49 protein-coding genes and 1 pseudogene (1 of these 50 running past the window's edge) are annotated in these 57,671 nt (G+C 57.1%); 34 read left to right on the plus strand and 16 right to left on the minus strand.

Annotation, left to right across the window (positions count from 1 at the left end):
* Together JHD64_RS07605 and JHD64_RS07610 are read left to right on the plus strand one after the other, a co-directional pair.
* The coding region (locus JHD64_RS07605; protein WP_199052833.1) for an ABC transporter permease at positions 1 to 2,322 on the plus strand (2,322 nt) is incomplete at its 5' end.
* A 45-nt stretch (positions 2,323 to 2,367) separates the two neighbouring features.
* Positions 2,368 to 2,892: a DUF2946 family protein gene (locus tag JHD64_RS07610; protein WP_110313760.1), complete on the plus strand. Its 525-nt coding sequence runs from the start codon at positions 2,368 to 2,370 to the stop codon at positions 2,890 to 2,892.
* A gap of 78 nt (positions 2,893 to 2,970) precedes the next feature.
* Here the strand turns inward: JHD64_RS07610 and JHD64_RS07615 are convergent, their stop codons facing one another.
* The 4 genes from JHD64_RS07615 to JHD64_RS07630 all read right to left on the minus strand — a co-directional run bounded on the left by JHD64_RS07615 (position 2,971) and on the right by JHD64_RS07630 (position 6,233).
* Positions 2,971 to 4,245, minus strand: coding sequence for an MFS transporter (locus tag JHD64_RS07615; protein ID WP_199052834.1), 1,275 nt, complete (start codon positions 4,243 to 4,245; stop codon positions 2,971 to 2,973).
* 35 nt (positions 4,246 to 4,280) lie between these two features.
* Positions 4,281 to 4,979, minus strand: a complete 699-nt coding sequence (locus JHD64_RS07620) for a FadR/GntR family transcriptional regulator (protein WP_199052835.1) — start codon at positions 4,977 to 4,979, stop codon at positions 4,281 to 4,283.
* Between the two features lie 151 nt (positions 4,980 to 5,130).
* Positions 5,131 to 5,400, minus strand: coding sequence for a hypothetical protein (locus JHD64_RS07625; protein WP_199052836.1), 270 nt, complete (start codon positions 5,398 to 5,400; stop codon positions 5,131 to 5,133).
* 155 nt (positions 5,401 to 5,555) lie between these two features.
* Positions 5,556 to 6,233, minus strand: a complete 678-nt coding sequence (locus JHD64_RS07630) for a DUF3313 domain-containing protein (protein WP_158527765.1) — start codon at positions 6,231 to 6,233, stop codon at positions 5,556 to 5,558.
* Positions 6,234 to 6,505: 272 nt separating this feature from the next.
* Here JHD64_RS07630 and mltG point away from each other — a divergent pair, with 272 nt between their 5' ends.
* From mltG to JHD64_RS07740, 22 genes are all read left to right on the plus strand, one after another.
* Positions 6,506 to 7,495, plus strand: coding sequence for an endolytic transglycosylase MltG (gene mltG / locus JHD64_RS07635; protein WP_199052837.1), 990 nt, complete (start codon positions 6,506 to 6,508; stop codon positions 7,493 to 7,495).
* Positions 7,488 to 8,117 (plus strand): dTMP kinase, encoded by a 630-nt coding sequence (gene tmk / locus JHD64_RS07640; RefSeq protein ID WP_059286492.1) that lies wholly within the window; start codon positions 7,488 to 7,490, stop codon positions 8,115 to 8,117. Before mltG ends, tmk begins: the two co-directional genes overlap by 8 nt.
* On the plus strand, positions 8,117 to 9,118 hold the full coding sequence (locus tag JHD64_RS07645; RefSeq protein ID WP_110313765.1) for a DNA polymerase III subunit delta': 1,002 nt from the start codon (positions 8,117 to 8,119) through the stop codon (positions 9,116 to 9,118). Before tmk ends, JHD64_RS07645 begins: the two co-directional genes overlap by 1 nt.
* 108 nt (positions 9,119 to 9,226) lie before the next feature.
* Complete coding sequence (locus JHD64_RS07650; RefSeq protein ID WP_059286493.1) at positions 9,227 to 9,592, plus strand: PilZ domain-containing protein; 366 nt, start codon at positions 9,227 to 9,229, stop codon at positions 9,590 to 9,592.
* 49 nt (positions 9,593 to 9,641) lie between these two features.
* On the plus strand, positions 9,642 to 10,433 hold the full coding sequence (locus JHD64_RS07655) for a TatD family hydrolase (protein WP_199052838.1): 792 nt from the start codon (positions 9,642 to 9,644) through the stop codon (positions 10,431 to 10,433).
* A 4-nt stretch (positions 10,434 to 10,437) separates the two neighbouring features.
* Positions 10,438 to 11,220, plus strand: a complete 783-nt coding sequence (locus tag JHD64_RS07660; protein WP_199052839.1) for an MBL fold metallo-hydrolase — start codon at positions 10,438 to 10,440, stop codon at positions 11,218 to 11,220.
* 350 nt (positions 11,221 to 11,570) lie between these two features.
* On the plus strand, positions 11,571 to 11,957 hold the full coding sequence (locus JHD64_RS07665; RefSeq protein ID WP_199052840.1) for a hypothetical protein: 387 nt from the start codon (positions 11,571 to 11,573) through the stop codon (positions 11,955 to 11,957).
* A gap of 74 nt (positions 11,958 to 12,031) precedes the next feature.
* Complete coding sequence (locus tag JHD64_RS07670) at positions 12,032 to 14,869, plus strand: YjbH domain-containing protein (RefSeq protein ID WP_199052841.1); 2,838 nt, start codon at positions 12,032 to 12,034, stop codon at positions 14,867 to 14,869.
* A 156-nt stretch (positions 14,870 to 15,025) separates the two neighbouring features.
* On the plus strand, positions 15,026 to 16,885 hold the full coding sequence (locus JHD64_RS07675; RefSeq protein WP_199052842.1) for an SLBB domain-containing protein: 1,860 nt from the start codon (positions 15,026 to 15,028) through the stop codon (positions 16,883 to 16,885).
* Positions 16,886 to 16,971: 86 nt separating this feature from the next.
* The gene (locus JHD64_RS07680; protein ID WP_199052843.1) at positions 16,972 to 18,174 is read left to right on the plus strand and encodes a Wzz/FepE/Etk N-terminal domain-containing protein; all 1,203 of its coding nucleotides are present in this window, start codon (positions 16,972 to 16,974) and stop codon (positions 18,172 to 18,174) included.
* An 87-nt stretch (positions 18,175 to 18,261) separates the two neighbouring features.
* Positions 18,262 to 19,380 (plus strand): DegT/DnrJ/EryC1/StrS aminotransferase family protein, encoded by a 1,119-nt coding sequence (locus tag JHD64_RS07685; protein ID WP_199052844.1) that lies wholly within the window; start codon positions 18,262 to 18,264, stop codon positions 19,378 to 19,380.
* Between the two features lie 2 nt (positions 19,381 to 19,382).
* Positions 19,383 to 19,958 carry an acyltransferase gene (locus JHD64_RS07690; protein WP_199052845.1) on the plus strand — a complete coding sequence of 192 codons (576 nt, stop codon included), beginning with the start codon at positions 19,383 to 19,385 and terminating at the stop codon, positions 19,956 to 19,958.
* The gene (locus JHD64_RS07695; RefSeq protein WP_199052846.1) at positions 19,955 to 21,451 is read left to right on the plus strand and encodes a lipopolysaccharide biosynthesis protein; all 1,497 of its coding nucleotides are present in this window, start codon (positions 19,955 to 19,957) and stop codon (positions 21,449 to 21,451) included. The genes JHD64_RS07690 and JHD64_RS07695 overlap by 4 nt, the downstream gene beginning before the upstream one ends.
* A complete protein-coding gene (locus JHD64_RS07700) occupies positions 21,448 to 22,332 on the plus strand; it encodes a glycosyltransferase (RefSeq protein ID WP_199052847.1) in 885 nt (294 codons plus the stop codon). Before JHD64_RS07695 ends, JHD64_RS07700 begins: the two co-directional genes overlap by 4 nt.
* Positions 22,329 to 22,856 carry a serine O-acetyltransferase gene (locus JHD64_RS07705; RefSeq protein ID WP_199052848.1) on the plus strand — a complete coding sequence of 176 codons (528 nt, stop codon included), beginning with the start codon at positions 22,329 to 22,331 and terminating at the stop codon, positions 22,854 to 22,856. Before JHD64_RS07700 ends, JHD64_RS07705 begins: the two co-directional genes overlap by 4 nt.
* Before the next feature lie 85 nt (positions 22,857 to 22,941).
* Positions 22,942 to 24,192: an oligosaccharide repeat unit polymerase gene (gene wzy, locus JHD64_RS07710; protein ID WP_199052849.1), complete on the plus strand. Its 1,251-nt coding sequence runs from the start codon at positions 22,942 to 22,944 to the stop codon at positions 24,190 to 24,192.
* Positions 24,193 to 24,377: 185 nt separating this feature from the next.
* Positions 24,378 to 24,707: an EpsG family protein gene (locus JHD64_RS22460; RefSeq protein WP_370540942.1), complete on the plus strand. Its 330-nt coding sequence runs from the start codon at positions 24,378 to 24,380 to the stop codon at positions 24,705 to 24,707.
* Position 24,708: 1 nt separating this feature from the next.
* Positions 24,709 to 25,887 (plus strand): glycosyltransferase, encoded by a 1,179-nt coding sequence (locus JHD64_RS07720; protein ID WP_199052851.1) that lies wholly within the window; start codon positions 24,709 to 24,711, stop codon positions 25,885 to 25,887.
* On the plus strand, positions 25,887 to 27,869 hold the full coding sequence (asnB, locus tag JHD64_RS07725; protein WP_199052852.1) for an asparagine synthase (glutamine-hydrolyzing): 1,983 nt from the start codon (positions 25,887 to 25,889) through the stop codon (positions 27,867 to 27,869). The genes JHD64_RS07720 and asnB overlap by 1 nt, the downstream gene beginning before the upstream one ends.
* The gene (locus tag JHD64_RS07730; protein WP_199052853.1) at positions 27,866 to 29,143 is read left to right on the plus strand and encodes a nucleotide sugar dehydrogenase; all 1,278 of its coding nucleotides are present in this window, start codon (positions 27,866 to 27,868) and stop codon (positions 29,141 to 29,143) included. Before asnB ends, JHD64_RS07730 begins: the two co-directional genes overlap by 4 nt.
* 1 nt (position 29,144) lies before the next feature.
* On the plus strand, positions 29,145 to 30,170 hold the full coding sequence (locus JHD64_RS07735) for an NAD-dependent epimerase/dehydratase family protein (RefSeq protein ID WP_199052854.1): 1,026 nt from the start codon (positions 29,145 to 29,147) through the stop codon (positions 30,168 to 30,170).
* 71 nt (positions 30,171 to 30,241) lie between these two features.
* Positions 30,242 to 31,540: a glycosyltransferase family 4 protein gene (locus tag JHD64_RS07740; protein WP_199052855.1), complete on the plus strand. Its 1,299-nt coding sequence runs from the start codon at positions 30,242 to 30,244 to the stop codon at positions 31,538 to 31,540.
* A 911-nt stretch (positions 31,541 to 32,451) separates the two neighbouring features.
* On the opposite strand, the pseudogene JHD64_RS07745 reads toward JHD64_RS07740, so the two are convergent.
* The 8 genes and pseudogenes from JHD64_RS07745 to JHD64_RS07780 form a co-directional block, all read right to left on the minus strand.
* A pseudogene (locus JHD64_RS07745) lies at positions 32,452 to 33,136 on the minus strand (integrase core domain-containing protein).
* A 145-nt stretch (positions 33,137 to 33,281) separates the two neighbouring features.
* Positions 33,282 to 33,953 carry a YdcF family protein gene (locus JHD64_RS07750; RefSeq protein ID WP_199052856.1) on the minus strand — a complete coding sequence of 224 codons (672 nt, stop codon included), beginning with the start codon at positions 33,951 to 33,953 and terminating at the stop codon, positions 33,282 to 33,284.
* 6 nt (positions 33,954 to 33,959) lie between these two features.
* On the minus strand, positions 33,960 to 34,430 hold the full coding sequence (locus tag JHD64_RS07755) for a CreA family protein (protein ID WP_059286587.1): 471 nt from the start codon (positions 34,428 to 34,430) through the stop codon (positions 33,960 to 33,962).
* A gap of 34 nt (positions 34,431 to 34,464) precedes the next feature.
* Positions 34,465 to 34,791 (minus strand): chorismate mutase, encoded by a 327-nt coding sequence (locus tag JHD64_RS07760; protein ID WP_199052857.1) that lies wholly within the window; start codon positions 34,789 to 34,791, stop codon positions 34,465 to 34,467.
* A 10-nt stretch (positions 34,792 to 34,801) separates the two neighbouring features.
* Positions 34,802 to 35,491, minus strand: a complete 690-nt coding sequence (locus JHD64_RS07765) for a CTP synthase (protein WP_199052858.1) — start codon at positions 35,489 to 35,491, stop codon at positions 34,802 to 34,804.
* 254 nt (positions 35,492 to 35,745) lie between these two features.
* Positions 35,746 to 36,768, minus strand: a complete 1,023-nt coding sequence (trpS, locus tag JHD64_RS07770) for a tryptophan--tRNA ligase (protein WP_059286737.1) — start codon at positions 36,766 to 36,768, stop codon at positions 35,746 to 35,748.
* A 282-nt stretch (positions 36,769 to 37,050) separates the two neighbouring features.
* A complete protein-coding gene (locus tag JHD64_RS07775) occupies positions 37,051 to 37,314 on the minus strand; it encodes a hypothetical protein (RefSeq protein ID WP_199052859.1) in 264 nt (87 codons plus the stop codon).
* 263 nt (positions 37,315 to 37,577) lie between these two features.
* Positions 37,578 to 38,399 (minus strand): pyruvate, water dikinase regulatory protein, encoded by an 822-nt coding sequence (locus JHD64_RS07780; RefSeq protein WP_059286739.1) that lies wholly within the window; start codon positions 38,397 to 38,399, stop codon positions 37,578 to 37,580.
* Between the two features lie 322 nt (positions 38,400 to 38,721).
* Here JHD64_RS07780 and ppsA point away from each other — a divergent pair, with 322 nt between their 5' ends.
* On the plus strand, positions 38,722 to 41,109 hold the full coding sequence (gene ppsA, locus JHD64_RS07785) for a phosphoenolpyruvate synthase (protein WP_110313642.1): 2,388 nt from the start codon (positions 38,722 to 38,724) through the stop codon (positions 41,107 to 41,109).
* A gap of 173 nt (positions 41,110 to 41,282) precedes the next feature.
* The gene (locus JHD64_RS07790) at positions 41,283 to 41,627 is read left to right on the plus strand and encodes a YgiW/YdeI family stress tolerance OB fold protein (RefSeq protein WP_199052860.1); all 345 of its coding nucleotides are present in this window, start codon (positions 41,283 to 41,285) and stop codon (positions 41,625 to 41,627) included.
* 72 nt (positions 41,628 to 41,699) lie between these two features.
* Here the strand turns inward: JHD64_RS07790 and JHD64_RS07795 are convergent, their stop codons facing one another.
* Positions 41,700 to 42,887 (minus strand): FAD-dependent monooxygenase, encoded by a 1,188-nt coding sequence (locus tag JHD64_RS07795; RefSeq protein WP_199052861.1) that lies wholly within the window; start codon positions 42,885 to 42,887, stop codon positions 41,700 to 41,702.
* A gap of 107 nt (positions 42,888 to 42,994) precedes the next feature.
* Entirely contained in the window at positions 42,995 to 43,933 is a 939-nt protein-coding gene (locus tag JHD64_RS07800; protein WP_110313653.1) for a LysR family transcriptional regulator, read from the minus strand.
* A 243-nt stretch (positions 43,934 to 44,176) separates the two neighbouring features.
* On the opposite strand from JHD64_RS07800, the gene JHD64_RS07805 reads away from it, so the two are divergent.
* From JHD64_RS07805 to JHD64_RS07840, 8 genes are all read left to right on the plus strand, one after another.
* Complete coding sequence (locus JHD64_RS07805; RefSeq protein WP_199052862.1) at positions 44,177 to 44,803, plus strand: short chain dehydrogenase; 627 nt, start codon at positions 44,177 to 44,179, stop codon at positions 44,801 to 44,803.
* A gap of 71 nt (positions 44,804 to 44,874) precedes the next feature.
* The gene (locus JHD64_RS07810) at positions 44,875 to 45,747 is read left to right on the plus strand and encodes a DMT family transporter (protein ID WP_059286742.1); all 873 of its coding nucleotides are present in this window, start codon (positions 44,875 to 44,877) and stop codon (positions 45,745 to 45,747) included.
* A 246-nt stretch (positions 45,748 to 45,993) separates the two neighbouring features.
* Positions 45,994 to 47,028 (plus strand): carbonic anhydrase, encoded by a 1,035-nt coding sequence (locus JHD64_RS07815; protein WP_199052863.1) that lies wholly within the window; start codon positions 45,994 to 45,996, stop codon positions 47,026 to 47,028.
* Positions 47,029 to 47,443: 415 nt separating this feature from the next.
* A complete protein-coding gene (gene adhE / locus JHD64_RS07820; RefSeq protein WP_233170396.1) occupies positions 47,444 to 50,119 on the plus strand; it encodes a bifunctional acetaldehyde-CoA/alcohol dehydrogenase in 2,676 nt (891 codons plus the stop codon).
* A gap of 139 nt (positions 50,120 to 50,258) precedes the next feature.
* Positions 50,259 to 51,062: an AraC family transcriptional regulator gene (locus tag JHD64_RS07825; RefSeq protein WP_199052864.1), complete on the plus strand. Its 804-nt coding sequence runs from the start codon at positions 50,259 to 50,261 to the stop codon at positions 51,060 to 51,062.
* 196 nt (positions 51,063 to 51,258) lie between these two features.
* The gene (locus JHD64_RS07830; protein WP_199052865.1) at positions 51,259 to 52,173 is read left to right on the plus strand and encodes a DMT family transporter; all 915 of its coding nucleotides are present in this window, start codon (positions 51,259 to 51,261) and stop codon (positions 52,171 to 52,173) included.
* A gap of 78 nt (positions 52,174 to 52,251) precedes the next feature.
* Positions 52,252 to 52,581 carry a DHCW motif cupin fold protein gene (locus tag JHD64_RS07835; protein ID WP_059286073.1) on the plus strand — a complete coding sequence of 110 codons (330 nt, stop codon included), beginning with the start codon at positions 52,252 to 52,254 and terminating at the stop codon, positions 52,579 to 52,581.
* 513 nt (positions 52,582 to 53,094) lie between these two features.
* A complete protein-coding gene (locus tag JHD64_RS07840; protein ID WP_255524336.1) occupies positions 53,095 to 54,708 on the plus strand; it encodes a methyl-accepting chemotaxis protein in 1,614 nt (537 codons plus the stop codon).
* A 28-nt stretch (positions 54,709 to 54,736) separates the two neighbouring features.
* Here the strand turns inward: JHD64_RS07840 and JHD64_RS07845 are convergent, their stop codons facing one another.
* Positions 54,737 to 55,450, minus strand: coding sequence for an ATP-dependent Clp protease proteolytic subunit (locus JHD64_RS07845; RefSeq protein WP_199052867.1), 714 nt, complete (start codon positions 55,448 to 55,450; stop codon positions 54,737 to 54,739).
* A gap of 181 nt (positions 55,451 to 55,631) precedes the next feature.
* Positions 55,632 to 57,671: the 3' portion of a transcription-repair coupling factor gene (gene mfd / locus JHD64_RS07850; protein ID WP_199052868.1), read on the minus strand. It continues 1,362 nt past the right edge of the window; the window shows 2,040 of its 3,402 coding nt (coding positions 1,363–3,402); the start codon falls outside the window, past its right edge; the stop codon is at positions 55,632 to 55,634.

Below are 57,671 nucleotides of genomic sequence, written 5' to 3' on the forward strand. Positions count from 1 at the left end.
CAGCTGCTGGCAGCCGATCTGGTACTCAATGGCAATCAGCCGGCACCGGCAGCCATTCGCCAGGAGGCGCAGCGGCGCGGGCTGCAGCTGGCCGACAATATCAGTTTCCCTTCCATGGTGTTTGCCCAGGGCCAGGCTACGCTGGCCACCTACAAGGCGGTCAGCAACCGTTATCCGCTGCGCGGTGAAATGACCGTGCGCGGTGCGGACGGGCAGCCAAGCACGGGTGTGCTGCATCCGGCTGCCGGCACCGCCTGGGCCGATGCCCGCCTGCTGCGCAAGCTGGGGCTGAAGCTGGGTGATCGCATCAGCGTCGGCAATAGCTCGCTGCTGCTCAGCGGCGAAATCCTGCGCGAGCCGGACGGGGCCATGGACCTGTACAACTTCGTGCCGCGGCTGATGTTCAACAGTGCCGACCTGGCCGCCACCGGCCTGATCCAGGAAGGCAGCCGCGCCCGCTGGCGGCTGATGCTGGCCGGAGACGACCGGCAGATCAGCGCCTTTCGCCAGTGGCTGGGCCAGCATCTGCCTGCCGGCAGCCGGCTGGAGAATGTGGAAGAAGCGCGCCCGGAAATCCGCACCGCGCTGGAGCGGGCACGCCGTTTCCTCGGCCTCACCGCCATGCTGACCGTGGCACTGGCCGCCGCCGCCGTGGCGCTGGCGGTACGGCGCTATCTGGCGCGGCACTGGCAGCCGGTGGCGGTATTGCGCTGCATGGGGCTGACCTCGTCCGAGGTCTTGGGGCTGTTTGTCTGCCTGTTCCTGCTGCTGGGGCTGCTGAGTGGTGCACTGGGGGCGCTGGCCGGCTACGTCGTGCAGCTGGGGCTGATGCAGCTGAGCAGCCGTTTTGTCGGCGAAGTCCTGCCCGACCCCGGCTGGCATAGCTGGCTGCTGGGACCGGCCGCCTCGCTGCTGTTGCTGGCCGGCCTGGCCTTGCCGCCGCTGCTGGCCATCCGCAATGTCTCGCCGCTGGCGGTACTGCGCAACGATGTGGTGCTGGTGCGCAGCAATCTGCTGGCACCGCTGGCGGCGCTGCTGGCCTTGCTGGCGCTGGCTGCCTGGCAAATGGACGATGTCAGCCTGGCGGCCTGGCTGCTGGCCGGCATGACCGCCTTTTTCGCCGTGGTGGCGCTGCTGGCCTGGGGCATGTTGTGGCTGCTGCGGCGGCTGCCGGCCGCGCCGCGCACCGGCTGGCGCTATGGTGTGGCCAATCTGGCGCGCCGCCCCTGGCTGGCCATCGTGCAGATCGTGGCACTGGCGGTGGGCATCATGGCCCTGCTGACGCTGACCGTGGTGCGCGACGACCTGATCTCTGCCTGGCAGCACAGCATTCCGCCGGATGCCCCCAACAAGTTCGTCATCAATATCCAGCAGAATCAGCGGGCGGCATTGCGCGAGCGCTTTGCCGTGGCCGGGCTGCAGCAGCCTGAGCTGTCACCGATGATTCGCGGCCGGCTGATTGCCATCAACGACAAGCCGCTGCGCCCCTCCGCCCTGGCCGACGAGCGCGCCCGGCGGCTGGCCGAACGCGAGTTCAACCTGTCGTGGCGGGATGATCTGCCACAGGGCAACCGGCTGGTGGCCGGCAGCTGGTGGCAGGGCAAGGCCAAGCCGCAGTTTTCGGTGGAGCAGGGGCTGGCCGGCACGCTGGGCATCCGGCTGGGCGACACGCTGGCCTTTGATATTGGCGGCAGCACCTATCGTGCCCGCGTCACCAGCCTGCGCGCCGTGGCCTGGGACAGCTTCCGGGTGAATTTCTTTGTGCTGGCACCGCCTTCGCTATTGCAGCAGCAGCCCGCAAGCTGGATCAGCAGTTTCCGGCTGGAAGGCGCACAGGAAGAATTTGCCAACCGGCTGGTGGCGGCCTTCCCCAATATCACCATTATCGACGTTAGCGCTATTCTGGACGAGGTGCGCGCCATGGTGGACAAGCTCACCCGCGCCATCGAGGCCATGTTCGTGCTGGCGCTGGCTGCCGGTGTGCTGGTGTTGTGGGCGGCGCTGGCCGCCACCCGTGACGAGCGGCTGTCCGATATCGCAGTGATGCGTGCCTTGGGGGCCTCGCGCGCGCAGCTGCGCGCCGTGGTGCTGGCCGAGCTGGCCTGGCTGGGCGCGTTTACCGGCTTGCTGGCGGCGCTGGGCGCCATGGGCATTGGCGGCATTGCTGCCGGCAAGCTGTTCAATCTGCCCTGGAGTGTCAATTTCTACTTGCTGCCCATCGGCATGGCTTGCGGTGTGGTGGTGGTGACACTGGCCGGCTGGCCGCTGGTCGGCCGGGTGGCACGCGCTTCGCCGCTGGCGATTTTGCGCGCAGGGCAGTGAGCCCATAACAAGGCGGGCAGGATAGCCCGCAAGGAGTGTGGAGAGATGGATACGCAAGTGTTGGCCGCCATGGCCAAGTGGCCGAATGTGCCGGCGGTGTTTGGCTGGTTGCGGCTGGATGGACGCGGGCAGTGGTGGATACGTGATGAGCGCCTGACGCATGCAGGCATGGTGGCATTTTTCAACCGTAATTACAGCCGCGACGCACATGGCCGCTACTATGTGCAGAACGGCCCGCAAAAGGTGTTTGTCAGCCTGGATGCCGCGCCGCTGGTGGCACGACTGGTCGATGGCACATGGCAGACACTGCCGTGTGATGACGACGTGCAGGCCCGTGCCGCCTTCATGACGCCCGAAGGCCAGCTGTTTATCGAAATTGCCGGCGAACTGGCCGTGGTGGACGACCGCGATCTGGCCACGGTGGCCGCCGCCGGCCTGGGGCAATGGGATGGCGATACCACACGGCTGCCCGCCACCCTGCAGCTGCACGACCATCCGCTGCCGCTCAGCCTGCATACCCTGCCGGCCCTATGGCAGCGTTATGGTGTGGTGACCCGGCCGCAAGCCTAGCAGGACTGACAATCCCCCCGCTGCCGCGCGCTGCCCGGCCTGCGCTACCGGCTAGTGCCGGTGCGCCCGGGCGCGTGCTCAATCCAGCCGTACGGCCCTGGCCCGGAGCAGGCGCTGGCGTCCGGCCAGCAGGCCGAAACACAGTGCAGCGCCAGCGATGCCGCCAAACAGCCAGCCGGCTGGCCGCCAGTTGCCGGCCGCATCATGGATGATGCCGGCTGCCAGCGGACCGGCGGCGGCGATGGTATAACCCACGCCCTGGGCCATGCCCGACAAGTGTGCCGCCACATGGCTGTCCGGCGAGCGCAGTACCAGCAGGCTGAGCGCCATGCTGAAGGCGCCGCCCTGGCCTATGCCCAGCAGCACGGCCCACAGCCAGAGCTGGCCTGGCGGGGCATACAGCATGCCCAGCAAGCCGGCCAGCGTCAGCGTCATCACGCAGGCAATGGGCAGGCGCTGATCCGGGCAGCGCTGGGCCAGCAGCGGCACCCCCAGCGAGGCCAGCACCTGGCTCATGATGGACAGCGACATCATCAGGCCGGCATCCAGCGGCGACAGCCCGCGTTCGATCAGGATGGACGGCATCCAGCCAAACACGATGTAGGACAGCGAGGACTGCAGGCCCATGTAGGCGGTGACCTGCCAGGCCAGTGCTTCACGCCACAGGCCGCTGACCTGCCAGTGGCCGGCATGGCGCTGCTGTCCTTGCCCCAGTTGTGGCCACCACACGACGAAGGCCAGCAGGGCCGGGATCGCCCAGAAAGCCAGTGCCGCCTGCCAGCGTTGACCAAACAGATGATCCAGCGGCACGGTGGCGCCGGCGGCCAGCGCCGCACCCAGGCAGAGCGCCATGGTGTAAACGCCGGTCATCAGCCCGGCCTGCTGCGGAAAATCGCGCTTGACGATGCCTGGCAGCAGCACGCCGATCATGCCGATGGCGGCGCCGGACAGCAGCGAACCCAGCAGCAGGCCGTGCAGGCCCAGCTGGCTGCGCAGGGCGATACCGGCCGCCAGCAGCAAGAGTACGGCGGCAATGCTGCGCTCGCTGCCAAAGCGGCGTGCCAGTTGCGGTGCCAGCGGGCCGAACAGGCCCAGGCACAGCACTGGCAGCGTGGTGAGCAGGCCGGCCATGGTGGCGGAAATGCCGATTTCGGTCTTGATCTGCCCCAGTACCGGCGCCAGGCTGGACAGGGCCGGCCGCAGATTGATGCCGATCAGCACCAGGCCTGCCACCAGCAGCCAGCGTGGTGTGGTGGGTACGGGGGCCTGCTGCACGCCATCATCATCGATTTCGGCGTCGATCAGCAGTTCGTCCGCCAGACTGGGCGGTGCAGAGGGGGGCGTGCGGGACATGGTTTTCTTTGCGAGAGGGGTTGAGCTGGCCACTGTCAGCCGGCGTTGGGCGGCAGCAGGGCATCCAGTGCCTGCAATAAGGGGCCGGTGACGGCTGCGGCTGCCTGGCCGGCCGCTGCGGCATCGCGATGTCGAATGGCCGTGACAATGGCCTGATGCGAGGCCAGGTCCGGATCGGGCAGGGCCTCGTCCTGAATGGAAAAGCGGATGCCCAGTTGCACCGTGCGCGAGAAATAGCGGTACAGCTCGGCCAGTGCCGCGTTGCCGCAGGCATCGGCAATCGCCAAGTGAAAATCCAGATCGCGTGCAATGAAGTCGTCGGCGTTTGGGTACTGCTGCTGTTCGCCGCGTACCGCCAGGCAGCGTTCAATCCGGGCAATGTCCTGCTCATCGGCGCGCAGGGCTGCCAGCCTGGCCGTGCTTTCCTCCAGTACCGCCCGTACTTCCAGCTGCTCGCGCAGGCTGGCCCGGCTGATGCTGCGCATGGCCTCGGCCGGGCTGGTGATGGCGCGGACATAGGTGCCGTCGCCCTGGCGCACTTCCAGCAGGCCGGCATACAGCAAGACCCGGATGGCTTCGCGCACGGTATTGCGGCTGATGCCCAGTTGTTCGGCCAGCTCCGCTTCGGTGGGAATGCGGCTGCCCACGGCCCATGTGCCGCTGGTCAGTCGCTGGCCCAGTTCCTCCAGCGCCAGATCAACCAGGGAACGCTTGCTGTGTGTCAGTTTGCTCATGGTCATGCTCATTCATCCAATCATCCGATGTATTTTGCCGCATGCAGCGCTCAGGGGCAAGCGGGGTGAGGAGGGGAGTAGGGAGTGGGGAGTGGGGAGTGGGGAGTGGGGAGTGGGGAGAGGGGCGGGCTGTCATCGCCCGCCTTACTGCTTATTTGGCTGCGGAAGCAGCGTCCTTCACGCATTTCTTCACAAAGCTGTTCTTGGCGGCGCCGGCCAGTTTCTTGTCGGCAGCCTTGCTTTCGCACATGGCTTGCGGTGCGGCAGCCTTGCTGTCTTTCTCACATTTCTTCAGGAAGCTGGTCTTGGCGGCGCCAGCCAGTTTTTTCTCGGCCGCCTTGGCATCACAGCTGGCGTCTGCAGCCAGAGCGACATTGGCAGTGGCCAGGGTCAACAGTGCCATCATCACGAATTTGCGCATTGCAGTTTCCTTTAACGTTGGGCGGGAGACATTCCCGGCGGTCCGGCCGGCATCGAGGGTAAAAACCGGCCTTGGGCAAACTACCATAAAACACATGACAAAAATTATCCATTACGGATTGTTACAGCGCTTGTCAAAGTTTGTTCCTGATGCGCTCACTGGGCCGGCGACAGCGCACGGGCCAGCTGGCGTGCATTCTTGGCAGTCCAGCTATTGATCAGCTTTTTCAGCAGCTCGGCGGTGATGGCCTCGTCCTTGGTCTTGCTGCCCGGATTTTCCAGCAGGTTGACGCCGCCAGCCAGCAAGGTGTGATCCTGCGAGTCGTCAAGCTGACCCATGGTGGACACTTTCAGCAGATAGGGATCGGTGCCGGTGGCGAAGCGCGCCAGGTTGAAGGCGGCCTTGATCGGCAGGATGTCGCTGACGGCCAGGCCGGGTTTGTCCTGCTGGAAGCCGGTCACCGCTACGCGCAGGCGGGCCACGCCCGGCCCCGGCGCGGTGACGACCTGGATTTTTTCCTTGCGTAGCGCGGTTTCCATGCTCATGCGGTAGTAATGATCGATCTTGTTTTTTTCCGCGGCGACCAGCAGCTGCCAGTGGCCATCGGGCTGTCTTTCCAGAAAGGACAGCGGCTCCAGGATCACCGCGTGGTACTGCTTGAGGTCGGCGCCGGGTTTGAGATAAAGCATCTGGCCGGGTACTTTGGGATTGGGCTGGAAGGCTTCCGGCGGCAGATTGAACAAATGTTGCTGGTTTTCCTCGGCCAGGGCGCTGTGGCTGAGTGCGCTCAGGGCGATAATGGCGCAGGCAAGGCGGAAAAACGGTTTTTGCATAAGGTGTCTCCGGTATGGGGTGGGCAGCATGGGAGAAGGCGGCGAGCCGGGAGTTCCCCGCCGTCGGCACAACGGGTGCAGCGCTTACTATAGCTGTCATGACAGCGTGATGCTGGTGCGCATGCAGCTTTGCCAGTGGCAGGCCGCGGCAAGGCCAGCCGGCCCATGCGGCATGCCAGGCGCGGCCCTTGCTGGTATCATCACAGCCTTGCCCAATCACCCTGTCGCCGATACCTGCCGTGCCTGCCAAACCCAGACGAAAATCCCCTGCCTTGTGGCCACGCATCCTGTTGCTGGCCGTGCTCACTGTTGCCGCCTGGCTGAGCTGGGTGGTGATCATCCCGGTCGACCTGCCGCAATCCCCCTACAAGCTGACCATCGGCCCCAATCGCACGCTGGGGCAGGTGGCACGTAATCTGGCGGATGAAGGCATCATCCGCAACCGCAATATCATGATGTTGCTGGGGCGGGCGCAGGGCATGGATCGCAAGATCAAGGCCGGCCTCTATCAGTTCAATGGCTCGGTCTCGATGTGGAACATCCTGCAGCGGCTGGCTGACGGCCATCCCGACGAGGCCAGCCTGACCGTGATCGAGGGCTGGAGCTTCCGCCAGCTACGGCAGGCCATCGACCGCAATCCCGACATCGTGCATGAAGCGCGCGACTGGAGCGATGCGCAGTTGCTGCAGCAACTGGGGCTGAACGACATCAGGCCGGAGGGGCTGTTTTTCCCCAGCACCTATCTGTTCACCCCCGGCAGCAGCGATCTGGAACTGTACCGGCGCGCCTATGCCACCATGCAGCAGAAGCTGGAAGCGGCCTGGGCTGCGCGCAAGCCGGATCTGCCCTATCACACGCCCTACGAGCTGCTGATCATGGCCAGCCTGGTGGAAAAGGAAACCTCGCTGGATGCCGACCGGCCGCTGGTGGCGGCGGTGTTTGTCAATCGCCTCAACAAGGGCATGCGCCTGCAGACCGACCCCTCGGTCATCTACGGCATGGGCACGGCCTATCAGGGCAATATCAGCAAGGCCGACCTGCGCCGCGACACCCCGTACAATACCTATACCCGCAACGGCCTGACGCCGACGCCGATCTCGCTGCCCGGCCAGGCTGCGCTGGAAGCAGCCGCCAATCCGGCCAACTCCAGCGCCCTGTATTTCGTGGCCAAGGGCGATGGCAGCTCCTATTTTTCGGAAACACTGGAACAGCACAATCAGGCCGTGCGCAAATACATTCTGAAGAAAGGCTCCAATGACTGAGCACACCGGGCGTTTCATCACGCTGGAAGGCATAGACGGCGCCGGCAAGAGCACGCATCTGGGCTTTATCCGCGACTGGCTGGCCGCGCAGGACATCGCGGCTGAATTCACCCGCGAACCGGGCGGCACCCCGCTGGGCGAGCAGGTGCGCGCGCTGTTGCTGGCGGTGGACACCCAGGTCTCGCTGGAAGCCGAAACCCTGCTGATGTTCGCCTCGCGCCAGCAACTGCTGTCCAGCCTGATCCGCCCGGCGCTGCAAGCCGGACGCTGGGTGGTGTCCGACCGCTTTACCGACTCCACCTTCGCCTTTCAGGGCGGTGGGCGCGGTGTGCCGGCCGAGCGCATTGCCGTGCTGGAAAACTGGGTGCAGCAGGGCCTGCAGCCCGATCTGACCCTGCTGTTCGATGTGCCGCTGGAGGTTGCCAGCCAGCGCATGGCCGGCAGCCGCCAGCTGGACCGTTTCGAGCAGGAAAAAGCCGATTTCCACCAGCGGGTGCGCGATGCCTATCTGCAACGGGCAGCACAGGACCCACGCTTCCGCGTGCTGGATGCCACCCGCAGCATCGCCCAGTTGCAACAGGAAATCGCCGGCCATCTGACCGCCTTGCTGGAGCAACGCTGATGCTGTTTCCCTGGCAACAGCAAGACTGGCAGCGGCTGAATGCCGAGCGCGCACGCCTGCCCAATGCCTGGCTGTTCATCGGCCCGGCCGGCACCGGCAAGCTGGAATTCGCCCTGCATCTGGCACAGTCGCTGCTGTGCGAACAATTGCAGGCCGATCACCAGCCCTGCGGCCAGTGCGAGGGCTGCCGCTGGTTCGAGCATGGCACCCACCCCGACTTCCGCCGCCTGTCGCCGCAGACCGAAGAAGAGGAAGAGGGCAAGGAAGCCAAGCCCGGCCGCAAGCTGCCGCTGATCAAGATCGAGGCAGTACGCCAGGTGATCGAATTCGCCCATCTCACCGCCCACCGTGCCGGGCAGCGCATCGTGGTGGTGGAGCCGGCGGAAAACCTCAATCCGGCTGCGGCCAATGCCTTGCTGAAAATCCTGGAGGAACCGCCGCAAGACGTGCTGTTCCTGCTGGTGGCGCAGGCGGCACAGCGCCTGCTGCCCACCATACGCAGCCGCTGCCGCCAGTTTCCCTTGTCGGCCCCCAGTCCGGCCCAGGCGCTGGACTGGTTGCGCCAGCAGGGCGTGAGCAATGCCGAGGCCGAACTGGCCCACAACGGCGGCGCGCCGCTGTTCGACCATGACCCGGTGCTGGCCAAGCTGCGCAGCCAGTTTGTCGATGGCCTGGGCCAACCCACGTTTGCCAGCATCCTCAATCTGGCCGAGCTGGTGGACAAGCAGAAGCTGCCGCTGGCCATTCCGCTGGGCTGGCTGGGCAAATGGCTGCACGATCTGGCTGGTTTGAGTCTGGCGGGGATTGTCCGCTATCATCCCGAACAGCAAGCGGTATTGCAGCAGCTGGTGGCGCGTTGCGACCCGGTGGCGCTGATGCGTTGCCAGGACGCCCTGCAACAGCTGGCCCCGTTTGGCCAGCACACGCTCAATACCCGGCTGCAGCTGGAAGCGCTGCTGATGGATTATCTGAAGATTTTCGCCGGAGGCCGCCAGGGCTGATCGCCTGCCGCAGCACGGCAGCGTCGGCCAGCTATAATGCAGGGGCCAGGTGGATGGCGGCTCGTGGCAGCATGACGCAGCATGACAAGGAAAGCGGAAAACGCGCATATGGAAAATACCACCCGTCCCGACCTTAGCCGCCCCGGCGTGCTATCGCTGCACATCAAGGAGCGCAGCGCCCTGTTTGCCGCCTACATGCCCTTCCTGAAAAACGGCGGCATCTTCATTCCCACCAACAAGGACATGAAGCTGGGCGAAGAGGTGTTCCTGCTGCTGACCCTGATGGACGAGCCACAGAAAATCGCCGTGCAGGCCAAGGTGGTCTGGATCACCCCGGCCGGTGCCAATAACAGCCGGGTACAGGGCATAGGCGTGGAATTTTCGGCCGGAGAAGCCGGCAACCAGGCCAAGGCCAAGATCGAAACCCTGCTGGGTGGCGTGCTCAACTCCAGCCGCCCCACCCATACCATGTAATCCCGTTGCCCGGCTGTGGCCGGGCACATTGCCAGCCAGATACCACACCATGCTTGTCGATTCGCACTGCCATATCAATTTCCCCGACCTCTCCAGCCGTCTGCCCGAGGTGCTGGCCAATATGCAGCACAACGGTGTCGAGCTGGCGCTGGTGATCGGCGTCTCCCGCCCCAAATACCCGGAGGTGCTGGCGCTGGCGGAAAACCACGACAATCTGTACGCCACCGTCGGCATTCACCCGGACGACCCGGATGCCGAAGAATTCAGCGAAGATGAACTGCTGGCCCATGCCACCCATCCGCGTGTGGTGGGCATTGGCGAAACCGGGCTGGACTACCACTGGTGCAAGGGCGACCTGGAATGGCAGCACCAGCGTTTCCGCACCCACATCCGTGCCGCCAGGCGCGCCGGCCTGCCGCTGATCATCCACACCCGCGAATCGGCCGCCGACACCATCCGCATCCTCCGTGAAGAAGGGGCCGGGCAATGCGGCGGCGTGATGCACTGCTTTACCGAAAACTGGGAAGTGGCACAGGCCGCGCTGGACATCGGCTTTTATATCTCCTTCTCCGGCATCGTGACCTTCAAGAACGCCGCGCAGATCAAGGAAGTGGCGCAAAAAATGCCGCTGGAACGCATGCTGGTGGAAACCGACTCGCCCTATCTGGCCCCGATACCCTATCGCGGCAAGCTGAACGAGCCGGCCTATGTGCGCCATGTGGCCGAACATATTGCCAAACTGCGCGGCATCAGCTTCGAAGAAGTTGCCGCCGCCACCAGCGACAACTTCTATCGCCTGTTCAGCAAGATCCAGCGCCCGCAAGCCGGGCAGCAAGGCTGATGCCATGAGCGCACTGCAGCCGGGTCAACTTGAAATCACCATTCTCGGTTGCGGTTCCAGCTCCGGCACCCCGGCCATCGGTTGCCAGTGTGCCACCTGTACCTCAAGCGATCCGCGTAATCACCGCACCCGCTGCTCGGCCCATATCCGCTGCGGCGAGCTGGGTCTGCTGATCGATACCGGACCCGACCTGCGCCAGCAGGCCCTGCGCGAAGGCATCCGCCAGGTAGACGCCGTGCTGTATACCCACCCGCATGCCGACCATCTCAACGGTATCGATGACCTGCGCGCCTTCTGCTATGTCCGGCAAGGCGCGGTGGTGCTGTATGGCAATGCCTTCACCATGGACAATATCACCAGCCGCTTTGGCTATGCCCTGCAGCCACCCTCCAAGGTGTGGGACAAGCCGGTGCTGCTGCCGGAAGTGGTCAGTGGCCCCTTCGAGCATGCCGGCCTGCCCATTACTCCCATCCCGTTGCAACATGGCAGCTGGCCCTGCCTGGGCTGGCGCATCGGCAATGCCGCCTGGCTGACCGACCTGTCGCATATCCCGGATGACAGCCTGGCGCTGCTACAAGGGCTGGAGGTGTTGTTTCTGGACTGCCTGAACATGGATGGCTACCCCTCGCACCTGGGCTTTCATCAGTCACTGCAGTGGGCGGCACGCATCGGCGCCCGCCGCACCGTGTTGATCCACATGATTCACCGGCTGGAGTACCACGCGCTGTCGGCGCTGTGCCCAGCGGGAGTCGAAGTGGGCTATGACGGCTTGCGGGTGGTGGTGTAGTTGCATTATTGGTAACTGCTCATTGGTATCTCTGTCCCTTGGTCTGGCATGCCACTATCTCCTGGTTCTTTACCCGGCGTGCTATTTTTACTGCAAAAGCCTGACCATAAAGTGTTTTGCCGCATGCCAGCGCTGACAACAAGCGATGTAAGGACGGGGAGTGTCTTGAGCTAATTGATATTTCCATGTCGAGACAGCTTGTAATGCCTTGAAAAGCTTGCCATACCTTTTTGCTAAGCTCAGGATTGTCGATTACAATGCCATAGTGATTACTTTGAAGAAGTTGCCAGGCAGGGCCCTCCCCTGAAGCTGTAGGCCAGTTCCACTGGTTCTGACTTGCTGGCCATTCATTGCATAATGTTTACTCAAACATGGAGTTTGATATGAAGAAAATTTTGCTTCTGGCGCTGCTCGCTACTTTCGGTACTGCTCAAACTGCTTTTGCTGTTGGTGAAGAAGCCGCTGCAGTCGCTCCGGGTTCTGCTGGTGGTGCTGCCGCCGGGTCTACTGGCGCCGCCGCCGGTGCAGGTGCAGGTGCTGGTACAGCAGGTGCTGCAGCCGGTGCTGGTGCTGCTACGGCAGGTGCGGCAGCAGGTGCAGTCGGTGCTGCTGCAGCGACCTCCGCAACGATTGGTCTGGGTACGATTGCTGCAATCGGCGCCTCTGTTGCAGGTATCGTTGCCGCTGCTTCGAGCAACAGCAACTCCACCAGCACCCACTCCACAGCATCTCACTGATGTTGTTGTAGTCTGTCTCGCCGTTTTTGCCCAAAAGCCACTGATTTGGTGGCTTTTCTCATTTTTCAGGTTCTATGCGCATCATTTTTGCCAGAAAATTATTTGTAACCGCCATGGCCATGGGGTTGGTGGGGGGCGTACAGGCCGCACCCAATCTGGATGGGCAGGATGGTTACATAAAAATGCCAAATGCATTAACGGGGACTGATGGGACTTGGAGCTGGGGTAATAGTTTTGACCGGCCATATAGTACAACCTGGACTTCAGTCAGTTTTCTGCCCGTGGTGCAGGCTGGTTTTCGCTATGTCGGTGTGATTGGTGTTCCCGGATTTACCGAAGAGCCTTATAAAAGTGAATATGGTCGCTACAAGGACAAGGTTTTTGATGTAAAGATTCAATTGCTTCCCGAAAGCCGCTATCTGCCTGCCATCGCATTTGGCCGGCTGGACTTGTTTGGTACTAATTTGTGGCGAGCAGATTATATTGCCATGACCAAGAATTTTGGTTCGCTGGAAGCCAGCCTGGGTTATGGCAGTGGCCTGATCGACAAGGCCTTTGGAGGGCTGCGCTGGACGCCTGAGCGCTTTCCAAGCTGGTCTTTGGTTGGCGAGTATGATGCGCATAATTACCAGAAAGATTTTAACAGCGCATCGACCTTTGCCTCGCAACGCAAAAAGGGCGTGAGTACCGGTATCGAATACCGCTGGGGCTGGCTATCCACCCAGGTGGCACACCAGAATGCCACCAATAGCATCAATTTCATGGTCAACATCCCGCTTAATGAGCGGGAATTTGTCCCCAAATTTCAAGAGCCGGGGTTTTACTCGCCTTCCGAATTGCCCACGCGACCCAGCGCTGCGCAATGGCAAGAGGATGATTCGTATCAGATCAAGCTTGCCAAAGCACTGCAAAAACAAGATTACGCACTGGTTAGCAGTAGCTACGCCAATGGCACATTGTCCCTTAATCTCACCAATACCCGTATTTCCAATGTAGGGCGCAGCGTGGGGCGGGCAGTCAGAACTGCCTTGTACTTCATGCCATTGGAGACAAAAGCCATCAAGGTGACGCATACCGAAATGAGTATGCCGGTGGTGACATATGAATTCTTCAATTTGCCCAAATTGCAGGAATACCTGGCAGGAAAAATCAATCGTGAACAGTTCAATCAATATGTACTGGTCCGTTCCGCAGACTCCAGCGATCTGATTGTTCAGGATGACCAGACGGCTACGGCGATTGCTGCTGGCCTGCAGGAGGGGATTGATTTCAATGTGGTCTCGTCAGAAGATGGCGATATCGTACAGTTGCGTAGCCGGGATTCCCTGCTTAATCGTATAAAAATTGCGCCCAAGGTCAGTTTTTTCTTTAATGACCCAAGTGGTGCCTATTTGTATGATTTGAAAGCGGTTGCAAATTATGATCGCCGGCTGGGCTCGGGTTTGTATTTTAATTCGGAAGTCGGCGCTACGATCGCTACCAACAATACCAAAAATATGAAGGCCTCCAATAGTTTGCTGCCACATGTGCGCAGCGATGTGGCCGAGTATATCAATGGTAGCCGGGTGAAAATTGACCAGGCAGTGGTCAATCAGTTTTTCAAGCCGGGGACGGATTGGTATGGAAGATTTTCTGCCGGTATCTATGAAGAAATGTTTGCCGGTAGCGGTGGCCAGTTATTATATTCTCCGGCAGGCAAGCGCTGGTCTGCTGATTTGAGTATTGATGCATTGCGCCAGCGAGATATCTATGGCGGCCTGGGTTTCCGCCACTACGATACATTGCAAACGCTTTTGTCAGTCCACTATCGCCTTCCCTATGACATGACTGCGACGGCAAGGGCGGGCCAGTTTCTGGCCAAGGACGAAGGGGTGCGTTTTGAATTGAAACGACGCTTCCGTTCAGGTATTGAAATCGGCGCCTGGTATACCTATACCAATGCCAATGATATTACCTCTCCGGGCAAGCCAGGATCTCCCTATCAGGATAAAGGGGTATTTTTCTCTATCCCTCTTGGTCCCATGCTTACAATGGATAACCGCTCGGTTGGCAATTTTGCCTTGTCACCCTGGAGCCGAGATGGTGGTCAGATGGTGGCTAGTCCGGGCGATTTGTACGGAATTGTCGAAAACAGCCAGCGTGATGCCTCACGTTTTGATGGCCTGGGTAATTTCTCGGAAAGAAACGACGAAATCAATCACCCGGCAAATGCCAACCCGATTGAAACATTTCAGCCGTGGCCTGCGGTAAAATTGCGGCTCGATGATTCCGTCAACGAGTTTCCGGAATTGTCACCCCTGGTACAGGGCAGTTTGTTGGCAACCGGGGCGATTGGCATTGCCGCCCTGTCGGATAGCCGTTGGGACAGCTTGATGAAACATGGCCAGCATAACCGCTTGCTCAAATACTGGGGTGATGGTGCCAGCGCAGCACCGGTCATCGGAGCCGGGCTTGCGGGTATGGCCATGGCTTTCGGCGATGAACGTCTGCAGAATACCGGCTTTATTGCCTTGCAGGCCGCCGCGGTCTCTGTTGCCGGCAATATGGCGATCAAGCAGGTGGTCAACAGGGCCCGTCCGGGTGATGGAAATGGTGCCTGGTCTACCCAGCCGGCAGGGGAGTCGCGTAGTTCCAGTTCGTTTGCATCCACCCATGCGGCAGCTAATTTCGCACTCGTGACCCCTTTTGCTTCCGAATATGATGCTCCCTGGCTATATGGTGTCGCAGCCGTAGCATCGTTGGGGCGTACTGCTAACCGGCAACACTGGTTATCCGATGTGGTCGCTGGCGGCCTGGGTGGTTTTGCAGTCGGAAAATGGCTGTGGAGTTCACAGCGGGATGCCAGCCGTTACCAGACCATGTTTGGTCTTGCTCCCAATTCGGCCAGCATCACGGTGCAGAAATCATATTGATCGCGAAGTAGGCGTCTCCCTGGAGGAGACGCCGATTGAAGCAGGCTAATGGTTAGCCGACAGTTGTCGGCCTCTGATATTTTGAAAACAGGATGTTCCGTAATGATCAGAAAAGAATTTCGTAACCAGGGCGCAAGGGTCGTTATCAGCATGGCGATGCTCTTTCCTGGTTTGGTGCTGGCGGCCAATATCGATGCCGCTGCGGCAGCGGCTTCGGCCAGCAATCCCTTCCTGATGCCAAGCTACCAGGCGGGTGCGGATACGGGACTGCCATCCATCACCAATGTGGTCTCACCGGCAGCGGGCGGCGGGGCGGTTCAGGCGCCGGCTGCACAGCTGCAGCCGCTGGCCAGCTTTGTTACCAGCCATCAGGAGTCGACCTTTGCCCAATATGTGGACGGGGTGACCGGCAGCAAGCTGGATGTGTTTGGCAGCAACCTGTTTCAGAGCGTGCCCACTACTTTTGCTCCTCTGAATGCCACCCAGGTCAATGGCGATTACGTGATTGGCGCGGGTGACGAACTGCAAATCCGTGGCTGGGGCATGGTCGATATCGATCTTACCGTTCCGGTAGACCGCTCCGGCAGCATCTATCTGCCGCGGGTCGGCAGCGTCAAGGTGGCCGGGGTGCGTTTCCGCGATCTGCAGGGATATCTGAAGAAATCGGTCAACCGGGTTTTCACCAACTTTGATCTTACCGTCAGCATTGCCCAAACCCGTGCAGTACAGGTGTATATGGTGGGACATGTGGTGCGGGCCGGCACCTATACCCTCAGCGCCATGAGTACCCTGCTCAATGCGCTGTTTGCCTCTGGTGGCCCTTCCGGTACCGGGACCATGCGTAATATCCAGGTCAAGCGGGGCGGCGAAGTGGTCACCACCTTCGACCTGTATGACATGCTGGTCAAGGGGGACAAGAGCCATGATATTCCGCTGCAGGATGGTGATGTCATCTACATCCCCGAAGTCGGTTCACAAATTGCCATTACCGGCAATGTAAAACAGCCTGGCATTTACGAACTCAAAGGCAGCACCACGCTCGCCGATGTGGCCAGCTGGAGTGGCGGCTTTGATTCCGCTGCGGAAAACCAGCAAATCATTATTGAAAAAAACGTCGATAACAAATACCAGCCCTTGGTCGACCTGCATGGCAGCAGCGAGCAGCTGGCCAAACAACTGCCGCAGTATCCTGTGGCGCCCGGCAATATCCTGCGGGTATTCGCCCCGTCCGCCGTGGCGGTACAGGCGCAGAAGCAACGTGAATTTGTCACCGTGGGGGGCGAAGTCAAGCAAACCGGTGTGGTGCAGATCCAGAAGGGAGAAACCCTGCGCGAGCTGGTGTCGCGCCTGGGCGGGGTCAGCGACAACGGTTATGTCTTTGCCACCAAGGTGACACGCAGCAGTATTGCTGCAGTACAGCAGCAAAAGCTGGACGAACTGGCCGACCGCTTTGAAAAAGATGCCACTACCAATGCCCAGCAGCGTATGGCGGGGCTGACCGATGCCGGTTCGATTGCCAATATCCAGGCCGAACTGGCACGGCAGCAAGCGTTGGCCAAGAAAATGCGCTCCATCAGGGCCGAAGGGCGCATCGTGCTGGAGCTTGGCAATGGCAAGGCCGCAGTGAAGAACCTGCCGGACCTGCCGTTGCAGGATGGTGACCAGATCTACATCCCGCGCCGGCCCGACACGGTTGATGTGCTGGGTTCGGTCAACCAGCAGTCTGCGTATATCTACCGCAGCAATCGTACAGCAGCAGACTACCTCAAGCTGGCTGGTGGGATTACCCGTACCGGTGATGAAGGTGCCATGTATCTGCTGCGTGCCGACGGCACTGTCGACGCCCAGGGTGGCTGGCTGGGTGGGGTAGCAGGCAGCAATGTCAATCCGGGGGATGCTCTGGTGGTGCCGGAGAAGATCGAACGCAGCACCTGGATGGAAAACATCAAGGAATGGACCACCATTCTCTACCAGTTTGGCCTGGGCGCTGCCGCCCTCAAAGTATTGAAAAACTGAACCCCGTAGCCTGTCGCCCTGGTGGGCGACGGGCCTGCCAAGCAATGCATGGGCATCGGCCCAAGTTTACGAGAAAGTCGCCAATAATGACGGATACCACCCGTGAAGCAGCACAAGTCCCGGTTGAAACCGAAATGGATTTGCTGGCTGCGCTGACGGTCATTCTTAAACACAAAAAAATGATTGCCGCGTCCACCCTGGGCCTGGGTGGCGCCGCCCTGGTAACCAGCTTGCTGCTGACGCCGATTTACACCGCTACCAGCAAGATCATGCCGCCGCAGCAGCAAAGCTCCACTCTTACCGCAATGCTGGGGCAACTAGGCTCACTGGCCGGTGCTGCCGGTTCGGTAGCCGGGTTGAAGAACCCCAATGACTTGTATGTAGGCATGCTGCAAAGCCAGAGTGTGGCCGATAACCTGATTCGGCGTTTCAATCTGCAACAGCGCTATCAAACCAAAACCATGGCCGACACCCGGCGCAGACTTGCCACAATGACGGATGCCGTGTCCGGCAAGGATGGCCTGATTGCCCTGTCGGTTGATGATGAAGACCCCAAGTTTGCCGCCACCCTGGCCAACGCCTATGTGGATGAACTGAGTAAAGTCAATCAGCGTCTGGCGGTAACCGATGCGGCCAAGCGCCGTTTCTTTTTCGAGCAACAGCTGAAAGAGACCAAGGACAAGCTGGCAGAGGCCGAAGTCGCCCTGAAAAAGACCCAGGAACAAACCGGCATCCTGCAACCGGAAGGGCAGATCCAGGTCATCGTGGCCAATATGGCGCAGCTGCGTGCCGGCATTGCCAGCAAGGAAGTCGAGCTGAGTGCCATGCGCAGTTTTGCCACCGCACAAAACCCCAATTTGCAGAAGACCGAGCAGGAACTGCAAGCCATGCGTGCCCAGCTGGCCAAGCTGGAACAAAACCAGGCGGCCAAGGGCGCCGATATTTTTGTGCCCACCGGCAAGCTGCCGGAAAGTGGCATGGAGTACGTACGCCGCCTGCGTGATATGAAATATTACGAAACCATGTTTGAACTCATGGCCAAGCAATACGAGTCCGCCAAGCTGGACGAATCGAAAGACTCGTCCTCGATTCAGGTGCTGGATGTAGCAACGGTCCCCGATCAAAAATCCCGCCCAAAGCGTGCTCTGCTTACCATCGCTGGTTTTTTTGTTGGTTTGTGCCTGGGCTTGCTCGCCGCATTTTCCCGCGAAAGCTATCTGAACAGCCGTCGTGATGACAGCGATGGCCGTTGGGACGCAGTATTCCGGGCCTGGTCCGGTAAAGCCTGAGTGCGCTGGACCTGGCCGTGCTTGTGAGCGACTGTAAATCTTGATATTTAATTTTCGGCAATATTGTAAAAACGATTGAATAAGCCAATGACTGATAACGCCCAGCGCAAACCAATACCGGTAACCCAGCCCTTCCTGCCCCCTCTGGATGAGTTTATTCCTTATCTGGAACAGATTTGGGAAAACAAATGGCTGACCAATAATGGCCCTTTCCATCAGCAACTGGAAAAAGAGCTATGCCAGTATCTGGGCGTGGAGCATATTTCGCTGTTTACCAATGGCACCATTGCCCTGGTAACTGCCCTGCAGGCCCTGCGTATTGGTGGCGAGGTCATTACCACACCTTATTCCTTCGTGGCTACCAGCCATGCGCTGTTGTGGAATAATCTGCGTCCGGTATTCGTGGATGTTGATCCGGACAGCTTTAATATGGACCCGGCCTGCATTGAGGCGGCCATCACCCCGCAAACCACGGCGATTCTGGCGGTACATTGCTACGGCAAACCATGTGCCGTGGAAGAGATACAGCGCATTGCCGATACCTATGGTTTACGGGTGATTTATGATGCCGCCCATGCTTTTGGTATCGACTACAAGGGTAGCAGTCTGCTTAATCATGGCGACCTGTCCATACTGAGCTTTCATGCCACCAAGGTATTCAATACCTTTGAAGGTGGAGCCATTGTCTGTCCGGATGCCAAAACCAAGCAGCGCATTGATTATCTGAAAAACTTCGGTTTTGCTGATGAAATCACGGTGACCTCTCCAGGCATCAACGGCAAGATGAGTGAATTTCAGGCGGCATTCGGCCTGTTGCAACTCAAGCATGTGGCTGCTGCCATCACCGCACGTCAACAAGTGGACCAGCGCTACCGCGATGCACTGCAGGAGATACCGGGTATCAGTCTGCCCCCCCTTCCGGATCAGGCGAATAGCAACTATTCCTATTTCCCCATCCTGGTAAACGAGGCGTATCCACTCAGCCGTGATGCCTTGTATGACAAGTTGCGCGCACATGGCGTGCTGTCGCGCCGCTACTTTTATCCCCTGATCAGCGACATGCCCATGTACCGGGGTTATCAGTCAGCCCGCCCGGATAATCTGCCCTACTCAGTCAGCCTGGCCAAGCGCGTGTTGTGCCTGCCTATTTTCACTGATCTGACTGATAAAGACCAAAACAACATTATCGAACTGATCAGGGGTTAATCATGCCATGGTTGTCACAGGAAGATTTGTTGCAACTTAATTTCAAGAGCATCGGGAAGAACGTTCTGATTTCAGATAAGGCATCTATTTATAATTCTGCCAATATTTCTATTGGCAATAATGTGCGAATAGATGATTTTTGTGTCATTTCAGCAGGTGAGGGTGGTATTTTTATTGGAAACTATATACATATCGCTGTTTATTGTTCTTTGATAGGAGCGGGATGTATCAGGTTAGAGGATTATTCAAACCTATCATCAAGAGTGTCTGTTTATTCTAGTAATGACGATTATTCTGGCGAATTCATGACAAATCCGTGTGTTGCATCTGTGTTCACTAATGTGACACATGCAAATGTCGAGATTGGAAAGCATTCAATAGTAGGCAGCGGCTCTATTATTTTGCCTGGGGTCAGACTGGAAGAAGGAGTGGCAATCGGCGCCCTGAGTCTGGTAAATCGGGATTGTGAAAAATTTCACATCTATGCCGGTACTCCGGCACGAAAAATAAAAAAACGCTCAGATAAATTATTGCAAGTAGAACAGGAGTTCCTTCAGCTAAAGCCGGAGCGTGGATGAGTCTGCGTCGTAATATCCTTGCCAATTACGCCGGTATCGTCACCACCACCCTGATGACTTTCCTGGTGGTGCCCTTTTATCTGCGCTGGTTGGGGGCCGATGCCTATGGCCTGGTCGGAGTGGCTGCCATGGTGCAGAGCTGGCTGATGTTACTCAATGCCGGCTTGTCTCCCGTTGTTGGCCGGCAGGCTGCACAGTCTCATGCCGGTGTCGCCAATTGGCGTGATACCGCCAGATTTTTCCGTACCGTGGAATGGCTGCTTGGCTTGCTCTCCCTGCTGGCGCTGTGTGCCATGGCTGTTGGCAGTCAGTGGCTGGCATTGCACTGGCTGAAGGCAAGCAGTTTGCCACCGGGGCTGGTGGCGCAGGCCATTGTCTTGTTCAGTCTGAATATCCTGCTGCGACTGGCCAGCAGCATCAATAGTGGTGTGCTGCAAAACATGGAGCAGCAGCTATGGCAGAACGGCAACCTGATTGTGTTCAGCTTGCTGCGCTTTGCTGCCTCACTCCCCATCGTGTGGTACAGCCATGATGTGCAATGGCTGTTTACCTGGTGGGTGCTGGTGTCAATGGGCGAATACCTGAGCATACGCAGCAAAATAGCGCGTCTGTTGCCAGTCAAAGTGCCCCTTTTTACTTTTGACCTGGCACTGCTGCGCCAGCATGGCCACATGGCCGCCACCCTGGCATTTACCAGCACGGTGTGGGTGATGATTACCAATCTGGATCGCCTGGTGCTGTCCGGCCTGCTGCCACTGGCTGAATATGGCCATTACAGCGTTGCCACCTTGCTGGCCAGCGGGGTGCTGCTGCTGGCGCAGCCGGTGACCCAGGCTTTTCAGCCCAGGCTGTCCGCAGCATTTGCCCGCGGGGGCATGCTGCCTGCCTGTGAGGAATTCCGCCGCTGCACCCGGCTGGTGGTGCTGGTGACCTTTCCGGTAGCTGCGGTATTGCTGGCCATGCCGCAAATGGCCCTGCAATTGTGGACCGGCAATGCAGCACTTGCCATGGCTACGGCCAATATCCTGCGTGGCTATGTATTGGGTAATGCACTGATTGCCGCTGGTGGGATGTTGTATTTCCTGCAAGTGGCCATCGGCAATGTGCGTTGGCATTTACGGGGAAATATCGTGTTTGCCGTGTTGCTGGTACCGGCCATTCCCTGGGTTGCCGCGCATTATGGTGCCTTGGGCGCTGCTGTTTTGTGGGCGCTGATCAACCTGATGCTGTTTGTATTGTGGAACAGCCTGTTACTGCTGAAACTGGCACCTGCCTTGTGGCCGGTGTGGATAGTGCGTGATGTGCTGTGGCCGCTGCTGCAAGTGCTTGTTCTTGCCTGGCTGCTTTCACTGAGTCCATTGAGTTTGGTGACTGGCAAGTTAGCGGAGTTTCTGGTGCTGGCAGGCTGCAGCCTGATGTGTATTGTTATCTTATTACTTGGCATGCCGGATGTGCAACAATGGATTCTGCGCCAGTTGGAAAGAGTGAAATGAAGCAAAAGCCTAAAGTATCTGTCTGCATCGTTACTTATAATCAGCAGGCTTATATTGAAGAGTGCCTGGAAAGCGTATTGGCACAACAGACCGATTTCTCGTTTGAGATTATCGTGGGCGATGATGCCTCGACTGACCTGACCCGACAAAAACTGCAAGCCCTGCAGCAGCGCCATCCTGAGCAGATTAGACTGGTATTGCATGAAACCAATATCGGTGCAGCTCCGAATATTTATTCGGTATATGCTATGGCGAAAGGTGAATATATCGCCCACCTGGATGGTGATGATTATATGTTGCCGGGGAAATTGCAAATTCAAACTGATTTTATGGACGCAAATCAACACTGTAATGTGTCATTTCACAGAATGAAAGTTCTTGGTCGGGATGGTACATTAAAAGATGATTTGATCGATGTTAATCTAATTCCGAAAGATGGTTATAGTGCTGATGATGTTATTCAGTTAATAACGGTTGGAATGCATAGTTCGAAAATGTTTAGAAATAGTTCGTTAGCTATGCCGGAAGTTGAGTTTGATGTGGTGGATTATTTCATAAATATTTTACAAATTGGAATTGGTCGTGCTGGTTTTGTCCCTGTAGAACCCTTGGGGGTATATCGTGCCGGAATTGGTATCGCAAGTGCCGGGCTTAAAACAAGAAGAGATCTTGCTAATGCATTAGAGTATTTTTTGGAAAAAAAGAATTTTAGTCGGGTACATATAAACTCAGCATTGCTGATGTTAATGCTGGCGGATTTAAAAAATAGAAGAAACACCTTTTTTAGATTTTTTTGGCTTTGGTTGATTAGTTTTCACACCGGATCAATTTTCCTGTCTTTGAAGCGATGGAATGTGATTCGTATGCTGAGATTGCCATGAGAGATTTTATCAAAATAGTGTTAGCGGATCTGAAAGCACAGGCAGGTGGACCTTCTTTTTATATACTCTTGAAACATGCCTTGATAAGTCATGCCTTTCATATGACTTTTTTTTACAGGCTGGGTTGCTACTTAAAAGATATTCCATTTGTTGGGGGGGCGGTCAGAGTTTTAATTGAGTATTTCATACGGATCGTTTTCTCAAGCGATATTTCATGCCGGTCCAGGATTGGACAGGGCCTGATGATAGTGCATGGCCACGATATTGTAATCGGTGGCAATGTTGTTATCGGAGAGTATTGTAAAATTCTTAATGGTGTTACGTTGGGAAATAAAGATACTGAAAGTATAGTTAATCAACAGCCAACGATAGGTCAGAACGTTGTAATTGGCACTGGCGCAAAAATATTGGGAAATGTTACAGTTGGTGATGGAGTTAGAATTGGGGCTAATAGTGTTGTTCTAATCAACATTCCCGATGGTGGGGTCGCTGTTGGTGTGCCTGCAAAAATAATAGTTAAATAAGTCAACTTTTCCTAATTAGATAAATTTTGTCTCGTTTGTGGAGAGTTTCAGAATTATGAAGTCGATTAAATCCTAGAGTATTTATATGATAAATATTACAGATTCAAAAAAAATATGGCTGCTGATATATATCATCAGTAATATGGTGGCGGCTACTATAATATTTTTCACTGGGATGTTGGTCGGGGATTTTGAAGGGGTGCCATTTGAAGATGACTTCTTATTGCTTTTCTCACTCGCAATCATACTGATCTCGTATTGGTTCTTCTTGGGGCCGCTCTTTTCTTGGGTGAAGCGTTTTAAAGTGGATGGCAATAGGGGCAATACATGCAATAGAAATGAAAAGTATTTATTCGGTATTGTACTTTTTTTTATGCAAATTGGCTTTATGGCATTTAATTTGCTTGAAGGAGTAAATGCTGCTGGAAGTGGAGGTGCTGTTAGTAATAGCCCGTTTGCGATAATCTGGGTTATTTTCCCAGTGGATATGTTGTTTGTTATTTACTATCCACTTTGTCGTTATGAGAAAATGTTTAAGTTTAATTTAATAATATGGTTAGTTTCTAACTTGCAAAGAGGTTGGTCGGGTGTTTTTATTATTTTGATGTTTTTTGAGTTGGGTATTTTGGCAAAGAAAGGAAAGTTGTCAATTTCCCGTGTGAGCATTGTTGGTGTAGGAGTTTTAATTCTTTATCCTTTTGTAATCGCATCTAAGTGGGTAATTAGATCTTTCTCTAAAGTTGGTTTTGATTTTTTTGATATGTCTACCGGGTTGGTACGTGCATTTAGTGAGATTGATTATGTTGCTGCATTAAGTGAAGGTTTTTTGCATTTAATTGGCAGATTGCAAACTGTATCAGCATTAATTGAGACCATTGTAATAAGAAAAACCTTATCTCATGCGTTTGATGCAGGGTCATTTTTGCCTTTTTGGAAAGAGGGTTTGTTTGGTTTGTTATATGACAAGGTATTCTCTGTGGGTAAGATTATGACACTAGGGGTATATTTTACTCAGTATACAGGACCTAATAATGCAATTGGTGATCTAGGTGAGTGGAATGTGAATTCTGGTTTTCCTTCATGGGTATTTATAGCGCCAGAGTATTTATTTTTCTATCTTGGTTATGTTTTTATGTTGTGCGTATTTTCTGTTTTCCTTACCAAGAAAATAAGTGCTGATGATTTTCAATTGGATGGATTGTGGTTGATCTGGCTGCTGTTTTTATTGCCGCCGTGGTTAGGAGCATTTGTTGGATACATATATGCAATGATTGTATTTATTGCCATAATGTGGTGCGTAAATAAAATGACTACATTGTTTTTTGTGAGTGAATGATTTTTTTGTTTGGTATTTTTTAATGCGTTCGGTGATGTTTATTAAATATCAGTAATCTAAAAATTGTATTTGTATCTGCTTGATGCAGCTGATCATAAAGTTTCGTTACATAAGCTGTATTGTCAATAAAATTTAAAATTTTGTACGTTTTAAATTTGTTTTGCAGGCTATGAGCGTGGTTGGGTATGGTTCCTGCGAGTTTTCTTTTTATATTTCGCAAAAAAATTAATAGTCGTTATGTGGATACCAAAGTCTGGATGTTTTTCGCTATTGCATCTTTGTTGTGTATCCCATTGCAGTCTATGGCATCGACAGCAACGGATCGGCTTGCACTATATTTAACGCCTCTACAAATGGTGGTCTATTCTCGTCTGCCACTGTTTTTTTCTCCTGCATTTAGATATGTAGTGTTAACTGCAATTCTATCTGGTTATACTGCAGTCTTGTATGTCTGGTTGAATTATTCATCTAATGCACTGGAATCGTGGATACCTTATAAGTGGATATTAACCTGATATGTTAACCCAACGTAAGAAAGTTTTATTTGTTATTACGACATTAGACGCCGGTGGGGCGGAGATGTCTTTGTGTAAAGTGGTTTCAGGTTTTAAAAATAACAATCAATATGCCATTAAGGTTGTGTCGCTAACTGACATTGGACCTCTTGGTCAAGACCTTAAAATGAGTGGTGTTGATGTCGATTCGTTGAACATGGTGCCTGGAAGGTTATCACTGCCAGCAGTCCTTAAATTGTGGTGGATAATGATCAGATATAAACCGGATGTTGTTTCTACCTGGTTGTATCACGCAGATTTTCTTGGCGGTATTGTTGCCAGAATGTGTGGTGTACGCGCTGTTGTTTGGGGGGTGCGAAGTTCTGACGTATACTCGGATAAGACAAAAAAACTGACACATGGCATTATAAAACTATGCTCTTATTTGTCTTCTTTTATTCCAACCCGCATTGTATCGTGTTCAATTTTTGCTGTAGAAACGCATGCTGCAGTTGGTTATAAAAAAATAAAATTTATGGTTGTGCCGAATGGGTTTGATTTAATTAAATATCAACCCAGTGCTGAAATGTTTCGTGCTGTAAGAGAAGAACTTGGCTTGTCGGAAACTTGTAGGTTGGTTGGCTTCGTTGGTCGTAACCACCCCATAAAAAATCCTGAAGGATTTCTTGCTGTAGCAAGTTATATTGCTGAGTATGATGAAAATATTCATTTTTTGATGGTTGGTAAAGGAAATGATACAGAGAATATGGATTTGATTGCATTGATACAGCAGTATCAATTAAGCAATCGTATTCATCTCGTTGGTTTGCAGCGTGATATTCCAAGGTATATGGCTGCATTGGATATCCTGGTTTTGACTTCTTGGAGCGAGGGATTTCCCACTGTGATTGGCGAGGCAATGTCCAGTGGTGTACCTTGCGTAGTTACTGATGTAGGTGATGCCGCGTACATTGTTGGCGAACACGGTCGTGTTTCTGTTGCTGGCGATATGAATGGTCTGGCAATGCAGGCTGTTGAATTACTTAAAATGAATACGGATGAATTTGCTTTGTTACGCCAACTGGTTCGTAGACGAATCGCGGAAAATTTTAGTCTTGATAATATGGTACAAGGTTTTGAAACTGTATTTAATGAGGCTTACGAGCAAAGAAAATCAATTTTTGATAGGATGGAAAAATAATGTGCGGCTTGGTTGGATTTTATAAGACGCCATCCTCGGGAATAGAATCGCCAGTCGAAATTGCGTGTAACATGGCGCAAAGGATTTCTTACCGCGGCCCTGATGATTCTGGCGTTTGGCATGATGAGAGGCATGGTCTTGTTCTTGCTCATCGTCGTTTAGCCATTGTCGATTTGTCGCCTAATGGCCATCAACCCATGCATTCTGTATGCGGTCGATATGTCATTGTTTTTAATGGTGAAATCTACAATCATCTTGAGCTGCGTCATCAGATGGAGAGGTCTGTTGACCAGGTCTGGCGCGGCGGTTCCGATACAGAGACGTTGCTAGCTGCCATTGCGACCTGGGGAGTCGAGGAAACACTCAGGCGTAGCGTTGGTATGTTTGCCATTGCCTTATGGGATCGAGAAACTGCCGAACTGACACTTGCGCGCGACCGTTTTGGTGAAAAGCCGCTGTACTACGGCTGGCATGGTAATACTTTCCTATTTGGTTCCGAACTGAAGGCACTCAAGGCTCATCCAGCATTCCGAGCCGAAGTGGACCGTCAGGCACTCACCTCAATGATGCGCTTTGGTTATGTGCCAGCTCCCCATTCCATATATCAGGGCATTGCCAAATTGCCGGCAGCCAGCTGCTTGACGCTACGCCCTGCGGCAGGCCCGGCTGCAATGGCCCGGCCACAGCCTTACTGGTCTTTGCAACAGACTATCCGTGATGGGCGGCAAAACCTTTACACCGGCTCGGTAGAATGTGCAGTGAACGAGCTTGAACAAGTTTTGCGGCAATCGGTGCGTCTGCAAATGATGGCAGATGTTCCGCTGGGTGCTTTCTTGTCTGGGGGGGTAGATTCGTCATTGATCACGGCTTTGATGCAGACTGAGTCCAGTCGACCGGTTCAAACCTATACCATCGGTTTCGATGAGCAAGGTTATGACGAAGCAGTCCATGCCCGCGAGGTAGCCTTGCATCTGGGAACCTCCCATACCGAGTTGTATGTTTCGGCACAGAATGCTTTGGATCTGATCCCTGTGTTATCTGAGGTATATGACGAACCCTTTGCTGATTCATCCCAAATTCCAACAATGTTAGTGAGCCGTATGGCTCGTCAGCATGTGACGGTGGCATTATCCGGTGATGCTGGTGATGAGCTGTTTGGTGGCTATAACCGTTACTTGATGGCTGATCGAGTGTGGCAGCAAATGAAGCGACTGCCCTGGGGCAGTGCAAACCTTGTGGCACGGCTACTTAGAGTGATGCCTGTTCGAGGTTGGGATGCGCTAAATGCGTTGCTGACTCCTGCTCTCCCGCAACGTTTCCATTTCGCGCAGTTAGGAGATAAGTTACACAAGTTCTCGAATGTCATGAATGCAAATTCGCAGTTTTCACTTTATCGAGGCTTGATTTCTCAATGGCAAGAACCTGAGTCAGTGGTATTGAGGGGCGTCGAAGCTCCGAGCTTGATTGATGAGAGTGAAATATGGGGTGGGCTTGAAAGTTTTGTTCCATGGATGATGGCAATGGATACCCTCAGCTATATGACGGATGATATCCTTGTCAAAGTGGACCGGGCCGCAATGTCAGCTAGCCTTGAAACACGTGCGCCCTTCCTCGATCACCGGGTTGTGGAGTTTGCCTGGCGCCTACCACAGTCGCTGAAAGTGGTAGATGGACAGGGAAAATGGATCCTGCGCCAGTTGTTATACAAACATGTACCGCGTGAGCTGATTGATCGTCCTAAGCAGGGCTTTGCAATTCCTGTGGCCGCCTGGCTGCGCGGGCCTTTGCGCGACTGGGCTGAGGATTTGTTATCCGAGCAGCGTTTACAAGCAGATGGCTATTTCAATGTAGCACTGGTCAGAAAGAAATGGAATGAGCATGTCAATGGCACAAGAAATTGGCAGGCGCAATTATGGTGTATACTGGCGTTCAATAGCTGGTTGCAGTTGGAAAACAATTATTCGGGTGTTATTTTGAAATGAAGATTGCTCTAATTGGTTTGGGCTATGTTGGTTTACCATTGGCTGTGGAGTTTGGCAAACTGTATGAAACAGTGGGTGTCGACCTTTCTGTGCAAAAAGTGGCGGCATATCGTGAGTTTGTCGATCCCACCGGAGAGGTTTCCAGCGATGATTTGCGTGCTGCACACTTATTGTCTTGCCATACTGACCCCGCTGTAATTGCAGATGCCGACTTTATCGTAGTCGCTGTTCCCACTCCAGTGGATATTGCACATCAGCCCGATCTTACTCCCCTCATAAAGTCTTCCGAAACCGTCGGTCGTTATCTGAAGCGTGGTTCAACCGTGGTGTTTGAATCCACGGTTTATCCGGGTGCCACCGAAGAGATTTGTATTCCCATTATTGAAAAAGTGTCTGGTCTGAAGTGGAAGCATGACTTTTTTGTCGGCTACAGCCCCGAACGTATCAATCCAGGTGATAAAGAGCGCACCGTAACTAAAATTGTTAAGGTCGTCTCAGGGGATACACTGGAAACTCTTGAACGAGTGGCCAATGTTTACGCCAGTATTATTACTGCAGGCGTATACCGTGCAAGTTCCATCAAGGTGGCAGAAGCAGCCAAGGTAATTGAAAATACCCAGCGAGATCTCAACATTGCCTTGATGAATGAGCTGGCAGTTCTGTTCAACATTATTGGCATTGATACCCTTGAAGTCTTACAGGCTGCGGGTTCTAAGTGGAATTTCTTACCTTTCCGCCCTGGCTTGGTTGGCGGGCATTGCATTGGGGTCGACCCTTATTATCTGACGCACAAGGCGGAAGAGCTTGGTTATCACCCGCAAGTGATTCTGGCCGGACGCCGTATCAATGACAGCATGGGTAAATTTGTTGCCGAACAATTGGTCAAGCAGATGATTGTAGCTGACCTGCCTGTCAAGGGTGGTAAAGTGGCCGTATTGGGTGTGACTTTTAAGGAAAACTGCCCAGACCTACGTAATAGTAAGGTGATCGATGTGGTCTGCGAGTTGCAGAGTTATGGTATGGAAATTTATATCCACGACCCGTTGGCGGATGCTCAGGAAGCGATGCATGAATACGGTATAAACCTGCAGGAATGGGAAGCGTTACCGCAAGTAGATGCTATTGTGGCGGCTGTCAACCATCAGCAATATAATGAAATGGGTCTCTCTGCCCTGCTGGATAAGCTGCATACCGGTGGCGTATTTATTGATGTCAAAAGCAGTTACCCGGCAGATGCTATTCGCGCTGCCGGCCACCCGCTGTGGAGGCTGTAAGATGAATCATCTTGACACTTTACTTGCGGATTTGCGTAAAAAGCCTTCCCGCTGGTTGATTACCGGTGTTGCTGGATTCATTGGAAGCAATCTGCTGGAAAATCTGCTCAAGTCCAACCAGGTGGTAGTTGGCCTGGATAACTTCTCAACTGGGCATCAGCATAACCTTGATCAGGTGCAGAGTGTGCTTTCACCTGAGCAATGGAGACGTTTCGAGTTTATCAAAGGTGATATTCGCGATATGGCTGACTGTCAGCAGGCTTGTGCTAATGTTGATTACGTTTTGCACCAGGCTGCGTTGGGTTCAGTTCCTCGTTCGCTGGCAGATCCTATACTCACCAATGCTGTTAATGTCAGTGGTTTCCTGAATATGCTGACGGCTGCCAAAGATGCAGGTGTAAAGCGTTTTGTCTACGCTGCCAGTAGCTCCACTTATGGAGATCATCCGGCTTTACCCAAAGTAGAAGATACGATTGGCAAACCACTGTCCCCTTATGCAGTAACCAAATACGTCAATGAGCTATATGCCGATGTGTATGCTCGTAACTATGGTATGGAAAGTATAGGCCTGCGCTATTTCAATGTGTTTGGGCCTAGACAAGATCCCGCAGGTGCATATGCTGCAGTCATTCCAAAGTGGATTGATGCCATGTTGGCGGAAGAGGACATTTATATAAATGGTGATGGGGAAACCAGCCGGGATTTTTGCTTTATTTCTAATACGGTCCAGGCAAACCTACTGGCTGCTACATGTACCAATCCAGAGGCCATCAATCAGGTTTATAACATTGCCGTAGGGGAACGTACCAGTCTGAATCAGCTATTTACCATGATTCGGAACGGCCTGTGCAAAGGGAGTATTCCGAATGCAATTCATCGTGACTTCCGTGCCGGCGATGTCAAGCATTCTCAGGCTGATATCAGCAAGGCCCAATCCCTGTTGGGTTATCAGCCTGATCATCGGATTGAAACTGGGATGCAGCAGACTTTGAAATGGTATCTAGAACGTAGATGTGCTGCCGTGTAATAAGGCTGTTATATTAGCGTGGTTGTTGGGCGTGATACTCATCTTTCCTGAAAGCCACGCTATCAGTGGGCATGTTCCCTCAATATTTTTATATTGCCAGCGTCAATTATTTCTCAAATGAGGTAGAGGCTGATGATGCAAGGGGATGTGAGCGCTTTTTTTATTTGTTCCGGTATTTGTTTGGCAATTTTGACATATATTGCCATCCTCAAAGCATCTATCTGCGGGGCCCTTTAGAAATGAAAATCGTTCTTTTTGCCAATACGGACTGGTATTTGTACAATTTTCGCCTTTCGTTGGCCACGAATTTAAAATCCCAAGGGCACGACGTTGTATTACTCTCCCCGCCGGGGGAGTATAGTAAAAAGCTCATACAAATGGGTTTTAATTGGCAAGCTGCGCCACTGAATCGGCGTAGTCTTAACCCATTGTGTGAGTTAAGATTTTTGCTATGGCTTCGAAAGTGGCTTCTCCAGCAAAAGCCTGATCTTGTTCACAGTTTTACAATTAAATGTGCAATTTATGGTTCACTTGTCGCAAAGCTAACTTTTGTTCCCGCCAGGGTCAATGCGGTAGCCGGATTGGGATATGTTTTTACTAGTAAGGATCTTCGGGCGCGTTTTTTGAGGCCAATTGTTCGTACCCTGATGAGATTAGCGCTGACCGGTAAAAATGCTCGTCTTATATTGCAGAATCCTGATGATGTACGCTTATTTCAGAAGGCAGATATTGTGTCTTATGATTCCATTCGCCTTATCATGGGTTCTGGTGTTAATTGCAACCGTTTTATCGGTAACCATGAAGAGAGGAAAAGCCGTAGTGCTGTCAAAGTATTGTTGACGGCGCGGCTCCTATGGGATAAGGGTGTTGCTGAGTTTGTTGAGGCGGCACAGCAGTTGCGGCAGGAATGTGGAAGCAATATTCACTTTTTACTGGCAGGGTCTCCTGATCCGGGAAATCCGGCAGCGGTACCCTTACAAATTGTCGAAAGTTGGGTTAATGATGGGATTGTCGAATGGCTGGGGCATGTTGATGATATGCCGAAACTATTATCGTCAGTTGATATATTTGTATTGCCCAGTTACCGTGAGGGACTACCCAGAACATTAATTGAGGCCGGTGCTTGTAGTCTGCCACTGATTACGACCGATGTGCCTGGCTGCCGCGAAGTTGTGAGTCAGCACGGGCAGAATGGCTTGCTAGTACCTGTGCAGGATAGTCGTCAGCTTGCTGCTGCTATTCGTAAGCTGTATGAGGATCCTGATTTGCGCAAGCGGCTAGGGGCGGCTGCCAGAGAACATGTTTACCGTGAGTTTGATGAGCACATCGTACTTGCTAAAACGATTGAAGTGTATCGTGAGTTAGCATAATTTTTTGCTCTTGATTATATCTGGCATTCATGTTTTTCTATTTATTAGAGAATGTCTGTCCAAGCAATGGCCTTTTCATTTAAGTTCATCATTCTAAAGTGCCGCGAATTGGAAATGTGGCAGCTGCTGAATTTTTTAATCTTGAATGGTGTATCAAACAAAAAACTGAATTATCGCTAAATTTCCCACCAAATTTTCCTCGTGCAAATGGATTGGTTTGTGTTGTGGGTATTTTTGAAGCTTATTTGATCTGCTGTTTATTGAAAATATAGCAGTCAGTGCTAGATTATTTCACATGCGAGCATGTTAGTTTAAGTTTATTTATTTTTCATTAAGCTATTCGTCGCGGTGGGCGGTATGCAATCATCCTTGTCCGTTGGCTCGTGTGGATCAATATAAAATATGTGCCGAGTAAGATTGCAATGCATTGGTTTTCAACCCGCTGGAAAATAATCATCAAGATAATGTATCAGATGGTGGACAGTATCGAGCTAACTTCTGACGGTAATGGCCCTGCTTTTTAATTAATTGCTCCGGTATTATTGGTATGGCCGCTGTAATGCATAGATTGCGTTCAATAGTATGTGTTGAAGCTATAATGTGTTTTGTAAATATATTTAATATTAACTGCTTGGAATGTGGTTTGTTTGTGTGGTGATATAAGAGTCCAAGATGCATCGTCGCAGTGTATGTCAGTGGTGCGTTCAATATTACTGTAATATTAACCACTTTGGTGTGCAAAACTGTGCAAGCTTTTTGTATGCGTAATTATAAAAGCAGATATAAAGCCTGTGAGTTTTAGCAATTTCGGTGTCTGTTGCCAGAGCAGTATGGAAAGAACTATTGATAAAGTGTAGATGGAGACACCTGCGATCATGAAACTGACCTGCCCCCAGAATTATGGCCAAGGCCTACATAGTAAAGTCGGTTAAAAATTCCTGCTTTTGTTCCTGCCCCGCTTGTTCTCCTATGCAGAAGCCTGCTGCAAATGCCGCGGGTGTTTGATAGTCAAGCGAGCTATATGGTCTTGCTTCGTTATAATCCTTTTGCCACACAGCGAGTTCGGTCAGAACATACAAGAGACTCATGAACCAGTGCTCGTTCAGGCATTCATCGCGCAAGCGCCTGTTGAAGCGCTCGATGTAGGTGTTTTGCGTGGGCTTACCAGGCTGAGTCAGTTTCTGCTGAATTCCCTTGCTGCTGGCCCACTGGTCCAACGCATTGCGGTAAATTCTGCCCCCTGATCCGTTCTGATGCATGCCGACATGCCGTCGCACCGAGATAGGGGGCAGCTCGCGCATTCGTTGCACTGCTTCACGCTTCTGATGCGGTGTTAACGCTTTACTCCAAGTCCGATTTTGAGAGCCTCGTCGTCTAATATAGGCTCGGCTAGCAAGCGCTTCAGCCGGGCATCCTCGATATTGAGCTCCTTCTGCCCTTGGCATCCGAAACCTCCATCCCGCCGAACTTGGCCCGTCAGTTGTAGAACGAGGCATCACTAAAGCCATGCTGCCGGCACTACTCTTTCACCGCAACGCCGGCGTCAGCCTGCTTCAGAAACTCGATGATTTGCTCTTCCGAGAATCGCTTCTTCAAGTCCTTTCTCCTCATACAAGACGAACTTTACTAAGTTTCAGATGGCCCTGTTCGGGGGAGCTGATCAGTCTCAACCTATCCGGGGATGTTGAATCCGTACATTGTTGTAGCTTTTGTCGGATGGTCGTGCTCTACGTATGCCCTATCACCATGATTGCGACCCTTGTAAGTCATCCAGCGCACTGCCACGTAGCAGGTGCCGGTTGTAGCCCTGGGCTATCAGTTGTTGCCATGCTTCCAGCACCACCGGCGGTATCGGCAGCGCTTGCTGAAAGCCCAGGCGCGGATAGCGCAGCAGGCGGTGGATATCGCCGACCATTTCTTCGATCAGCCCGAATACGCCCACCATATTGGATACGCCCCAGGGAAAGGCAAAGTCGGGGGCATCCACGCTGTATGTGATGCCTGGCCATTGCACGGGCTGGGTCTGCATGACGCGGCGGATGGAGTTGGGCTTGGTGACAAAGGTGACGCAGCGGGCGGCCGGGCACAGTTGGCGCGACAAGCTCAGGTTTTCGGCAAAATTGCGCGCCTGCGGCTCCAGCAGTAGTTGCGACGCTGGCACCCCCAGCGCGAGGGCGCGTTCGGCAAAGACCTCGGCTTCCGGTCTGTTCCATAGTTCAGCGGTCCAGTTGCCGGTATTGCCGCTGATCAGCATGCGCGGGGCGATACCCTGTTGCAGCAGGCTCACCGCATGTTCCACCACCCGGATATCGTAAGAGCCGCACACCACCAGGATGTCGCTGGGCTGGTGGCTGCGGCCGGCACTCAGGAAATCCCACAGCAGGCGGGCATTGTGCAGGGTAGGTGTGGACATGAATGGCTATTTCAGCGGAATGCCCTGGCCGCTGACCGGCACGGCGGTGACGGCATTGTCCGGGCTGCCGTCAATCAGCTTGTCAGAGTAGGTGAGGTAAACCAGGGTATTGCGCTTGGCATCGACAATGCGCACCACGCGCACATGCTTGAACACGAAGGACGCGCTTTCCTTGAATACTTCTTCCTGTTTCGGTAAGGGTCGGGCAAAGCTGATGCTGCCGATCTGGCGGCAGGCGACCGAAAAGCGCGACGGGTCCTTGGCCAGGCCGACAGCACCGCCATAGCCGCCAGTCTGGGCGCGCGATACATAGCAGGCCACGCCGCTGACGGCCGGGTCGTCAAAGGCGTCCACCACCACCTTGTCGTTGGGGCTGAGCAGGCGGAAGGTGGTGGAGACCTTGCCGACTTCTTCGGCATGGGCGGTGGGCAGGCAGCACAGGCTGGTCAGCAGCAGGGTGGCACAGAGGTTTTTCACGGCAATGCCTTGTCGGGGGGAGAAAAGCTGCAGTCTAAGCCGGCGGCGCGGTTTTGCCCATGGTCGCCTGCCGCCGTTCGAATTCGCGCATTTCACTGGCAATGAAGTGGCTGATCATGGTGCGGTAGACCTCGGCAGTCAGTTGCGGATCGGCGCCCAGTTCGCCGGCCAGCTTTTCCACCCGGCGCATGACCTGATCCACCCGTTTGCCGCCTTCCACCTCGTCACTGCTCTGCTTGAAGGCTGCTGCCTGTTGCACATACAGGCCGCGCTCGGCCAGCAGGGCCACCAGCGCGCGGTCGATACGGTCTATCTGGCTGCGTACTTCGGGCAGGTTCTGGCACTGGTAAACAAATTCCATGGTGGTGTCCTCAGTGGTGGCGGGCGGCTTGCAGCAGGGCGCGGGCCAGCGGCGGGCATTGTCCTTGCAGGGCGACGCGCTCGGATTGAAACAGGGTGGCGATGAAGAAGGGATGGCCGCTCAGCTCGACTGCGCGCACTTCACCATCTTCATCAAAGGCGGTGGCTTGCAGGGGGCCATTGGTCAGTTCGCTGGCAAAGGCCGGGTTCAGTCCGTAGCGACAGCGATAGCCTTCCATGGCGGATGCCTGTCCATAAATGGCGGCCAGTTGCGAGCCGGCGGCAAAGCGGACTTCGGCCCGGGTTTCCACCAGGGCGCAGCTGAGCGGGGCGATGACGGCGCGCACGGCAGCGGGGGCGGTTTCGCCATGCTCGGCATCCTGCCAGCCCAACACATGGCGGGCGTATTCGAGTATGGCGTGCTGGAAACCGCCGCAGCTGCCCAGAAAGGGGATGCCCTGTTCGCGGGCATGGCGAATGGCCGTCAGTGCGCCGTCCATATTGCGATAGGGGCTGGCCGGTACGCACCAGATGGCGGCATGGCCTGCCAGATCTGCCGCACTGTGGATGCGGTCGGTAGCGAGCCACACCGGCTGCACCTCCACATCCAGCTGGCCGGCGGCCAGCTCCAGCGCCAGCGGGATGGCCTGATGGGCAGCCACGCCGGGATCAAAGTCGCCTACCAGTGCGATGCGGGTCATGGTCAGTCCTTTTGCGGGTTTGATTGATATCGACCAGATGTTTGTTAAGTATTGATTTGTAACAAAAATTACAGATTGCGATCAATATAACTGCGTGCATCACAAGCCGGATCGACCGGGATGCACGCAGCAGCGCTGGCGGCTGAGAGTGGCGAACAAGAGCGTAGCCTTTCCGGGGCAAGCTGCGCCGACGCCGGCAGTACCCGGTGTACGGCAGGGGGCGCAAAGCTGCCGCAGGGTTTTGCTGGTGGCGCTTAGTAGTAGTTCAGCCCCATGGCGGCCTTCACCTCACTCAGGGTGACGGCGGCCACCTGTCGGGCGCGGGCGGTGCCTTGTTTGAGCATGGCCAGAATGGCTGCCGGGTCGCGGGCGTATTCCTCGCGGCGTTGGCGGATGGGGGCTAGCAGTTCTTGCAGGCATTCTTCCAGATGTTGCTTGATGACGCTGTCTCCAAGTCCGCCTTGCTGGTAATGCTCTTTCAGGCGCTTGACCAGTTCGATATTGGGGTGGAAGGCATCCAGATAGCTGAACACCACATTGCCCTCCACCTGGCCGGGGTCGGACACGCGCAGGTGATTGGGGTCGGTGTACATCATTTTCACCGCCTGGCGGATTTCATCGGCAGTGGCCGACAGGGTGAGGGTGTTGCCCAGCGATTTGGACATCTTGGCCTTGCCGTCGATGCCGGGCAGGCGCGCGCCCACGGCCGGCACCATGGCCTTGGCTTCCACCAGTACCGGGGTGTCCACGCTGCTGTTGAAGCGGCGCACGATTTCGTTGGTCTGCTCGATCATCGGGATCTGATCTTCGCCCACCGGCACGATGGTGGCCTTGAAGGCGGTGATGTCGGCGGCCTGGGCGGCGGGATAGGTGAGGAAGCCGGCCGGAATGTCGCGCTCGTAGCCGCGTTGTTTTATTTCATCCTTGATGGTGGGGTTGCGTTCCAGCCGCGATACCGTCACCAGATTGAGGTAGTAAGACGCCAGCTCGGTCAGCTCCGGCACCAGGCTCTGGATGAAGATGGTGCTCTTGGCCGGGTCGATGCCCACCGCCAGATAATCCAGCGCCACCTGCAGCACGTTGTCGCGCACTTTCAGGTAATTGCCCATATTGTCGGTCAGCGCCTGGGCATCGGCCAGCAGCAGGAATTGCTGGCAGCGGTCCTGCAGCAGCACTCGGTTGCGCAGCGAGCCCACGTAATGGCCAAGGTGCAGCGAGCCGGTGGTGCGGTCGCCGGTGAGAATGATGTCCTGGGAAGTGATGTCGCTCGGTTTCATGTCGGGTTCCTGTTGGTAATCAAGCAAGGGAAACCATCGACAAGGAGGAACGTAGACAAAACAAAACCCGGATCCGCCTTGTCGGCAGCCTCCGGGTTGTATGCGTGCGCAGTCGCCGGTGCCACCTCAGAAGAGGCGCCACCACCAGTTGAAGGATGCGAATGCGTTGCGTGAGTTCATGTTTTCTATCACAACACGGCGGGCTTGCCGCCGTCAAGCAGCGGCTGTTGCAAAAATACCCAAAGAAAATGACAGGAACAGTGCGGGATTATTCTGAACAGCTCAGACGCTGACATCGATCACACTGCCCAGCGCCGGGGCGGCTTGCTGGTGGCCCTGGGCCGCTCTGCCGGGGAAGGCGTGGTCCGGCTGTTGCTGCCCGGCGGCAGATTGCTGCTGATCGTGGCGGGCTTCCGCCATTTCCTTGCGCAGTTCGCCGGAGAGCACGGGGGTGTCCGGTTTGCCGCTGACGCCGGCCAGCTGCGTTCCCTGGCGCCAACTGCCTGGTGCATAGCTGTGCCAGCTGGTGATGGGGAGGATGAACATGGGCCGCTCCGCTGTGGTGGTTTTGTTTGGAGCCGCCGTGGCCGGTGACAGTTCCTGCGCTGTGTTTTAAAAGTCCATTTAAAACAATGGGATATTGTGCTTGTGGCCCGGCTGTGGCGGCGATGGGCGCAAAAAAAGAAGGCATGACAGCCTTCCTTTTTTGCTTGCCAGCCTCTGGCGTGGCTTAGCGCGGCTCACAAAATAGCGTAGCGGCCCTGGAGCAAGGAGGCGCCACGCAGCAGCAGGGTTTTTGTCAGCGGCGCTTAGAAACGACGTGACAAGGTGGCCTTGTGCATGATGGTGGTGGCGATTTCTTCGATGGACTTGTGGGTGGTGCTGATGAAGGGCACGCCGTGGAAGCGGAACATGGATTCTGCTTCGTTCACTTCGAAGTGACAGTTGTCCAGGCTGGCGTATTTGGAATCCGGTCGGCGTTCCTGGCGGATATGGTGCAGGCGCGCCGGGTCGATGGTCAGGCCGAACATCTTGTTGCGGTAGGGCAGCAGCATCTTGGGCAGGGTGGGGCTGTCCAGGTCTTCCGGGGTGAGCGGGTAGTTGGCGGCCTTGATGCCGTATTGCAGTGCCAGATACAGGCAGGTTGGCGTTTTGCCGGAGCGCGACACGCCCACCAGGATGACATCGGCCTCGGCCAGGTCTTTCAGCTTTACGCCGTCGTCGTGATTGAGCGAGAAGTTCACCGCTTCGATGCGGTGGTCGTATTTCTCCTCGCTGCCCACACCATGCGCCTTGCCCAGCGTCAGCGAAGCCTTTTGCCCCAGCTCGGCTTCCAGCTCGCCGATGAAGGTATCGAAGAAATCCACCACCAGGGCATTGTCGATATGCAGTACCTGGCGTACTTCCGGATTGACGATGCTGGTGAACACCAGTGGCTTGAGGTGATCGGCTTCGGCCACGGCACGGATGTGGTGGACCACTACCTGGGCCTTTTCCACCGTGTCGATGAAGGGGATGGCCTCGCGCTTGAATTCCAGGGTGTCGAACTGGGTCAGCAGGGTATTGCCCAGCGATTCGGCAGTGATGCCGGTGCGGTCGGAGATGAAAAAGGCGGAGCGGCGGTGTGGCATGGATGCACCTGTTTCGGAATCGGTAAGAAAATAGTTGTCAGGGATTATACCCCTGCCCGCCGACTGTACGGCAGCGCAGAGGGTGCTGGCATGAATTGGCCATGATCCGCCCTGGCTATGGCTTTTGTTGTAGTTGCCACACTACATTGCGGTCACAAATCGGCAAAGAAACGCCCTTACACTCACCATTCTCGGGCGTGGTTTGCATTGATATGGGGCAAACCCTGATGTTGTGCGCTGCAAAATGGGCTACGCAAGTCCTGTGGTATTCGGCTAGAATGCGGGTTTTCTATCCGTCCAATCCAACACAGGAAGTGAAGTGATGGCAGAGAACTACGTCATCTGGTTCGAGAAGCTGCGCATGACTGACGTTGAACAGGTAGGCGGCAAGAACGCCTCCCTGGGTGAAATGATCAGTCAGCTGGCAGGCTCGGGCGTCCGAGTCCCCGGTGGTTTTGCCACTACCGCGGATGCCTACCGAGATTTCCTCCAGCACAATGGCTTGGCTGACAAGATCAGCGCCGCGCTGTCCAATCTGGACATCGACGACGTGACCGAGTTGGCACGAGTCGGCAAGGAAATTCGCCAGTGGATCATCGATACCCCTTTCCCGGCCAAGCTTGATGAAGATATCAAGACTGCCTGGGACAAGATGGTTGCCGATTCCGGTGGTGCAGATATTTCCGTAGCAGTCCGTTCTTCCGCAACCGCAGAAGACCTCCCCGATGCCTCGTTCGCAGGCCAGCAAGAAACCTTCCTGAACATTCGTGGCCTTGAAAACGTCAAGGATGCGATGAAGCATGTTTTTGCTTCCCTGTACAACGACCGCGCCATTTCCTACCGCGTGCACAAAGGCTTTGCCCACGATGTGGTGGCGCTGTCCGCCGGTGTACAGCGCATGGTGCGTTCCGACACGGGTGCTGCTGGTGTGATGTTCACCATCGACACCGAATCCGGCTTTGAAGACGTGGTGTTCATCACCGCTTCCTATGGCTTGGGCGAAACCGTGGTACAAGGCGCCGTCAACCCCGACGAATTCTACGTACACAAGCCGACCCTGAAAGCAGGTCGTCCGGCCGTGCTGCGCAAGAACATGGGTTCCAAGCTGATCAAGATGGAATTCACCGATGCTTCCCAGGCTGGCCGCTCGGTCAAGACCGTGGATGTACCGGCAGAACTGCGCAAGCAATTCTCCATCACCGACGCCGAAGTGGCCGAGCTGGCTGAATACGCGCTGATCATCGAAAAACATTATGGCCGCCCGATGGACATCGAGTGGGGCCGTGATGGTGGCGATGGCAAGCTGTACATCCTGCAAGCCCGTCCGGAAACCGTGAAGTCGCAGGAAGACCGCAAGGACACCCTGCGTCGCTACCGCCTGAACAGCAAGTCCACCGTGCTGTGCGAAGGCCGTGCCATTGGTCAGAAGATTGGCCAGGGCACCGTGCGCACCATCAAGGACGCTTCCGAGATGGATCGCGTCAAGGCTGGCGATGTACTGGTGACCGACATGACCGACCCGGACTGGGAACCGGTGATGAAGCGTGCCGCCGCCATCGTGACCAACCGTGGTGGTCGTACCTGTCACGCGGCGATTATCGCCCGCGAACTGGGTATCCCGGCCGTGGTGGGTTGTGGTGACGCCACCGACATCCTGCGTGAAGGCATGCAGGTGACCGTTTCCTGCGCCGAAGGCGATACCGGCAACATCTACGATGGCCTGCTGGACGTGGAAGTGATCGACCTCGAGCTGGACAAGATGCCGGCCGCCCCGGTCAAGATCATGATGAACGTGGGTAACCCGGAACTGGCCTTCGATTTCGCGCAGCTGCCGAACGAAGGTGTGGGTCTGGCTCGCATGGAATTCGTGATCAACCGCCAGATCGGTATTCACCCCAAAGCCCTGCTGGAATTCGACACCCTGCCGGCCGACCTGAAAGCGACCATCAGCGATCGCATTGCCGGTTACGCCAGCCCGGTTGACTTCTATGTGGACAAGATTGCCGAGGGTGTTGCCACCCTGGCCGCAGCCTTCACTCCGAAAAAGGTCATCGTGCGCATGTCCGACTTCAAGTCGAACGAGTACGCCAACCTGATCGGCGGTCAGCTGTACGAACCGCATGAAGAAAACCCGATGATCGGTTTCCGTGGTGCTGCACGCTACGTGGCTGAATCCTTCCGTGACTGTTTCGACCTGGAATGCCGCGCCATCAAGAAGGTGCGCGACGAGATGGGTCTGGTCAACGTGGAAGTGATGATCCCGTTCGTCCGTACCCTGGCTGAAGCCGAGAAAGTGGTCGAAATCCTGGCTGCCAATGGTCTGAAGCGTGGCGAAAACGGCCTGCGTCTGATCATGATGTGCGAACTGCCGACCAACGCTGTGCTGGCCGACAAGTTCCTGCAGTTCTTCGACGGCTTCTCCATCGGCTCCAACGACATGACCCAGCTTACCCTGGGCGTGGACCGCGACTCCGGTGGCCCGATTGCGGCTACCTTCGACGAGCGCAACGAAGCCGTGAAAGCCATGCTGCATATGGCGATCCAGGCTTGCCGCAAGGCTGGCAAGTATGTCGGCATCTGCGGTCAGGGCCCGTCCGACCATCCGGACTTCGCCAAGTGGCTGGTGGAAGAGGGTATCGAAACCGTCTCCCTCAACCCGGACACCGTGGTGGAAACCTGGCTGTACCTGGCTCGCGAACTGAACGCCTAACCCTGCAACTGCCGGCTGGACAGAAACCGCCCTTTCGAGGGCGGTTTTTTTATGGGCGAGCGGCATTGCTGCGGCTGACCTAAAACATGAGTTTGCTGATGGCTGCTTTAAGCATGGCTTAAGCTCACCGGACTTAAATGGTGGGGCACTTTCCCTTCATACAAGGACAGATCATGAAAAAAATTCTTGCCATGCTGAGTATCGCCGCCATCCTGCCGTTGAGCGCCCAGGCCGAATTTGTCGGCGAAGGCAGCACACCCGCGCTCACCACCGTGGCCAAGGCGTTGCAGGCCGCCGACGACAGCCGCGTCATGCTGGAGGGCAATATCGTCCGCCAGATCGATCACAAGCATTATGAGTTCAAGGATGCCAGCGGTACGGCAAAAGTGGAAATCGACAGCAAGTATCTGCCGGCTGAAAAATTTACCGCGCAAAGCAAAGTCCGTTTGCAGGGCAAGGTAGACAAGGAGTTTTCTGGCAGCAAGATTGATGTCAAACAAGTGGAAATTCTCAAATAGCCTGGCTGAGGCGGTGAGAGCATGAAAAAACCGGACTTTTGTCCGGTTTTTGTTTTGCTGGCAGCGGGGCTGTCAGGCTCCGCGCGGCAGCCCCAGCGCGTAGCGGATGACTTCGCGCTTGAGCGGGCCAGCCTTGTCGGCCAGCTGCAGGCCCAGCTTGCGCGCGGCCTTGAGCGGGCCGATTTCATTGGCAAAACCGTAGCAGAAGGCGTCCATGCCGGTCTGCATCGCCAGGTTGGCCGGCTTGCGGCGGCGTTCGTAGCGTTTGAGTACGCGGGCGTCGGCAAAGTCGTGGCCTGCGCTGACGGCATCGCCGATGACCTCGGCCAGTACCGCCACATCCTGAAAGCCCAGATTCACGCCCTGCCCGGCCAGCGGGTGGATGGTATGCGCGGCATCGCCGGCCAGTACCACGCCGTCCTTGGCATAGCTGGCGGCATGGCGACGGGTGAGGGCAAAAGAGCCGCGTGCCAGCAATTGGCGGATGCCACCCAGTTTCTGCGGAAAGCTGGCGCAGAAAGCCGACACCAGTGCTTCATCACTCAGTGCCAGCAGGCGTTTGACCTCGGTCGGGGTGTGATACCACACCAGTGAGGCGTGGCTGCCGGTGAGCGGCAGAAAGGCTTGCGGGCCGCTGGCGGTGAAACGCTGCCAGGTGATGTCCTGCTGCCCATGGTTCATTTCGCAGCTGGCCACCAGCGCATGCATGGGGTAGTCCCAGCTGGTGATGCCGATTCCGGCGGCATCGCGCACTTGTGAGCGGGCACCGTCGGCGGCCACCAGCAGGCGGGCCACCAGCACGCTGCCGTCGTCCAGGGTGACGCGCGAGGCCTTGGGCTCGTAAACAATGCTGCTGATGTGCGCCGGGCAGATATAACGGATGTCGTCTTTCTCTTGCAGGCAGGCGGTGGTGGCCAGTTGCACGATGCGGTTTTCCACGATGTGGCCCAGTGTGTCCACCCCCGCTTCGGCGGCATCGAACAGCGTGCCCTTGCTTTCCTGGTCTTCCCACACCTGCATGCGGCGGTAGGGGGCGGCGCGCATGGCGAGGATGCCTTGCCAGGCGCCCAGCCCGTCCAGCAGGCTGGCCGAAGCCGGGCTGATGGCCGACACCCGCAGGTCGGGTGGCTGGGCGCTATCAAAGGGTTGCGGCGCAGCCTGTTCCAGTACGGTAATGCGCAAGCCCTTGCCACTGAGTGCGCAGGCCAGGGCGCTGCCCACCATGCCACCGCCCACGATCAAAATATCCACGTATTCCATTGCCAGCCTCATTGGGCGCACTGCGCCTGATTCTCGTTGCACTGATGACGCGCGATTGTGGCAAAGCCGTTCGCCGGCCGCTTTGGTCTGGATCAAGGCTGTGCCAGTCAGGGTTTTTCGCCGGAATACAGTGGCCGTTCTTCCAGTACGGCGCGCAGGCGCGGGGTGACGTGCTGGATGAAGGCTTCGTATTTTTTCGGCAAGGGCTGGCGATAGGGAAACACCAGGTACACCGGCCAGCTGCCGCCTTGCCAGCCCGGCAGCACGCGGACCAGATGGCCGCTTTCCAGATAATGGCTGGCCACATAGTGCGGCAGCAGGGCCACGCCGTGGCCGGCAATCAGGCCGGAGATGAGCGAGGCATACTGGTCGCAGACCAGCATGGGACGGGTGGTGATGGATTTGAGTTCGCCGTCTTTTTCCAGCCGCCATTCGCGGCCGTAAACATGGTGGCTGTTGAGCAGGATGCGGTGGCGGCACAGGTCGTCCGGGCTGTTTAGCGGCGGGGCCTTGGCCAGATAGTCGGGCGAGGCATAGGGCGCCTCCCAGACAAAGCCCAGCGGCTTGGCCACCAGCCGGTCGTCGTGCACATTGCGCGAGCGGATACAGAAGTCGACGCCGTCGTTGATCGGGTCTTGCAGGCGGTTTTCCGCGCGCAGTTCCAGTTCCAGGTCGGGATGGCAGGCCGCCAGCTCGGACAGCATGGGGGCCAGCAGATACTGGGCAAAGGAGGCGGTGGCGCTGATACGCAGCGGCCCTTCGATCAAGCCCTGGGCCTGTTCGATGTCCGGTCCCACCTGCTCCAGCATTTCGCGCAGCTGGCGGGCGTGCTCGGCCAGGCGGCGGCCGGTTTCGGTCAGCGCCACCCGCCGGGTATTGCGTAGCACCAGCACCGTACCCAAGCCTTGTTCCAGCTCTTTCACCAGCTGGCTGATACGGCTTTTGGCGCAGCCGATGTCATCGGCGGCGGCGGTAAAACTGCCTTTGCGCGCCAGGGCGTCAAAGGCCAGCAGGGCATCGGGCGAGGGAGTCTGGCTTGTTTTCATGGCAGAACAGTGTGTGGCAAGGGCGGCAGGTTTGACGGCGTTTTTCACGATATTAGCATAGGAGTGGCCCTGTTTTTTGAACAGTACCAAGAATTTTCCCAAGGCCATGCCAGCAAGCGCCCAGGGCTGTCATTGGCATTATTGTTCTTTTTATTGAACATTGAAGATTTTCTATTGGGCTTATCCGCGATATTTGTCCTGCGTATGATTGATTGGCATGTTTTTTTGAACGATAGGCAAATCATGAAAGGCAGGACAATGAAAGTACTGGTGATTGGTGGGCGCGGTGTCATCGGCAGCGCGGTGGTGGAGCTGCTGTCCGCGCAGCATCAGGTGCTGGTGGGCGGGCGCAGCAGTGGTGATGTACAGGTGGACATGACCGACCCGGCCAGCATCGAGGCGATGTATCAGGCGCATCCTGATCTGGATGCGGTGGTGGTGACGGCCGGCCATGTGCCGTTCAAGCCGCTGTCGCAATTGACTGAGGCCGACTGGCAGGACGGGCTGAATCACAAACTGCTGGGACAGGTGCGGCTGGTGCAGAGCGGTGCCCGTCATCTTAAAGCCGGTGCGGTGTTCGTGCTGACTTCCGGCCTGCTGGAGCGTGAACATATCAGCGGCGGTAGTTGCGCCAGCCTGGTCAACGCCGGCCTGGCGGCCTTTGTGCGCTCGGCGGCGCAGGAGCTGTGGGGCCGGGCGCGGGTGAATCTGGTCAGCCCCGGCCCGGTGGCGGGGGATGAGCGCGGTGCCGCGGCCTTTGCCGGTTTCATGTCGATCAGCAGCGAACAGATTGCCCGGAGTTATCTGCGTGCCCTGAGCCAGCCCTTGAGCGGCAAGGTGCTGGAAGTCTTTGCCGAAGTCACGCGCTAGGACGGGATATGGGAGAATGACCGCCGCTGGCGATGGTCGCCGGCGGCTTTTTCTTTTGCGATGGATTACCCATGTTGCCTGCCTTTGCGCTGAGTACTGCCATGTTGTTGTGGGCCAGCGCCTTTATCGCGCTCAAGATCGTGTTTGCCGTATTCGACCCGCTGGCGGTGTTGTTTGCCCGCATGGTCATTGCCAGCTGCTGCCTGCTGCCCATGTTGTGGCAACGTGGCGAGCGCTGGCGTTACCAGCGCGGCGACTGGCGCTGGATGCTGGCCATGGGCCTGGCCGAGCCCTGTCTGTATTTTCTGTTCGAGGCGCAGGCACTGGTGAATACCTCGGCCTCGCAGGCCTCGGTGATTACCGCCACCCTGCCGCTGCTGACCGGGGTGGGGGCGATGCTGTTCCTGCGTGAAAAGATGACGCCACGTAACTGGCTGGGGCTGGCGGTATCGTTTGTCGGCGTGTTGTGGCTGACGCTGGATGGCCAGGCTTCGGCGCAGGCGCCGCATCCGGCGCTGGGCAATCTGCTGGAGTTCTGCGCCATGCTGTGTGCCACCTGCTATGTGCTGATTGCCAAGCGCTTGTCGCGCCGCTATTCGGCCCTGGCCATTACCGGCATGCAGACCGTGCTGGGCAGCATCTGGTTTGGCGTGGCCTTGCTGACGCCTTGGGCACAGTGGCCGGCGCACTTTCCGCTCTTGCCCAGCCTGCTGGTGCTGTACCTGGGAGCTTGCGTCACCCTGGGGGCTTACGGCCTGTATACCTGGGCGGTCAGCAAGATGCCGGTGGCGCATGCCTCGGCCTTTATCAACCTGATTCCCTTGTTTACCGTGCTGCTGGCCTGGCTGTTGCTGGGCGAAACGCTGCTGGGCAGCCAGTGGCTGGCCTGCCTGCTGGTGTTGGGCGGGGTGGTGCTGGGGCAGCAGCGTGCTGGCAGCCATTGATACGGCAGCGGCACTGGCGCTGCCGGGCCGCCGCTCTGCGGGTGATCCGGCATGTTTTTGCAGCAAGGGCCAGGCGGATGCCATGTCGTGGCTTCAGTTTTGGCCAGGCTGGCCGATAGTGAAGGCAGCGTCCGCGTAGTGCCACTTGGCATGAGCAGGCGTCACTGAGGTGGCAGACCTTAGCCAGGGATAACAACAGAATGGATGGCGGTGATGAATAGACAAGGGCGAAATGCCGGCAGCAGGATGGTGGTTCTCTGGCTTGGGCTGGGGATGCTGGGGCAGCTGGCAGTGGCGGAAGACAAGGTGGGGGCTCCCATCGTATTGCCGGGCAAGCAGAGCCCGACAGCGAGCGCGGCCAAGCCGGCGGCTGCCGAGGCGGCATCGGCACCCTTAGTCAGCCGCAAGACCATTATCCTGCCTACCAAACTGGCCGCTTCCATGGCTGCGGCACGCGCCAAGCCCAAGGAGCCGGAGACCATGGCACCCGAGGTGAAACAGGCACCGGCACCCGAGATCAAGGCGCTGCACGAACCCAGCCCGGAAGTCCATGCCCCGGGCAGCAAGCCGCATGCCAAGGCGGTGGCGCATAAAAAGCCGGCCCGACACCGCAGCAGCCGGCCGCCACGCAGCAGTTCGCCCTATGCCTCGCAGTTGCAGCAGATCCGCGAACAGGTGGCGCACATCATGGCGGCCAGCAGCCGCCATTTCAATGGACAGGATCGTGCTTATTTCCGCGCGCTCAGCGACCAGCAAGCTGCCCGTGCCACGGTGGTCAGCTGCTCCGATTCCAGCGTGCCGACCGATATTCCGGCCAAGGGCGTGGTGGATGGCTTGTATCTGGTGCGCGCTGTCGGCAACCAGTTGCAGCCCATGGTGGGCACCATCGAATACGGTATCCGCCAGTTGCATACACCGGTGCTGATTTTTGCCAGCCATGCCGCCTGCGCATCGATCAAGGCGGTGGCGGGCGAGGAGGAGCCATCCAGCGCGGATATGGCGACCGTGGTCGATCACATGGGCTTGCCGCAGGGCATAGACAGTACCAATGGTGCGCTGCTCAACATCAATAATCAGGTGGAAGGTGCCATTCTGACCTTCTCCGGAGAAGTGGAAGCCGGCCGGCTGGCGATTCTGGGCGGCTATTTCGACTGGCGCAATGATCTGAAACGGGGCAGTGGCAAGCTGATCATCACCAATCTGAATGGCGAGACCGACCCTGCCAGAATCCGCCAGCTGATGAAGCAGGGCCAGTATTTCAGCTACAGCTTCATGCACTGACACCCAGCCATCCCTCCCTCACGACCGACCGCCACCGCGCCATTGCGCCGTGGCGGTTTTTCTTGTCTGGCGGTTTTGTAAGCCGCCTGCTACAGCACCGTCGTAGGTTTGTTTGTGCGGAGCGAGGAGCTTATTCAAAAAAAGCTGAAATTGCCGGGGTAGTTTGGTTTGGCGCAAAACTCCGGAGCGATAAGGGGAGTAATCTGGCTGCAATTAAGACGGTCCATTGAAAACAAAGGCTGTCAGGCGATTTATTGCTACAGATTAATGAGTCTTTTTGTAGTGGGTTAATTACAAAAATGGCTTGGTGATTCCGGCAATCCAGCAGCAGCGTGATCGATTGATGTTGAATGGATAATCACGCGGGATTAAACCGGAGCTGAAAGATTTCTTTCTTTATTATTGGAGTAGCATCATGTCTGTTTCCACTCTCGAACAACTGGATGCGCTGGTAGCGCGTGTCAAACAGGCCCAGGCGGTTTTTGCCGAATTCTCCCAGCAGCAGGTCGATGCCATCTTCCGCAGTGCCGCACTGGCGGCCGCCGATGCCCGCATTCCGCTGGCGCGCATGGCGGTGGAAGAAACCGGCATGGGGGTGATGGAAGACAAGGTGATCAAGAATCACTTTGCCTCCGAGTACATCTACAACAAGTACAAGGATGAAAAAACCTGCGGCGTGCTGTCGGAAGACGACAGCTTCGGCACTATCACCATTGCCGAACCCATTGGCATCCTGTGCGGCATCGTGCCCACCACCAACCCTACCTCCACCGCCATATTCAAGGCGCTGATCGCACTGAAAACCCGCAATGCCATCATCTTCTCGCCGCATCCGCGGGCGCGTCGCTCCACCTGCGAAGCGGCACGGCTGGTGCTGGAAGCCGCGGTGGCTGCCGGCGCCCCGCAGGACATCATCGGCTGGATCGACGAGCCTAGCGTGGAGTTGTCCAACGCGCTGATGCAGCACCCGGACATCAACCTGATCCTGGCCACCGGCGGCCCCGGCATGGTGCGTGCGGCTTACTCATCCGGCAAGCCGGCCATTGGCGTGGGCGCGGGCAATACCCCGGCGGTGATCGACGAAACCGCCGACATCAAGCGCGCCGTGGCCTCCATCCTGATGTCCAAGACCTTTGACAACGGCGTGGTGTGCGCCTCGGAGCAGTCGGTCATCGTGGTGGACAGCATTTACGAGGCCGTGCGCGAACGCTTTGCCCGCCATGGCGGTTACATTCTCAGCGCGCAGGAAACCGCCGCCGTGGCCGGGGTCATCCTCAACCGTGGCAATCTGAATGCTGCCATCGTCGGCCAGAGCGCGGTCAAGATTGCCGCCATGGCCGGCATTGCCGTACCGGCCGACACCAAGGTGCTGATTGGCGAAGTGAGCGATCTGAGCAATGACGAAGCCTTCGCCCACGAAAAGCTGTCACCCACGCTGGCCATGTATCGCGCGCGTGATTTTGCCGACGCTTGCGACAAGGCCGCAGCGCTGGTGGCACTGGGCGGCATCGGCCACACCTCGGCGCTGTATACCGATCAGGACTTGCAGGGCGAGCGCATCCGCACTTTTGGCGACAAGATGAAAACCGCGCGCATCCTGATCAACACCCCGTCCTCGCATGGTGGCATTGGCGACTTGTATAACTTCAGCCTGGCGCCGTCGCTGACGCTGGGTTGTGGCTCCTGGGGCGGTAATTCCATCTCGGAAAACGTCGGCCCCAAACACCTGATCAACAAGAAAACCGTGGCCAAGAGGGCGGAAAACATGCTGTGGCACAAACTGCCCAAGTCCATTTATTTCCGTCGCGGTTGCCTGCCGGTGGCGCTGGAAGACCTGGCCGGCAAGAAGCGCTGCCTGATCGTCACCGGGCAATACCTGTTCGAACACGGCTTTGTCGACGAGCCCATCCGCCTGTTGAAAAAGATGGGGCTGGAAGTGGAAGTGTTTTTTGAGGTGCCGGCCGACCCGACACTGGCCATCGTGCGCAAGGGGGCTGATCTGGCCCATGCCTTCCAGCCGGACGTGATCATGGCGCTGGGTGGTGGCTCGCCGATGGATGCCGCCAAGATCATCTGGGTGATGTACGAACACCCGGAAGTGCATTTCGCCGATCTGGCGCTGCGCTTCATGGACATCCGCAAACGCATTTACCAGTTCCCCAAGCTGGGTGGCAAAGCCATGCTGGTGGCGGTGCCCACCACCTCCGGCACCGGTTCGGAAGTCACCCCGTTTGCCGTGGTGACGGATGAAGTGACCGGGGTGAAATATCCGATTGCCGATTACGAACTGACCCCGCACATGGCCATTGTCGATGCCAATCTGGTGATGGACATGCCCAAATCGCTCACCGCCTTTGGCGGCATCGACGCGGTGACGCATGCGCTGGAAGCCTATGTGTCGGTGATGGCCAATGAATACTCCGACCCGCAAGCCCTGCAGGCGCTGAAGCTGCTGAAGGACTACCTGCCATCGGCCTATCTGAACGGCGCACGCGACCCGAAAGCGCGCGAGCAAGTGCATAACGCCGCCACCATTGCCGGCATCGCCTTTGCCAATGCCTTCCTCGGCGTGTGCCACTCCATGGCGCACAAGCTGGGTGCGGAATTCGGCCTGGCGCACGGCCTGGCCAATGCCTTGCTGATCAGCAATGTCATCCGCTATAACGCCGCTGACATCCCGACCAAGCAAACCGCCTTCAGCCAGTACGACCGGCCCAAGAGCGTGGCGCGCTATGCCGAAATCGCCCGCCACCTGGGGCTGGAGGCCGAACGCGATCACCAGCGCGTGGAAAAACTGGTGCAGTGGGTGGACGAGCTCAAACAGACACTCAATATCCCCATGTCGATCCAGGCCGCGGGTGTGAGCGAGGCCGATTTCCTGGCCAAGGTGGACAAGCTGGCCGAGGCGGCTTTCGATGACCAGTGCACCGGCGCCAACCCGCGCTATCCGCTGATCAGCGAACTCAAGCAACTGCTGCTGGACAGCTACTACGGCCACGCCTGGTGCGAAGCCCATCTGCGCGAGGCCGCCACCGTGGATGCAGCAGCTGTGGTGAGCAGCAAGTCCAAGGGCAAGCTCAAGGCGGTATAAGGCTTTAGTGCATCGCCCGACAGGCCCGGAGCACGCTCCGGGTTTTTTTGCGTCGGGCACCGCGGCGGGGGGCTGGTCGCCGTGGCGGCTGGCGCAGTAGCATGCAGGCTGCCGAGCCGCATCAGGAGGAGGGCGGAGGATGGCCGAGCGTATCGATTATGGCCGCAGCATCATGCAGGGCATTCACGCCATGCAGGCCGACAGCAGCCGGACCTTTGCCCGCCACAGCCACGAGGAATTCGGTATCGGGCTGATCGTGCGCGGAGCCCAGCGTTCTTTCAGCGGCCGTGGCACGGTGGAGGCCGGGCCGGGCGACCTCATCATGGTCAATCCCGGTGAAGTGCACGATGGCCAGCCCTTGCAGGATGGCGGGCGCGCCTGGCGCATGCTGTATATCCAGCCAGCACTGTGGCAACAACTGGCAGAGGAGCTGGCCGAACACGCGGGCAGCCCGCAGCCGCTGCTGTTGCCGCAGCTGAGTGATGCCGGCCTGCGACAGCAGTTTGTCCAGGTGTTTGCCCTGTTGTGCGGGCAGGCGGCTGCCAGCTTGCCGGCCGAGCAGGCCATGTTGCAGCTGCTGTCACGCTTGTTGCCGGCGCATGGCTATCGCCCGCCGTCGTCGGGTTGTTCCGCCGCCATCGCTCGCGTACGGGCGCTGCTGGATGATGCACCCACGCAGTCACACAGCCTGTCCACGCTGGCGGAGCTGGCCGGCATCAGTCGTTTTCGCCTGCTGCGCAGCTTTAGTCAGCAACTGGGTTGCAGTCCGCATGACTACCTGCAACAGCGGCGACTGAGCCTGGCGCGCGGGCTGATCGCACAGGGCAGGGCGCTGGCCGAGGTGGCGGCGGCCGTGGGCTTTGCCGACCAGAGCCATATGAACCGCGTGTTCCTGCAGCGGCTGGGCATTACTCCCGGCCGCTATGCCCGCGCCCTGCGCTAGCGCGGCTGAGCCCTCCTGTCGCGGCCTGGCGCCTCCTGGCCCCTGTTGTCTGCGGCGACGCGCCTGGCATCGGGGGCCGCTGCCATTGCTCAGCCGCTCTTGGGTGCCGTGCAGCCTCTGCTGCAATAACATCCAAGCCGGAGCAGGCCGGCATCGGTTTAGCTAACGGTTTCCTCCCCTGTGACTGGAGCCGCCGATGTCTTCCCGCTGGATTGCCTATCTTTACCTGCTGCTGGCCATGCTGGGCGCTGGCAGTACAGTGGTGGTCAGCAAGCTGGTGTCCGCCAGCCTGCCGCCTTTTACTGCCACCGCCATCCGTTTCGGCATGGCCTTGCCGCTGTTTGTGCTGCTGCTGCGCTGGCGGCGTGCTGACTGGCCCAGGCTCTGCCGGCATGACTGGCTCATCCTCATCCTGCAGGCGGGGGCGGGGAGCGTCGGCTATACCGTGTTGCTGCTGGCCGGCGTGCGCTTGAGCACGGCCGCCAGTGCCGGTGTGATGATGGGCACGCTGCCGGCGGTGTCCAGTCTGCTGGCCTTGCTGTTGTTCGGTGAGGGCTGGCGCTGGCGGCAAGGGCTGGCCCTGCTGCTGTGCAGTGCCGGGGCGATGACGGTGTCGCTGCCGGCGGGGGCGACCTGGTCGTTCCGCAGCGCCGGCGAGCTGGCCGGCAACGGGCTGATCCTGCTGGCGGTAGCCTGCGAAGCGCTGTTCATCCTGCTTAACCGCCGTTTGCGGCAGCCATTGCCGCCGCTGGTCTTGTCCTGCTATCTGTGCGCGCTGGCCTTGTTGCTGGCCTTGTCGGCTGCCGCGCTGGAGTGGCAGGGTAGCTGGCAGGTGTCTGCGGCTGCGCTGCTGGGCCTGGCCTATTACGCGCTGGTGCCAACCGTGCTGGGTTTTGTGCTGTGGTATGCCGGCGCGGCGCGGGTGGCGGCCAGTGAGGCGGCAGTGTTTACTGCGGTCATGCCGGTGTCGGCGCTATTGTTTGCCGCGGTGCTGCTGCACGAGGAAATCCGCCTGTCTCAGCTGGCCGGCATGGTCTGCGTGCTGGCGGCCCTGTCATTGCAGCTCTGGCCGGCGCGGCGTCGTTCCGCAGCCGCAGGACAATCCGGGTGAGCTGCGTGCCGCGCAGGCTTGCCTGAAGGTCAAATCTTCTGTCATAAATGATCACCACTTCTGGCAATGGAGCAGATCATGCAGCTAAGCGACTTTCCCTTTGGCGTCACCGACTGGTCGACCATCACCGCGACCGAGCATCCCGGCGAAAGCGGGATGGCACAATGGCGGACCTGCCAGTTCGGCAACATCCGCGTGCGTATGGTGGAGTACAGCCCCGGTTATCTGGCCGATCACTGGTGTCGCAAGGGCCATATCCTGCTGTGTCTGGAGGGCGAACTGCTGACCGAGCTGGCCGATGGCCGCCGCTTCATGCTGACGCCCGGCCTGAGTTATCAGGTCAGTGACGAGGCCGAGCCACACCGCTCCTCGACCAAGACCGGGGCGCGGCTGTTTATTGTTGATTGAACCCCGTCCCAGCCGGCCTCATGGCCTGGCTGCGGTCCGGGCTGACCGGCCTTGGTGGCTCCGGGCCGGTTTTCTCCTCTCTGCCATCCTGCTTGTTTTTTGTCTGCAGCTATCCCGTCCCTGTTCGCTCACTGGCTTTTACCATCTTGCCGGCTGCATTTTATTGTCATTGTCATTAAAATGGCGGTGATTATTTGCTGTGGCCTTTGTTTCATATCGAATGAATAAACCGGATTTTCCATGGCACTGATATTGCAGTGCTGGCCGTGCCGGTCGGAGAAGGCCAATAAGCGGAATGGGGCGGCTAGGGCTGTCACCAACAGTTTTTAATACAAGTTTGATTTGACGGCAGGTCGAATCAACACAAGCCTGTAGTATTACTCTTACATAATGCTTGGTGATCGCGCTGGGGCCGCAGACAGGGGGCGCGATAAACACAATAAGATCAATGAACAAGCAGTTCGTGGTGACCTAACAAATACAGAGAGAGCGCAAGCAATGCTTATCAGCAATATGAGTATCCGCAGCAAGTTCTTTGCCGGATTTGGTTTGATTCTGGCCCTGATGTTGATAATCGGTATCAATGCCGGGCTTGGTGTGTCTGAGTTGGCCGACCAGGCTAATCTGATTGAAAATGATATCTATCCCAAGGCACAGCTGGCAGATAATCTGGTCAAGCGGGCTATTCTTGTTGAAGATCTTTGTTATCAGGCGGCACTGGAAACCAATCCTGGCCAACTTGATAAGCTGGTTGACAGTATCAGGCTCAATGCCAAGGCAAACAGTGATGATATGGAAAAATTATCGCTGCTGGTTAAATCGGCCGAAGGCAAACGTTTGTTTGATAATATCCAGAACGCCCGCGCTGCCATTCGCAGCAAATACGACACCCTATTCGCCCTGTTGAAACAGAAGGACAGTAGCAAATCACTGGATTTTGTCAGAACGGAATTCAGTCCTTCCCTGAAAGGCTTTCAGGACGCAGTCAATCAACTGTCGCAGCATCAGGACAAGAAAATGAATGCGGCAGTCGGCAATATCCGTGCGCAAGCCCACGACACCGGCACCATCGTGCTGATCGTGGCCAGTGTGGCCATGCTGCTGGGCATCGGGCTGGCCATCATCATGTCGGGTAATTTTGCCCGGCGCATCGGCATGGCCCAGCAGCTGGCCGAACATGTGGCGGCCGGGAATCTGCAGCCGGACGATACGGCAGCCGGCCCGCAGGATGAACTGGGCAAGCTGATGCACTCGCTGTTGCAAATGCGCCAGGAGCTGGCCGGCATCATCCGCCAGGTGGTGCAGGGGGCGCAGGAGGTGGCGCAGACCGCGCAGCAGGTGTCCACCGCCAGCAGCCAGGTTTCCTCCAGCGTGCATACCCAGTCGGCATCCACTTCATCGGCCGCCGCAGCGGTGGAGCAGCTGACGGTGAGCATCGAGCATGTTTCCAGCAATGCGCGCAGCGCCGCAGGCAAGGCCAGTGATGCCGGTGCCGCTTCCGATACCGGCGGCACCCATGTCGCAGCCGCTACCGAAGACATCCAGACCGCTGCCGGCGATATCCGCGAGGCGGCCAGTGACATCATCAATCTGTCCGAGCAGGTGAAGGGCATCGGCAATATCGCCACCGTGATCAAGGATGTGGCGGATCAGACCAATCTGCTGGCACTGAATGCGGCCATCGAGGCCGCGCGTGCCGGCGAGCAGGGACGTGGTTTTGCCGTGGTGGCCGACGAGGTGCGCAAGCTGGCGGAGCGTACTTCGCGCTCGGTGCAGGAGATTGCCAGCATTACCAGCAGCATAGACCACGAGACGGCCATGGCGGCCGAACGCATGCAGCAAGCCAGTCAGGATGTGGCCAAGGTGGCGGATACCGCCAGCCTGGCCCGGCAGTCCATGCATGCCATCTGCGACCGTTCGGCCGAGGTGACCGTGGCGATGAATGAAATATCCGATGCCCTGGGCGAGCAGCGCACGGCGGCCAGCAGCCTGTCGCGCAGCGTGGAGGCCATCGCCCAGATGTCGGAAGAGAATGCCGCCGCCATCGGCTCGGTGGCCAGCGCGGCCAGCCGCATGGCGGCAACCTCGCAGACCCTGCAACAAAGCGTGGCCAAGTTCCGGCTGTAAGCCGGCATGGGCTGGGCCACCGGTTTGCTCAGGCCGGTTTGTTCTTGCGGCTGGCGCGCACCGGCTTGCTGGTGGCGGCGCTGTCATCCGCGCTGAGCGCCACCGGCTTGACCTTGGCGCTAGCGGTTTTGGGTTTGACCGCCGGTTCGCCCTTTTGCAGATGCAGCAGGCGGCGGCGGATGTCGTCGGTATCCAGCCAGATATCCTCGCCCTTGCTGATGCGTTCCAGCTCCTGATCGCTCAGGAAGGGACGGCAGACATTGCGCATCACCTTGTCGAACCACTTGCGGCTGGCCATCACCTGTGCCGCCTGCTCATTGCCCTTGCCGACGGAGGCCGACGAGTAGTTGTGAAACATCAGCTGACAGGTGTCATGCACGATCAGCTCGTCGCCAGCCAGGAAGATCAGCGCACCCATGGAAAAGGCACGCGCTTCCAGAATGGTGATGACATGGGCTTCGCTGGCGGCGATGTTGTTGATGATCTGCAGGCCGGTATCGAAATTGCCACCCGGCGTGTTCAGGTGCAGGAAGATCAGGTCGGTGGCACTGGCGGTGCGCAGGGTGTACAGCAGGTCGGTGTACTGGATGGGCTCGACGATTTCACCGGACAGATAGTAGGAAATCTGCCGGATCACACCTTGGGATTCGTAGCGGCGGAAGGCGGGCAGCTTGACTGCCTCATCGTCGTCATCGTCATCGCTGCGGCCTTGCAGCGGGGCGGGGTAGCGGGAGTGTGTCATCGCATTTTCCTGTTGTTGTAAGGATGAGGAAGACTGCGTCTTGCCCTTTTAGTGTAGTCCCGCTGATGATTTGTCAGCCAGTGTGTTTCCATGCTGTTTTGCGCCACATCCAGCACGACGGGCAGAAAAAACGCCTGCGGCAAGGTGCGGCAGGCGTTGGTGGCAAGGCAGGCGGGCAAGCTCAGCCCAGCTCCTTCAGCAGCTCCTTTACCCGCACCAGCCGCAGGCCCACGTCTTCTATTTTCGTTTCCACCCGCAGCTTGTCCTGCCCGGCCAGTTTGTAGTTCTTCTTGCTCTGGATCAGCTGGATGATCTTCATCGGGTCGATCGGCGGGTTCTTGATGAACTGCAGCTGGATGGCCACTTCGCTGGCATCCAGCTTGGCCACGCCCAGCGGCTTGGCCAGCAGGCGCAGGCGGTGGCTTTCGATCAGCGTTTTCACCGTTTGCGGCGGCAGGCCGAAGCGGTCGATCAGCTCCTCGTGGATGTCGTCGATGTCCTGCTCGGTCTCGCAAGTGGCCAGACGCTTGTACAGCACCAGCCGTTCATGCACATCCGGGCAGTAGGCGTCCGGCAGCAGCGCCGGGCTGTGCATATTGATTTCGGTGGTGACGCCCAGCGGCGCGTCCAGGTCGGGCTCGCGGCCTTTTTTCAGGTCGCGCACCGCTTGCTTGAGCATCTCGGTAAACAGCGAAAAACCCACTTCCTGCATCTCGCCCGACTGGCCTTCACCCAGCACTTCGCCGGCGCCGCGGCTTTCCATATCGTGCATGGCCAGATAGAAGCCGGCGCCCAGCTCGCCGGATAGCTGGATGGCTTCCAGCCGCTTGCCGGCGTCCTTGCTCATGCCGTCCGGGGTGAGCAGATAGGCATAGGCCTGGTGATGGCTGCGGCCCACCCGGCCACGCAGCTGGTGCAGCTGGGCCAGGCCGAACTTGTCGGCGCGGTTGATCAGGATGGTGTTGGCATTGGGAATATCGATGCCGGTTTCGATGATGGTGGAGCACAGCAGCACATTGAAGCGCTGTTGCAGGAAATCGCGCATCACCTGTTCCAGCTCGCGCTCGCGCAACTGGCCGTGGGCCACGCCGATGCGCGCTTCCGGCACCAGTTCGGCCAGTTTTTCCCGCATGTTTTCGATAGTGTCCACTTCGTTGTGCAGGAAGAACACCTGGCCGCCGCGCTTGAGTTCGCGCAGTACGGCCTCGCGGATCACCCCATTGCTGGCCGGGCTGATAAAGGTTTTCACCGCCAGCCGGCGGTTGGGTGCGGTGGCGATGACCGAGAAGTCACGCAGCCCTTCCAGCGCCATCGACAGCGTGCGCGGAATCGGTGTGGCGGTGAGGGTGAGCACGTCGACATTGGCGCGCAGGCGTTTGAGCTGTTCTTTCTGGCGCACGCCAAAGCGGTGTTCTTCGTCGATGATCACTAGCCCCAGGTTCTTGAACTGTACGTCCGGCTGCACCAGCTTGTGGGTGCCGATGACGATGTCCACCGTGCCCTCGGCCAGCCCGGCCAGCGCGGCCTTGCTTTCCTTGGCGCTGCGGAAGCGCGACAGCTCGGCAATCTTCACCGGCCAGTCGTTGAAACGGTCGGAGAAATTCTGGTAATGCTGCTCGGCCAGCAGGGTGGTGGGCACCAGCAGCGCCACCTGCTTGCCGCCCATTACCGCGACAAAAGCGGCGCGCAGCGCCACTTCGGTTTTGCCAAAGCCCACGTCGCCACACACCAGGCGGTCCATCGGCTTGCCGCTGCACATATCGTGAATCACCGCTTCGATGGCATTGGCCTGATCGATGGTTTCCTCGAAGCCGAAGCCGGCGGCAAAGGCATCGTAATCGTGGTGGGACAGGCTAAAGCTGTGGCCCTCGCGTGCGGCGCGCTGGGCATAGAGGTTAAGCAGCTCGGCGGCGGTGTCGCGGGCTTTTTCCGCGGCGCGTTTCTTGGCTTTTTCCCAGGCCGGGTTGCCCAGCTTGTGCAGCGGGGCCTGCTCGGACGGGCCACCGGCATAGCGCGAAATCAGGTGCAGCTGGCTCACCGGCACATAGAGCGTGGCATTGTCGGCGTATTCCAGCTGCATCAGCTCAGTTTCGCCTTCGCCCAGGTCCATCGACACCAGGCCGATATAGCGGCCGATGCCGTGCTGCTCGTGCACCACCGGGTCGCCGGATTTCACCTCGGCCAGATCGCGCAGCATGGAGTCCGAGCTCATCTTCACATG

This window comes from Aquitalea sp. ASV15, from assembly GCF_016429115.1.
GTDB classification, from domain to species: Bacteria; Pseudomonadota; Gammaproteobacteria; order Burkholderiales; family Chromobacteriaceae; genus Aquitalea; species Aquitalea magnusonii.

Bases quoted from the DNA above. Each gene is read 5' to 3' on its own strand.
- JHD64_RS07750 (WP_199052856.1), bottom strand. From the start codon at position 33,953: ATGTCCACACCTACCCTGCACAATGCCCGCCTGCTGTGGGATTTCCTG.
- JHD64_RS07740 (WP_199052855.1), top strand. From the start codon at position 30,242: ATGTTCCCTCAATATTTTTATATTGCCAGCGTCAATTATTTCTCAAAT.
- JHD64_RS07705 (WP_199052848.1), top strand. From the start codon at position 22,329: ATGAGAGATTTTATCAAAATAGTGTTAGCGGATCTGAAAGCACAGGCA.
- JHD64_RS07645 (WP_110313765.1), top strand. From the start codon at position 8,117: ATGCTGTTTCCCTGGCAACAGCAAGACTGGCAGCGGCTGAATGCCGAG.
- JHD64_RS07830 (WP_199052865.1), top strand. From the start codon at position 51,259: ATGTCTTCCCGCTGGATTGCCTATCTTTACCTGCTGCTGGCCATGCTG.
- JHD64_RS22460 (WP_370540942.1), top strand. From the start codon at position 24,378: ATGGTTCCTGCGAGTTTTCTTTTTATATTTCGCAAAAAAATTAATAGT.
- JHD64_RS07620 (WP_199052835.1), bottom strand. From the start codon at position 4,979: ATGAGCAAACTGACACACAGCAAGCGTTCCCTGGTTGATCTGGCGCTG.
- JHD64_RS07795 (WP_199052861.1), bottom strand. From the start codon at position 42,887: ATGGAATACGTGGATATTTTGATCGTGGGCGGTGGCATGGTGGGCAGC.
- wzy (WP_199052849.1), top strand. From the start codon at position 22,942: ATGATAAATATTACAGATTCAAAAAAAATATGGCTGCTGATATATATC.
- JHD64_RS07680 (WP_199052843.1), top strand. From the start codon at position 16,972: ATGACGGATACCACCCGTGAAGCAGCACAAGTCCCGGTTGAAACCGAA.
- JHD64_RS07615 (WP_199052834.1), bottom strand. From the start codon at position 4,245: ATGTCCCGCACGCCCCCCTCTGCACCGCCCAGTCTGGCGGACGAACTG.
- JHD64_RS07735 (WP_199052854.1), top strand. From the start codon at position 29,145: ATGAATCATCTTGACACTTTACTTGCGGATTTGCGTAAAAAGCCTTCC.
- JHD64_RS07825 (WP_199052864.1), top strand. From the start codon at position 50,259: ATGGCCGAGCGTATCGATTATGGCCGCAGCATCATGCAGGGCATTCAC.
- JHD64_RS07780 (WP_059286739.1), bottom strand. From the start codon at position 38,399: ATGCCACACCGCCGCTCCGCCTTTTTCATCTCCGACCGCACCGGCATC.
- JHD64_RS07720 (WP_199052851.1), top strand. From the start codon at position 24,709: ATGTTAACCCAACGTAAGAAAGTTTTATTTGTTATTACGACATTAGAC.
- JHD64_RS07760 (WP_199052857.1), bottom strand. From the start codon at position 34,791: ATGGAATTTGTTTACCAGTGCCAGAACCTGCCCGAAGTACGCAGCCAG.
- JHD64_RS07650 (WP_059286493.1), top strand. From the start codon at position 9,227: ATGGAAAATACCACCCGTCCCGACCTTAGCCGCCCCGGCGTGCTATCG.
- JHD64_RS07775 (WP_199052859.1), bottom strand. From the start codon at position 37,314: ATGTTCATCCTCCCCATCACCAGCTGGCACAGCTATGCACCAGGCAGT.
- JHD64_RS07675 (WP_199052842.1), top strand. From the start codon at position 15,026: ATGCTCTTTCCTGGTTTGGTGCTGGCGGCCAATATCGATGCCGCTGCG.
- JHD64_RS07730 (WP_199052853.1), top strand. From the start codon at position 27,866: ATGAAGATTGCTCTAATTGGTTTGGGCTATGTTGGTTTACCATTGGCT.
- trpS (WP_059286737.1), bottom strand. From the start codon at position 36,768: ATGAAACCGAGCGACATCACTTCCCAGGACATCATTCTCACCGGCGAC.
- JHD64_RS07835 (WP_059286073.1), top strand. From the start codon at position 52,252: ATGCAGCTAAGCGACTTTCCCTTTGGCGTCACCGACTGGTCGACCATC.
- JHD64_RS07685 (WP_199052844.1), top strand. From the start codon at position 18,262: ATGACTGATAACGCCCAGCGCAAACCAATACCGGTAACCCAGCCCTTC.
- JHD64_RS07630 (WP_158527765.1), bottom strand. From the start codon at position 6,233: ATGCAAAAACCGTTTTTCCGCCTTGCCTGCGCCATTATCGCCCTGAGC.
- JHD64_RS07800 (WP_110313653.1), bottom strand. From the start codon at position 43,933: ATGAAAACAAGCCAGACTCCCTCGCCCGATGCCCTGCTGGCCTTTGAC.
- JHD64_RS07815 (WP_199052863.1), top strand. From the start codon at position 45,994: ATGGTGGTTCTCTGGCTTGGGCTGGGGATGCTGGGGCAGCTGGCAGTG.
- JHD64_RS07655 (WP_199052838.1), top strand. From the start codon at position 9,642: ATGCTTGTCGATTCGCACTGCCATATCAATTTCCCCGACCTCTCCAGC.
- JHD64_RS07805 (WP_199052862.1), top strand. From the start codon at position 44,177: ATGAAAGGCAGGACAATGAAAGTACTGGTGATTGGTGGGCGCGGTGTC.
- JHD64_RS07695 (WP_199052846.1), top strand. From the start codon at position 19,955: ATGAGTCTGCGTCGTAATATCCTTGCCAATTACGCCGGTATCGTCACC.
- JHD64_RS07625 (WP_199052836.1), bottom strand. From the start codon at position 5,400: ATGCGCAAATTCGTGATGATGGCACTGTTGACCCTGGCCACTGCCAAT.
- JHD64_RS07670 (WP_199052841.1), top strand. From the start codon at position 12,032: ATGCGCATCATTTTTGCCAGAAAATTATTTGTAACCGCCATGGCCATG.
- JHD64_RS07610 (WP_110313760.1), top strand. From the start codon at position 2,368: ATGGATACGCAAGTGTTGGCCGCCATGGCCAAGTGGCCGAATGTGCCG.
- JHD64_RS07840 (WP_255524336.1), top strand. From the start codon at position 53,095: ATGAGTATCCGCAGCAAGTTCTTTGCCGGATTTGGTTTGATTCTGGCC.
- ppsA (WP_110313642.1), top strand. From the start codon at position 38,722: ATGGCAGAGAACTACGTCATCTGGTTCGAGAAGCTGCGCATGACTGAC.
- asnB (WP_199052852.1), top strand. From the start codon at position 25,887: ATGTGCGGCTTGGTTGGATTTTATAAGACGCCATCCTCGGGAATAGAA.
- JHD64_RS07700 (WP_199052847.1), top strand. From the start codon at position 21,448: ATGAAGCAAAAGCCTAAAGTATCTGTCTGCATCGTTACTTATAATCAG.
- adhE (WP_233170396.1), top strand. From the start codon at position 47,444: ATGTCTGTTTCCACTCTCGAACAACTGGATGCGCTGGTAGCGCGTGTC.
- tmk (WP_059286492.1), top strand. From the start codon at position 7,488: ATGACTGAGCACACCGGGCGTTTCATCACGCTGGAAGGCATAGACGGC.
- JHD64_RS07660 (WP_199052839.1), top strand. From the start codon at position 10,438: ATGAGCGCACTGCAGCCGGGTCAACTTGAAATCACCATTCTCGGTTGC.
- JHD64_RS07765 (WP_199052858.1), bottom strand. From the start codon at position 35,491: ATGACCCGCATCGCACTGGTAGGCGACTTTGATCCCGGCGTGGCTGCC.
- JHD64_RS07845 (WP_199052867.1), bottom strand. From the start codon at position 55,450: ATGACACACTCCCGCTACCCCGCCCCGCTGCAAGGCCGCAGCGATGAC.
- JHD64_RS07690 (WP_199052845.1), top strand. From the start codon at position 19,383: ATGCCATGGTTGTCACAGGAAGATTTGTTGCAACTTAATTTCAAGAGC.
- JHD64_RS07790 (WP_199052860.1), top strand. From the start codon at position 41,283: ATGAAAAAAATTCTTGCCATGCTGAGTATCGCCGCCATCCTGCCGTTG.
- JHD64_RS07810 (WP_059286742.1), top strand. From the start codon at position 44,875: ATGTTGCCTGCCTTTGCGCTGAGTACTGCCATGTTGTTGTGGGCCAGC.